General features: G+C 30.5%; 56 protein-coding genes and 3 tRNA genes. 4 read left to right on the top strand and 55 right to left on the bottom strand.

Annotation, left to right across the window (positions count from 1 at the left end):
* Window positions 1-104: 104 nt before the first annotated feature.
* Entirely contained in the window at window positions 105-287 is a 183-nt protein-coding gene (locus KQI38_RS04315; protein WP_216556285.1) for a hypothetical protein, read from the bottom strand.
* A 192-nt stretch (window positions 288-479) separates the two neighbouring features.
* Between KQI38_RS04315 and KQI38_RS04310 the strand changes: the two genes are divergently transcribed.
* The gene (locus KQI38_RS04310; protein ID WP_216556282.1) at window positions 480-830 is read left to right on the top strand and encodes a hypothetical protein; all 351 of its coding nucleotides are present in this window, start codon (window positions 480-482) and stop codon (window positions 828-830) included.
* A 135-nt stretch (window positions 831-965) separates the two neighbouring features.
* On the opposite strand, the gene KQI38_RS04305 is transcribed toward KQI38_RS04310, so the two are convergent.
* The gene (locus KQI38_RS04305; RefSeq protein WP_216556279.1) at window positions 966-1466 is read right to left on the bottom strand and encodes a GNAT family N-acetyltransferase; all 501 of its coding nucleotides are present in this window, start codon (window positions 1464-1466) and stop codon (window positions 966-968) included.
* A 163-nt stretch (window positions 1467-1629) separates the two neighbouring features.
* On the opposite strand from KQI38_RS04305, the gene KQI38_RS04300 reads away from it, so the two are divergent.
* Window positions 1630-1902, top strand: coding sequence for a hypothetical protein (locus KQI38_RS04300; RefSeq protein ID WP_216556275.1), 273 nt, complete (start codon window positions 1630-1632; stop codon window positions 1900-1902).
* Window positions 1903-1931: 29 nt separating this feature from the next.
* Here KQI38_RS04300 and KQI38_RS04295 read toward each other — a convergent pair.
* From KQI38_RS04295 to KQI38_RS04270, 6 genes are all read right to left on the bottom strand, one after another.
* Window positions 1932-2028: transfer RNA gene (locus KQI38_RS04295), tRNA-Sec, on the bottom strand.
* A gap of 61 nt (window positions 2029-2089) precedes the next feature.
* Window positions 2090-2785, bottom strand: a complete 696-nt coding sequence (locus tag KQI38_RS04290) for a response regulator transcription factor (protein ID WP_216556272.1) — start codon at window positions 2783-2785, stop codon at window positions 2090-2092.
* A gap of 27 nt (window positions 2786-2812) precedes the next feature.
* Window positions 2813-4723, bottom strand: a complete 1911-nt coding sequence (gene selB, locus KQI38_RS04285) for a selenocysteine-specific translation elongation factor (protein ID WP_216556269.1) — start codon at window positions 4721-4723, stop codon at window positions 2813-2815.
* Between the two features lie 3 nt (window positions 4724-4726).
* Window positions 4727-6148: an L-seryl-tRNA(Sec) selenium transferase gene (selA, locus tag KQI38_RS04280; protein ID WP_216556266.1), complete on the bottom strand. Its 1422-nt coding sequence runs from the start codon at window positions 6146-6148 to the stop codon at window positions 4727-4729.
* An 18-nt stretch (window positions 6149-6166) separates the two neighbouring features.
* Complete coding sequence (gene selD, locus KQI38_RS04275; protein WP_216556263.1) at window positions 6167-7201, bottom strand: selenide, water dikinase SelD; 1035 nt, start codon at window positions 7199-7201, stop codon at window positions 6167-6169.
* Between the two features lie 12 nt (window positions 7202-7213).
* Window positions 7214-7843 (bottom strand): helix-hairpin-helix domain-containing protein, encoded by a 630-nt coding sequence (locus KQI38_RS04270; protein WP_216556260.1) that lies wholly within the window; start codon window positions 7841-7843, stop codon window positions 7214-7216.
* Window positions 7844-7976: 133 nt separating this feature from the next.
* On the opposite strand from KQI38_RS04270, the gene KQI38_RS04265 reads away from it, so the two are divergent.
* On the top strand, window positions 7977-9248 hold the full coding sequence (locus KQI38_RS04265; protein WP_338114440.1) for a D-alanyl-D-alanine carboxypeptidase family protein: 1272 nt from the start codon (window positions 7977-7979) through the stop codon (window positions 9246-9248).
* 177 nt (window positions 9249-9425) lie between these two features.
* Here KQI38_RS04265 and KQI38_RS04260 read toward each other — a convergent pair whose 3' ends face one another.
* The 43 genes from KQI38_RS04260 to polA all read right to left on the bottom strand — a co-directional run bounded on the left by KQI38_RS04260 (window position 9426) and on the right by polA (window position 49635).
* On the bottom strand, window positions 9426-10808 hold the full coding sequence (locus tag KQI38_RS04260; RefSeq protein WP_216556254.1) for an L-cystine transporter: 1383 nt from the start codon (window positions 10806-10808) through the stop codon (window positions 9426-9428).
* Window positions 10809-11682: 874 nt separating this feature from the next.
* A complete protein-coding gene (locus tag KQI38_RS04255) occupies window positions 11683-12063 on the bottom strand; it encodes a RidA family protein (RefSeq protein ID WP_216556252.1) in 381 nt (126 codons plus the stop codon).
* 13 nt (window positions 12064-12076) lie between these two features.
* Window positions 12077-12424, bottom strand: coding sequence for a ribosome silencing factor (gene rsfS / locus KQI38_RS04250; RefSeq protein ID WP_216556249.1), 348 nt, complete (start codon window positions 12422-12424; stop codon window positions 12077-12079).
* A 103-nt stretch (window positions 12425-12527) separates the two neighbouring features.
* A complete protein-coding gene (gene yqeK / locus KQI38_RS04245; protein WP_216556247.1) occupies window positions 12528-13100 on the bottom strand; it encodes a bis(5'-nucleosyl)-tetraphosphatase (symmetrical) YqeK in 573 nt (190 codons plus the stop codon).
* Complete coding sequence (nadD, locus tag KQI38_RS04240; RefSeq protein ID WP_216556244.1) at window positions 13093-13710, bottom strand: nicotinate-nucleotide adenylyltransferase; 618 nt, start codon at window positions 13708-13710, stop codon at window positions 13093-13095. Before nadD ends, yqeK begins: the two co-directional genes overlap by 8 nt.
* A 66-nt stretch (window positions 13711-13776) precedes the next feature.
* A complete protein-coding gene (gene yhbY, locus KQI38_RS04235; protein ID WP_216556242.1) occupies window positions 13777-14070 on the bottom strand; it encodes a ribosome assembly RNA-binding protein YhbY in 294 nt (97 codons plus the stop codon).
* 18 nt (window positions 14071-14088) lie between these two features.
* Window positions 14089-14268 carry a hypothetical protein gene (locus tag KQI38_RS04230; protein WP_216556239.1) on the bottom strand — a complete coding sequence of 60 codons (180 nt, stop codon included), beginning with the start codon at window positions 14266-14268 and terminating at the stop codon, window positions 14089-14091.
* A gap of 20 nt (window positions 14269-14288) precedes the next feature.
* A complete protein-coding gene (gene obgE / locus KQI38_RS04225) occupies window positions 14289-15557 on the bottom strand; it encodes a GTPase ObgE (protein WP_216556236.1) in 1269 nt (422 codons plus the stop codon).
* A gap of 242 nt (window positions 15558-15799) precedes the next feature.
* Window positions 15800-16090 carry a 50S ribosomal protein L27 gene (rpmA, locus tag KQI38_RS04220; RefSeq protein WP_094899405.1) on the bottom strand — a complete coding sequence of 97 codons (291 nt, stop codon included), beginning with the start codon at window positions 16088-16090 and terminating at the stop codon, window positions 15800-15802.
* 3 nt (window positions 16091-16093) lie between these two features.
* Window positions 16094-16441, bottom strand: coding sequence for a ribosomal-processing cysteine protease Prp (locus tag KQI38_RS04215; RefSeq protein ID WP_216556233.1), 348 nt, complete (start codon window positions 16439-16441; stop codon window positions 16094-16096).
* A 4-nt stretch (window positions 16442-16445) separates the two neighbouring features.
* The gene (gene rplU, locus KQI38_RS04210) at window positions 16446-16757 is read right to left on the bottom strand and encodes a 50S ribosomal protein L21 (protein ID WP_094899400.1); all 312 of its coding nucleotides are present in this window, start codon (window positions 16755-16757) and stop codon (window positions 16446-16448) included.
* A gap of 125 nt (window positions 16758-16882) precedes the next feature.
* Window positions 16883-18106: an Rne/Rng family ribonuclease gene (locus tag KQI38_RS04205; RefSeq protein WP_216556230.1), complete on the bottom strand. Its 1224-nt coding sequence runs from the start codon at window positions 18104-18106 to the stop codon at window positions 16883-16885.
* 15 nt (window positions 18107-18121) lie between these two features.
* Window positions 18122-18817 carry a TIGR03936 family radical SAM-associated protein gene (locus tag KQI38_RS04200; protein ID WP_216556227.1) on the bottom strand — a complete coding sequence of 232 codons (696 nt, stop codon included), beginning with the start codon at window positions 18815-18817 and terminating at the stop codon, window positions 18122-18124.
* Window positions 18814-20661: a TIGR03960 family B12-binding radical SAM protein gene (locus KQI38_RS04195; RefSeq protein WP_216556225.1), complete on the bottom strand. Its 1848-nt coding sequence runs from the start codon at window positions 20659-20661 to the stop codon at window positions 18814-18816. The genes KQI38_RS04200 and KQI38_RS04195 overlap by 4 nt, the downstream gene beginning before the upstream one ends.
* Window positions 20662-20770: 109 nt before the next feature.
* Window positions 20771-21076, bottom strand: a complete 306-nt coding sequence (locus KQI38_RS04190; RefSeq protein ID WP_216556222.1) for a hypothetical protein — start codon at window positions 21074-21076, stop codon at window positions 20771-20773.
* A gap of 59 nt (window positions 21077-21135) precedes the next feature.
* A complete protein-coding gene (locus KQI38_RS04185; protein WP_216556219.1) occupies window positions 21136-22212 on the bottom strand; it encodes an FAD:protein FMN transferase in 1077 nt (358 codons plus the stop codon).
* Between the two features lie 157 nt (window positions 22213-22369).
* A complete protein-coding gene (locus KQI38_RS04180) occupies window positions 22370-23179 on the bottom strand; it encodes an FMN-binding protein (protein WP_216556216.1) in 810 nt (269 codons plus the stop codon).
* A gap of 101 nt (window positions 23180-23280) precedes the next feature.
* Window positions 23281-23559 carry a cell division topological specificity factor MinE gene (gene minE / locus KQI38_RS04175; RefSeq protein ID WP_216556213.1) on the bottom strand — a complete coding sequence of 93 codons (279 nt, stop codon included), beginning with the start codon at window positions 23557-23559 and terminating at the stop codon, window positions 23281-23283.
* Between the two features lie 12 nt (window positions 23560-23571).
* On the bottom strand, window positions 23572-24384 hold the full coding sequence (minD, locus tag KQI38_RS04170; protein ID WP_094899386.1) for a septum site-determining protein MinD: 813 nt from the start codon (window positions 24382-24384) through the stop codon (window positions 23572-23574).
* 18 nt (window positions 24385-24402) lie between these two features.
* Window positions 24403-25074: a septum site-determining protein MinC gene (locus tag KQI38_RS22570; RefSeq protein ID WP_256311616.1), complete on the bottom strand. Its 672-nt coding sequence runs from the start codon at window positions 25072-25074 to the stop codon at window positions 24403-24405.
* Between the two features lie 43 nt (window positions 25075-25117).
* The gene (locus KQI38_RS04160) at window positions 25118-28369 is read right to left on the bottom strand and encodes a penicillin-binding transpeptidase domain-containing protein (RefSeq protein WP_216556210.1); all 3252 of its coding nucleotides are present in this window, start codon (window positions 28367-28369) and stop codon (window positions 25118-25120) included.
* 11 nt (window positions 28370-28380) lie between these two features.
* Complete coding sequence (gene mreD, locus KQI38_RS04155; protein ID WP_216556207.1) at window positions 28381-28881, bottom strand: rod shape-determining protein MreD; 501 nt, start codon at window positions 28879-28881, stop codon at window positions 28381-28383.
* A gap of 15 nt (window positions 28882-28896) precedes the next feature.
* Entirely contained in the window at window positions 28897-29733 is an 837-nt protein-coding gene (mreC, locus tag KQI38_RS04150) for a rod shape-determining protein MreC (protein ID WP_216556204.1), read from the bottom strand.
* An 11-nt stretch (window positions 29734-29744) separates the two neighbouring features.
* Window positions 29745-30776, bottom strand: a complete 1032-nt coding sequence (locus tag KQI38_RS04145; protein ID WP_216556201.1) for a rod shape-determining protein — start codon at window positions 30774-30776, stop codon at window positions 29745-29747.
* A gap of 27 nt (window positions 30777-30803) precedes the next feature.
* Entirely contained in the window at window positions 30804-31511 is a 708-nt protein-coding gene (gene radC / locus KQI38_RS04140; RefSeq protein WP_094899377.1) for a RadC family protein, read from the bottom strand.
* Window positions 31512-31526: 15 nt separating this feature from the next.
* A complete protein-coding gene (locus KQI38_RS04135) occupies window positions 31527-32108 on the bottom strand; it encodes a Maf family protein (protein ID WP_216556198.1) in 582 nt (193 codons plus the stop codon).
* 13 nt (window positions 32109-32121) lie between these two features.
* A complete protein-coding gene (locus KQI38_RS04130; RefSeq protein ID WP_094899374.1) occupies window positions 32122-32637 on the bottom strand; it encodes a Gx transporter family protein in 516 nt (171 codons plus the stop codon).
* 14 nt (window positions 32638-32651) lie between these two features.
* Window positions 32652-33032: a NusG domain II-containing protein gene (locus KQI38_RS04125; protein ID WP_094899372.1), complete on the bottom strand. Its 381-nt coding sequence runs from the start codon at window positions 33030-33032 to the stop codon at window positions 32652-32654.
* A 122-nt stretch (window positions 33033-33154) separates the two neighbouring features.
* Entirely contained in the window at window positions 33155-33964 is an 810-nt protein-coding gene (locus KQI38_RS04120) for an RnfABCDGE type electron transport complex subunit B (protein WP_216556195.1), read from the bottom strand.
* An 11-nt stretch (window positions 33965-33975) separates the two neighbouring features.
* Window positions 33976-34548, bottom strand: coding sequence for an electron transport complex subunit RsxA (rsxA, locus tag KQI38_RS04115; RefSeq protein ID WP_094899368.1), 573 nt, complete (start codon window positions 34546-34548; stop codon window positions 33976-33978).
* Window positions 34549-34565: 17 nt separating this feature from the next.
* Window positions 34566-35171 (bottom strand): electron transport complex subunit RsxE, encoded by a 606-nt coding sequence (gene rsxE / locus KQI38_RS04110; protein ID WP_094899365.1) that lies wholly within the window; start codon window positions 35169-35171, stop codon window positions 34566-34568.
* A 20-nt stretch (window positions 35172-35191) separates the two neighbouring features.
* Window positions 35192-35737: an RnfABCDGE type electron transport complex subunit G gene (locus KQI38_RS04105; protein WP_216556192.1), complete on the bottom strand. Its 546-nt coding sequence runs from the start codon at window positions 35735-35737 to the stop codon at window positions 35192-35194.
* On the bottom strand, window positions 35738-36748 hold the full coding sequence (locus KQI38_RS04100; protein ID WP_216556188.1) for an RnfABCDGE type electron transport complex subunit D: 1011 nt from the start codon (window positions 36746-36748) through the stop codon (window positions 35738-35740).
* Between the two features lie 18 nt (window positions 36749-36766).
* Window positions 36767-38095, bottom strand: a complete 1329-nt coding sequence (gene rsxC, locus KQI38_RS04095) for an electron transport complex subunit RsxC (RefSeq protein WP_216556185.1) — start codon at window positions 38093-38095, stop codon at window positions 36767-36769.
* A gap of 448 nt (window positions 38096-38543) precedes the next feature.
* The gene (ccsA, locus tag KQI38_RS22785; protein WP_216556288.1) at window positions 38544-38702 is read right to left on the bottom strand and encodes a cytochrome c biogenesis protein CcsA; all 159 of its coding nucleotides are present in this window, start codon (window positions 38700-38702) and stop codon (window positions 38544-38546) included.
* Between the two features lie 1037 nt (window positions 38703-39739).
* Entirely contained in the window at window positions 39740-40258 is a 519-nt protein-coding gene (locus KQI38_RS04085; protein WP_094899359.1) for an adenine phosphoribosyltransferase, read from the bottom strand.
* Between the two features lie 517 nt (window positions 40259-40775).
* Window positions 40776-42026 carry a GNAT family N-acetyltransferase gene (locus KQI38_RS04080; RefSeq protein WP_216556182.1) on the bottom strand — a complete coding sequence of 417 codons (1251 nt, stop codon included), beginning with the start codon at window positions 42024-42026 and terminating at the stop codon, window positions 40776-40778.
* A gap of 295 nt (window positions 42027-42321) precedes the next feature.
* Complete coding sequence (locus KQI38_RS04075; protein WP_216556178.1) at window positions 42322-43683, bottom strand: MATE family efflux transporter; 1362 nt, start codon at window positions 43681-43683, stop codon at window positions 42322-42324.
* A gap of 82 nt (window positions 43684-43765) precedes the next feature.
* Window positions 43766-43850: transfer RNA gene (locus KQI38_RS04070), tRNA-Leu, on the bottom strand.
* A gap of 86 nt (window positions 43851-43936) precedes the next feature.
* Window positions 43937-45673: a peptide ABC transporter substrate-binding protein gene (locus tag KQI38_RS04065; RefSeq protein ID WP_216556175.1), complete on the bottom strand. Its 1737-nt coding sequence runs from the start codon at window positions 45671-45673 to the stop codon at window positions 43937-43939.
* Between the two features lie 15 nt (window positions 45674-45688).
* Window positions 45689-46339, bottom strand: a complete 651-nt coding sequence (locus tag KQI38_RS04060; RefSeq protein ID WP_216556168.1) for a lytic transglycosylase domain-containing protein — start codon at window positions 46337-46339, stop codon at window positions 45689-45691.
* 19 nt (window positions 46340-46358) lie between these two features.
* On the bottom strand, window positions 46359-46976 hold the full coding sequence (gene coaE / locus KQI38_RS04055; RefSeq protein ID WP_216556165.1) for a dephospho-CoA kinase: 618 nt from the start codon (window positions 46974-46976) through the stop codon (window positions 46359-46361).
* Window positions 46963-49635, bottom strand: coding sequence for a DNA polymerase I (gene polA, locus KQI38_RS04050; protein WP_216556162.1), 2673 nt, complete (start codon window positions 49633-49635; stop codon window positions 46963-46965). The genes coaE and polA overlap by 14 nt, the downstream gene beginning before the upstream one ends.
* Before the next feature lie 126 nt (window positions 49636-49761).
* Between polA and KQI38_RS04045 the strand changes: the two genes are divergently transcribed.
* Window positions 49762-49848 (top strand) — tRNA-Leu (locus tag KQI38_RS04045).
* A gap of 133 nt (window positions 49849-49981) precedes the next feature.
* Here the strand turns inward: KQI38_RS04045 and KQI38_RS04040 are convergent.
* The 4 genes from KQI38_RS04040 to KQI38_RS22780 all read right to left on the bottom strand — a co-directional run bounded on the left by KQI38_RS04040 (window position 49982) and on the right by KQI38_RS22780 (window position 51769).
* Window positions 49982-50215: a hypothetical protein gene (locus KQI38_RS04040; protein WP_216556159.1), complete on the bottom strand. Its 234-nt coding sequence runs from the start codon at window positions 50213-50215 to the stop codon at window positions 49982-49984.
* A gap of 384 nt (window positions 50216-50599) precedes the next feature.
* Entirely contained in the window at window positions 50600-51268 is a 669-nt protein-coding gene (locus KQI38_RS04035; protein ID WP_216556157.1) for a nucleotidyltransferase domain-containing protein, read from the bottom strand.
* A gap of 72 nt (window positions 51269-51340) precedes the next feature.
* Entirely contained in the window at window positions 51341-51484 is a 144-nt protein-coding gene (locus KQI38_RS04030) for a hypothetical protein (protein ID WP_216556154.1), read from the bottom strand.
* A gap of 201 nt (window positions 51485-51685) precedes the next feature.
* Complete coding sequence (locus tag KQI38_RS22780; RefSeq protein WP_420857129.1) at window positions 51686-51769, bottom strand: putative holin-like toxin; 84 nt, start codon at window positions 51767-51769, stop codon at window positions 51686-51688.
* Between the last annotated feature and the right edge of the window lie 123 nt (window positions 51770-51892).

The following is a 51892-nucleotide window of genomic DNA, read 5'->3' as shown; positions in this document are numbered from 1 at the left end:
TGATGATTTCATAGACGAAGCTTTATCATATGCAAAGCGAAATTTAGAGCAATCCAAAGAAACTTAGAGCAATTCTATGAAGATATTGTACTATTTTTTCATATTTAGTTTACAGAGCCATAAAATGAATCTGGGTTTTGATTTGTAGCTATACTCAAATTCCGAAAACAATCACAACAAATTCTTCGATAATCATTATAATATTCATTACTATAATTAACTACATCTATATCTGAATTCACTTTTCCACCATAATATTTCATTTCATGTACAATAACTTCCGCCATTTTTACCTCCCCTCCTAAATAATCCTATTATTACACTCCCTATTACCTCTACTACTGTAAATATACTTACTTTTTATATCTGTTAAACCTTTCCATTCTACACCTCCAAAAATATTTAATTTTTTTACATTAATCTACTTTTTAATCATACAATACTAGTTTTTTGCCAATACTAACACTGGAGGTGTTAATATGAAAAAGATTATTTTTGTAATATTTATCTGTATTTTTACTTTAGTAGCTTGTAAGAACAATCCTAATACTAATGAAGTTACATTACCTACTCATCCTAATATGGAATTTGTCGAAATCGTTCATCAAGCTAAAGAAGAAAATGAATATACCACTACACTTTACACAGTAAAGAATTCAACTCAAGAACAAGTTACAGAAGAATATATAAAAATACTTGAAAATGATTCTTGGAATATAACATTTGTTAATAAGCCACTTCTCATAGAAGCAACAAAAGAGAATAAAGAGATAATGATATTTCTTTTTAATAAGGATAATGATGTCACTTTGGCTATTTTATCTAGATAATATTGAAATCATAACCATCTGTAAATAGAGTGTACTCCAAAAGTTAGGCTATAATTTTAACTTTTGGAGTATACTTCATTGAAGGTGGTATTTATAGACAATAAAATACCGTAAAATTCTTTTCTAAATAAATTGTTAGTCTAATATCTTTTCATATTCAATCCTACATGGCTTAAACCCACAGCGTTCATGAATTCCCCTTGATGGAATATTTCCATAGCCTGTACCTGAACGAAGAATATTTGCACCTCTCATTTTAGCAATTTTCTCTGTATATTCTATAGCATATGTTCCAATTCCAGATTTTCTAAACTGCTTTGTAACTGCTATTTCATTAATTTCTGCAATTGATAAATTATAATCTCTTATATCAGAGAAAGTTACCCAAAGATATCCCAATACTATTCCATTTTCATCCTCTAATATATCTGCAATTGTTCGATTGTCACCCATGCTCTTAGATAGAGTGGAAATGAACTCTTCAACTTGATTTTCAGTATTCAACCATTTTTGGTAGTATATTTCATATGGTGTTTTTTTAGCAAAATCCGATTCACATTCATAGTTTATTTCACAATGGAACTCAAGTAATATTTCTCTATCTTTAACAATATCTATTCTCCTATGTCTTATCATAACTTCACCCTCTTAATTCTTCTCATTATGCTAATCAAGTCTATATAACAAGAAAATTATACCATATTTTTTATAATTTTATAGCAAATTTCTATTTTAGAATACCGTATTATTCAGTTTTCAAGGTTCAATTACACATAAATGACAAACTCTTAGGGCTTAAATGGCAAAATGTGGACAAAATATCAATATACAAAGAAATTTAATTAGAAATGGAGATATTAGAATTGGATTATATTTAAAATATCCTAAGACAGAGGATAGTACGAGAACCCTAGCTTTATCTGATAATGTTATTGAATTATTAAAGAAACATCAAGAAGAACAAAATGAATTGATTACAGAACAAAGAAGTCTATATCAAAATGAAGGATTTATTTTCTGCAATGATGATGGCTCTAATATTGACTCGTCAGTTGAACAAAACAAAAAATAAAAAAAGCGACCTAAGTCGCTGATTTACTATGGCGGGAGTATGTGGGAATCGAACCCACCTAAGAAGCTACTAACCCCTCACGCTGGTTTTGAAGACCAGAGGGCCCACCAGGACCCATCTACCCCCAAATTAAGAACAAAATCCATTATACAACAAATTTTGACCTTTTTCAAGCATTTTTTACAATTTAAAATTTAGAATTATTAAAATAATAGCCTACTCCCCATTTAGTCATAATATATTCAGCATCTGATGAATCTTTTTCAATCTTTTCTCTTATTCGTCTTATATGAACGTCGACTGTCCTTAGATCACCATAATATGCATAACCCCATACTAGTTCCAACAATTCTTCTCTTTTAAAAACTTTTCCTGGATTTGAAATAAGAACAAAAAATAAATCGAACTCTTTTCCAGTTAAATTTATATTTCTATCTTTTATATTTACCTTTCTACCTACAGTATTTATTGTGAAATCCTGTATTTTTACCACTTGGTTATTAAGTTCTACAGATTTATAGTTTACTCTTCTTAATATTGCCTTAATTCTTGCCTTTAATTCAAGGATATTAAAAGGTTTAACAACATAGTCATCTGCTCCATATTCAAGTGCTAAAATCTTATTAATATCCTCATCTTTTTCAGTTATTACTATAATTGGCACTTGAGAAGCATTTCTAATGGCTTGACAGATATTCAAGCCATTAGAATCTGGTAATATTAGATCAAGTAATACTAAGCTATAATCATTTATACTTACTCTCTCTATAGCATCCTTTCCATGATGCATTATATCTATACTATATCCGTCTTGCTCAAGGCTATACTTTAAGCCCTTCACAAAGGATTTATCATTGTCTAATATTAGTACTTTTTTCTCCATCTCCTCACCCCTGTACTTGAGCATTAATCATTTGTTTAAAATTCTAATATCTTTATCTCTTTTTGTTATTTTGATTTGATCAAAATATTCAAGAAGAGCAAGGGCTACCTTCCTATTTGTATTTAACAAATCTCTATACTCACCTATCGATATTGAATCTTTGTTTGTAAAATGTTCTTTCAACTTATCTAAACCTAAGTCGTAAGCTTCTTTAGAGATATATACCTCTTCATTTAATTTGATAATATCTCCATTATTCAACAGAGAAATAAATACTTCTTCTATTTCATCTTTCTTCTCACCAATTATAGACTCTAAATCCTCTCTTCTTGGTGGCTGATACGGATTTTCTTTGAAGCTTCTTAAGATATCTTGGCTGATTTTCAATTGATTCTCATTGAATTTTATTTCAAATCCATTGATTGAAATATTTTCAAGTTTTTGTTCTAAATATCCTTTCTCAATTAACAAGTCTATAAATGCTTCAGCTACTTTTGGCTTTGCATTCTTTAAAAATCTACTGCGTATTTCTTCCTTTGGCATACCTGCCCTTAAAGGATATTTAGAATGAAAATTCTTGAGTTCCTCTAAAATTTTATCTTTAACCTTATTAAAATAATTTATATGAATTATATGCAGATCCTTAGTGAGGGAAAATGATATAACCTTTTTATTTTCTATAAGTTTATTTATCTCACTCTTTATACTTTCTTCTAACATTGCAGTAAAAACTGCTATTTCTTTCGTTGTTGGAAATTCCTTTGATTTATCCTCAATGATATTTTCAATAATATCTGTTGATGAACCCATCTCTTTAATCTCTAATTCTTTTATTGCTTTATCATCAAATCTTTTTTTCTTTTTTGGATTAGGTTCTAATATCTCTCCACCACCTATTGTAAACATAGGTGAATAAAATCTAATGATAAACTTCTCTCCCCTCTTAGCTACTACCTCTTCTTCCAGTCTAAGCTGCGCATAAGCTTCATCACCAGGCCCTATTTCTTCCTTATCTAGTAAAACAACACGGCATAATACTTCCTTTGTGCCTATATATAGCCTTAGTCTTGTTCTATTATCAATATATCTATCTATATTTTTAAGAAGCTTAATCTTTACATCAAGCATCATAGTATCATTCATGGAATTAACTGGTGCTATAGTATCTCCTCTATCAATATCTTCCTTTTTTAATCCTGCTAAATTAGCAGCTACCCTTTGTCCTCCATAGGCAATACTAGCATCTTGGTCATGAACTTGTAATGTTCTTATTCTGGCTTTTTTATCTCCTGGAAATACTTGAACTTCATCTCCTATCTTAAGTTGTCCAGATAATAAAGTACCTGTTACTACAGTTCCAAAACCTGATATAGAAAACACTCTATCAACTGGAAGCCTAGGCATATCATCTACATCTCTATCCTTTAGCTCAGCTGCATATCCATCTATAAGATTGATAATCTTTTCAATCCCCATTTTAGTAGTGGAGGAAGCTCTTATTATAGGGGTATCTTCAAGAAATGTCCCCTTTATTTCCTCCCTTACTTCCTCTTCAACCATATCTATCCATTCACTATCTACTAAATCAGACTTTGTAAGAACAACAAATCCCTTTTTTATACCCAATAAGTCTAGAATATGCAGATGTTCCAATGTCTGAGGCATTATGCCTTCATCTGCTGCCACAACTAATAGAACAATATCTATACCTATAACTCCTGCAAGCATATTCTTGATAAATTTTTCATGACCTGGTACATCTATTATTCCAGCTCTTTGCCCTGAAGGTAAATCAAAGTAAGTGAAACCTAGTTCAATTGATATTCCTCTTTCCTGTTCTTCCTTTAGTCTATCTGTGTTTCTTCCGGTAATAGCTCTAATTAAAGTTGTTTTACCATGGTCTATATGACCTGCTGTTCCTATAATTACATGTTTCATTTATTAAACTCCTTTAACCTTATTTAAAGCAAAACTTATTCCTTCAACGATAACATCAAATTCTTCTTCTTTAATAGTTCTTAAATCTAGATATACTCTATCCTTATACAATCGAGTAATAATTGGTATATGAAATTTTCTCAAATTATTTTCAAATTCTTGAGTACTCAAATCATTCAGAGTAAGTACTATGCATTTAGTAGGTAATTTTTCTAAAGGTAAAGAGCCTCCACCGACTTCTGAAAAATTATCCTCTATATTTATTTGCAAAGAATCATCAAAACTTTTCTCATCCATTCTTGATTTAAGTTCTATTGCCTTTTTCTCTATTTCCTCTAAACACATAACAAGCATAGTTAAGGTTGGAATTTCTTTAACTGCTGTTCCTTCATCAAGGTAATACCTTAAAGTTGCCTCAAGTGCAGAAATAGTAAATTTATCTACCCTAAATGCCCTTGTAAATGGATTTTTTTTCATGGCTTGAATATATTCTTTCTTACCAACTATAACCCCTACCTGCGGTCCCCCTAAAAGTTTATCACCGCTAAATGTAACTATATCTACACCTTTTCTTAAAGATTCCTGAACTGTTGGCTCATACTCTATACCATATTTAGATAAATCTATAAGCACACCACTACCTAAATCCTCAATAAGAGGTAAATTGTATTTCTCCTTTAATGGAATCAATTCCTCAGAGTCAACATTTGATGTAAATCCTAATATTCTATAATTACTAGTATGAACTTTTAATAAAGCTCCTGTATTTTCATTTATAGCATTTTCAAAATCCCATAGATGAGTCTTATTTGTTGTACCAACTGATACTAAAGATGCTCCACTTTGTTCCATTACATCAGGTATCCTAAAGGAACCACCTATCTCAACTAACTCACCACGTGATACTATTACTTCCTTATCCTTAGCCATAGTACTTAATACAAGTATCACTGCAGCTGCATTGTTATTAACAACCATAGCTGCTTCTCCACCTGTTATCTCAGCTATTATTTCCTCTAAATGACTATATCTAGAGCCTCTAGATCCAGTTTCTAAATCATATTCTAAATTGGAATAATTAATTGCAATTTCCTTAACATTGTCCATAATCTTTTCATTGATTAATGACCTTCCTAAATTAGTATGGATTACAACTCCAGTAGCATTTACTACTCTTTTTAATTTATATGCGTTTTTTTCATCTGCTCTCTTTTTTATTTTAAAATCAATATTTTCGATTTCATTAATTATTTCTTCTTCTGAAAGTATTTTTCCTTTAATCTTTCCTCTAATTTCTTCTATTTCCATTCTTATACTATCTAATACAGTCTTTCTTGGTATATAATTTAATAGTTCTTTTATACTATTTTTGTCTAATATTTCATCTACTTTAGGTATTAAAGTAAATAGATTTTTCTCCGCCATGTAATCCCTTCCTTATTTCTATTCTACTATTACATAATACTCCTGCCTCTCACATACCTCTCCTACCACTGCATATTTAGTAGGTGTTGATTTTAATTCTTCTAAAAGCTTGCCTTGTCTTTCCTTGGGAATAGATATTAGAAGTCCACCAGACGTCTGAGGATCAAATAAAATATCTTCTATATCCTTTGGTACATATTCATTAATATAGACATTCTCTCCTGTATGAGTTCTATTTGCATATGCACCTGCAGGAACTAATCCCATGCGAGCATATTCTAATGCATTAGAAACTATAGGAATACTCTTGTGATTTATCTTTATGGTCACAGAACTTCCCATAGCCATTTCTAGGGCATGACCGAGTAATCCAAACCCTGTTATATCTGTAAGACTATTAACGCCTCCTACACGATCTATAGCCTCCTTAGCATACTTATTTAGAGTGGACATTACCATAACTGCTTCATCATAGGTATCTTTATCTGCTATCTCACCTTTTATAGCAGTATTTATAATACCTAACCCTAAAGGCTTAGTCAATATAAGTATATCTCCTGGTTTAGCGTTACTATTTGTAAGAACTTTATCTGGATGTACAAATCCTGCAACTGATAAGCCATACTTTGGTTCATCATCTTCTACAGTATGCCCACCTACTGTAATAGCTCCAGCTTCTTTTACTTTATCATATCCTCCCTTTAATATTTCAGCTAATATATTTGGACTTAAACAGTTTGGAAAACATACAATATTCATGGCTAGCTTTGGTTCGCCACCCATGGCATAAACATCCGATAATGAATTTGTCGCTGCAATTTGTCCAAATGTATATGGATCATCTACTACTGGAGTAAAAAAATCTAATGTTTGAATCATTGCTAAATCATCATTTATTTTGTATACAGCTGCATCATCAGATGTTTCTAATCCGACTAATAAGTTTTTATCATAAGTTTTTGGTAAATGGCACAAAACTTGTGCCAATATATCGGGACCGATTTTAGCCGCTCAGCCAGAGCTTTTTGTTAATTGAGTTAATTTCTTTTCCATGAGTACACCTCTTTAATTTACTATAATTAATTCCTTTATCCCTTCAAATTTTTTATCTCCTATACCTGATACATTCTTAATATCTTCAATGCTTTTAAATGGATTAGTAGACCTATATTCAATTATTCTTCCTGCAATTGTTTCTCCTATACCAGGTAATGATATTAAATCCTCTTTACTACAGGTATTTATGTTTATTTTACCAGATTCTTTTTCACTAGAACCTGTTGCAGCTAATATCTCTATTTCTTCTGAAGTATCTTCTCCTATTTTAGGTATATATATTTTTTCTTCATCTACTAATTTCTTTGCTAAATTTATTCTATCTATATCTGCATCTTTTTTCAATCCCCCAGCTAATTTTACTGCATCAATTAGTCTATTGCCTAATTCTAACTCCACTATACCAGGATTATAAACTTGTCCACTTATATGCACTATGATAATCTTGTCTTCATTATTTATTATACTATTATCTTCTATTTCTTCTGTATCCTTTTCATCTTCAGAATTAGTTATTTCTATAGTATTACTTCTTGATTCAATTATATCCCTTATGAAAAATTTAAAACCTAAAGCAAGAATAATTGTAAAAACTATTAATAGTATAACTATTTGCTCTCTCTTTGTAAAGGAAACCATATACATCCCCCCCTAAATATGTTCTTATTTGTTAATATTCGACCTATTTTTTGTTTTCCCTTCTTTTTTTAAAAATATTTATACTTAATTATTTATGACTTTTCTGATATAATCTTAATATCAAGATGAGGTGGTGGATAATTTGAAAAAAATTTTAGTTTTATTTATTTTTGTATTTCTATTTAGTACATATTCCTTTTCATATGCTGATGATTTAACCCTATCTGGAGAAGGAGCTATTTTAATTGATATGGATACATCGGAAATTTTATATGAAAAAAATTCACACTCTCAATTTTATCCTGCTAGTACTACTAAGATTATGACTGCTATATTAGCAATTGAACATGGTAATATGGATGATATAGTTACCATAGATCAAGAAGTTGTGGATTTAACTGATGGATCTCATATAGCCTTAGAACCTGGTGAACAATTGTCATTAGAGCATTTGTTAAATGCTTTACTTATAGAATCTGCCAATGATGCGGCTGTTGCCATAGCAAAACATATTTCTGGTAGTGTAGAAAATTTTAGTAAATTAATGAACGAAAAGGCAAAATCAATAGGTGCTTTAAATACCAATTTTGTTAATCCTAATGGACTACCTAATGAGGAACATATGACAACAGCATATGATTTAGCATTGATTGGTAGGTATGCAATGGAAAATGAAAAGTTTAGGTCTATAGTTAAAAAATACACTTATACTATACCTATAACAAATAAAAAAACTGAACCAAGACCTCTGAAATCAGCTAATAGGCTTCTATATAGCACAGAAAAGATTGATGTAGATGGTAAATTAACACCTATTAAATATGATGGGGTAAATGGTGTGAAATCGGGCTATACAGTTGCAGCTCAGCAATGTCTTGTTACATCTCTAGAAAAAGATGGACATAGACTCATAGCTGTAGTATTAAAATCTAATGGTAAAAATATTTACTCCGACATTCATAAATTATTAAATTATGGAATTGAAAATTTTGAGAAAGTAAAAATTGGTTTTGCTAATAAATTCATTAATAATTTTAATGTGAATAATGGTGTCATTCCTTTTGTAGCTGGAGTTAGTAAATCCGATTCTCATTTTATAGTTAGAAAAGATCAAAAAGATAAGGTAGAAGAAAAAATTATAGTGGATGAAACCTTAGAAGCTCCAATATCAAAAGGGCAAGTAATTGGCAAGCTAGAATATCTTTTAAATGGCAAAGTTGTAGCCGAAACAGATATTGTCTCTACCATGGATGTAGAAAAGATACCGACTCCTAGTATATTTAAAAATATTTTAAGTAAATGGTATATATTAGTTTTAATAGTTTTAGTATTCGGAAGAATAGTGGCTTTAAATAAAAAAAGAAAAAGGCAGAGAAGAAGAAGGACAAGTTTATACAGAGTATAAGATATAAAGAAACCTAGTTAAATTTAACTAGGTTTCTTTATTTTATTATCATCATTAACTCCATTATTTATAATCAAATTTAAACCTCTTCAATCTTAAATCATTCAACAATACTGATATTTAACTAAAAGTCATAGTTATAGCATAATTATCCTACTTCCTATATCTACTTTCCTATTACCCTTCTATGCTTATTTCACCATTATATACCTCAGTATTTAATTCTCCCATGAGCTTGCTTGAAATAAGCCCTGCTACAATTGAATCACTTACATTAACCATAGTTCTACCCATATCGATTAATGGCTCTATAGCTATTAATAATCCTACTAATCCTACTGGTAAACCCATAGCTGATAGGACTGTTAAAGCAGCAAATGTTGCTCCCCCTCCTACGCCAGCTATACCAAAGGAAGACAATGTTGTAATTATAACTAATTTAATTAGAAAAACAGGTGCTAGTGGATTTATACCAACTGTAGGTGCTATCATTACCGCAAGCATTGCAGGATAAACACCTGCACATCCATTTTGCCCAATACTAGTACCTAATGAAGCAGACAGATTGGCATGACCTTGAGATACCCCCATTTTTTCTACTTGAGTTTCTATATTTATTGGTAGAGAGCCAGCAGATGATCTAGAGGTAAAAGCAAACATTAAAGGTGCTGCAGCTTTCTTTAAATAAATGATTGGATTTATCCTAAATACTGCTAAAATCACTAAATGTATAATGAAAACTATCAATAAAGCTACATACGAGGCCATTACGAAGTTAAGAAGTCTCAGTATTTCAGTAAAATTACTTGTAGAAACTATTTTTGCCATAAGTGCCAGTACTCCATAAGGTGTCAATCTAAGAATCATAGTAACCATACGCATTACTACATCATGAAGAGACCTTATAAGTTTAGTAAAATTTTCAGCTGAATCCGGTTTATTTTTTCTTATACCTATAGTAGCTAGGCCTATGAATGTTGCAAATACTACAACAGATAAAGTCGAAGAACTACCTTGACCTGTCATTGAATAAAATGGATTAGTTGGTATTATCTCAACTATCTGCTCTTGAATTGATTTTGCTTTAAAATCTTCTAAACGAGTCTCTAGATTTACAACTGCCTTTTGCTCATTTTCCCCAGATTGAAGGCCTTCAGCAGAAAGCTTAAATATATTAGCCGTACTTGCACCAACAAGGGCCGATATAGCTGTGGTTATTAGCAAAATAACAATTATTTGAGTTGCCATTTTACCTAAGTTCTTAGAATCCTGATTTATTATAGCAGATGTTATTGAAACAAAAATTAGCGGAATAACAATCATTCTAAGAAGTCTTACATAACCTGTTCCTATAATAGAAAACCAAGTATTAGACTGATTTACTACCTCAGATGACGCTCCAAAAATTAGCTGAAGCACTGCACCAAAGATAATCCCTAATCCCATTGCCAAGAGAACCCTAAACGTAAAAGAAAATCTTTTTTTCTTCAAAAATGCTAAACTGTAAATAATGATTAACATAACTATAATATTTATTATTACTACGAAATTCGTATTCATAACTACACTCCTTTATTTATTAATATTTTGTAAACTTAAATTAACTTTAAACATCCCTAATCTTCTAATTTTATATCCAATATCACCTCCTCTAAATTTCTACTTTTAGAAATAAAAAAACTCCTGCCCCTGATAACTCAGAGGCAGAAGTTTAACTCCGCGATCCCACTCTGTTTAGACAAAATAATAGTAATAATGTCTATCTCATTTCCAGCACTAACATGCTGTATCTCGATAACGGGAGATTCCGTAACAGTCTACTATCATTCGACCTAACATTCATAGGGGCACTTCAATTAAGTTTATGCATGGAGCTTTCTCAGCCTAGAAGCTCCTCTCTGTCTGGTCTACATAATTTACTTTCCCTAATCGCTATGTTTAATTCCTATTAAATTACTATGTTTTATATATAATAATACTTTATATATAAAAAATCAAGATGTTTTTTTATATATTTACATACTATTTCATTTAGACCTATTATGTTATTGTAAAATATCATAAATTTAACTTTGCTTTACATCCTTATTATACTTTTCTAATATATATTAAAATACGTCTTATTATGCCTAATGGCTTAAGTTCTTTGTTTAATTGAATCCAATTTCTTATAATATTTTTTACTTATTGAAGTAATAATCCATGCTTCTAATAAGATAAAATTTGAATTCATAGTATATAGTATGTTTTTTATATCATTTGGTAATATACTTTCTAAAAATAATATGAATAATATCTAGTAAAATCTTTTAATAGAAGTTATTAGAATTACAAAATTTTATAATAAAAAATGTTCCTACCTCATAAACAGATTTTTATTCCTTATCTGTCTACTTAATAAGAACATTTGAACTCAACTAAGCAAAGTTTTTATTTATATTATTGCTATAGCTTCAATTTCGATATCTGCACCCTTAGGTAAAGCTGCTACTTGTACTAAAGATCTTGCCGGCTTATGATCTCCAAAAAATTCTGCATAAACTTCATTTATTTCAGAAAAATCATTCATATCAGTAACAAATACTGTTACCTTAACTATGTTTTCGATATTTGCATGACCAGCTTCTAAAACAGCTTTTACATTCTCCAAGCATAATCTAGTTTCCTTTTGTATATCACCCTTAGATAACTCTCCAGTCTCAGGGTCTATTGGTAGTTGTCCAGATGAATAAATTATATTCTCAGATTTTACTCCTTGTGAGTATGGACCAACTGCTGATGGTGCCTTTTCTGTTGATAAAAATCTTAAAGTCATTATTTGTCCTCCTTTAGTTTAGATTATTTCTTTCTTTTTCATCAGACCATAATCTTTCTAGATTATAAAATTCTCTTTCTTCTTTATGGAATATATGGACTATTATATCATTAAAATCCAATAATATCCATCTTCCACTTTGATATCCTTCTTTTACAACTTCACCAGCCCCTGCCTCAATCATCTTATCCTCCACCTCATCAGCTATTGCCATTACTTGAGTAGATGAATTTCCACTTGCAATTATAAAATAATCTGCAATAGGTGTTAATTTTGATATATTTAGCACCTTAATATCAAGTGCTTTCTTATCTTCACATGCTTTAGTAATAATGGATAATTTGTTTTCTAAATCCAGCATAATTTACCCCCTCAAATCAATTTTTCTTACCTTAATCTTATCTTTACGCAATCACTCAAAGTCTTAGTCCTTTTAACCATCTTATATTAATAGAATATATCTTTTATTTATCGAATCTAGATTCTATTATTAAATAGTTTCTTGCTCTTATAGTATCAGGATGAATCACTTTATTTCTTTCAATTAAAAAGATTATTGTTTTTTCCATAGCTAATAAAAGAGCTTTATCTAAATTATCGAAGGCTAATCTCCGCACTTCCTCAACACCTGGAAAATTTCTATATGGTTCTATATAGTCAGCCATATAAATTATCTTATCTAATATACTCATTTTTTCTCTACCAGTAGTATGATAATAAATTGCATCTAATATTTCACTATCTTTTATTCCATATTCTTCTTTTGCTATTTTAGCTCCAAGAGGTCCATGGATAAGTTCATGATTATATTCCATACAAGCATCTAAAATTATATCAAAGTCAGATGCCCTTTTCAATAAATATGTTTCATCAATTATCTTAGCACAATCGTGTAAGACTGCAGCTGTTTTAATTTTTTCTATATCAATATTATAAGTATGGGCAAGTTCTATAGCAGTCTCCATAACTCTTATTGAATGGTTATATCTTTTTTCTCCTATGCTTTTTATTAATTTATTTTCCAAAGATTTATCCATCTATATTCTCCCTATTATATAGATTGTGTTCTAAAATATAATCTTCAACTAATTCAGGTACAAGATATTTTATACTTAATCTATTTCTAACTCTATTTCTAATTTCAGTAGAAGAAATTTCAATAAGTGGCGAGTTAACTTTTTCAAATTTAACTCCATAAAGTAAATTTAATTCCTTAATTTTATTATCTATACTTTCCTCTTCTTTTCCCGGTCTATAGAGTAAGATAAATTTACATAAACATATGAGCTCTTCAAAGTTTTTCCATTTATTTATTTCGAAAAGAATATCGGAACCAATTATAAAATATATTTCATCATCTCTATATTCTTCTTTTATTTTCATTATAGTATCAATAGTATAGGTAATACCAACTCTATTAATTTCTATAAATGATATTTCAAAATATTCATTTGAATCTATAGCTAATGAAATCATATCTGTTCTTTTCCTTGATTCGCTAATGTCTTTATTATCTTTAAAAGGATGTACACCTGATGGCACAAAAATTAGCTTATCTAGGTTTAAGGAAGTTCTAATATATTCTGCCCCTATTAAATGTCCATTATGAATAGGATCAAAAGTGCCTCCCATTACTCCAATTTTCATTGATTTCCTCCTCAAGTAATAATTAAACTTCAGAAATATGTAAGATTCTGAAGTTTATAATTTCCTTTAATTTGGTAATTCGATTTTTTTATTTTCTCTAGATTCTTTATACAAAACAAATTTATTTCCGATACTTTGTACAAACTCTGCATCTATTTCCTCAGCAATTTGACTTGCAACTTCAGTTGCATCTAATAAACTATTATTTAGTACCTTTATCTTTACTAATTCTCTTGCCTCTAAAGCATCTTCAACTTGTTTAATAAAATTCTCTGTTACTCCATTTTTTCCCACTTGAAATATTGGATCCATAGTATTTGCAATACTTTTCAAATAAGATCTTTGTTTTCCTGTTAACAACTGATCCACTCCTCTAATCTAAACTTCTATTTCTTTTCTTTGTCTTCTATGCTTTTCGTAGTCTGTATTACCTTTCTTCCAACCTGTTCTTGACTTTTCTCCTGGTTTATAATTCTCATTTACTACTACTTCATTCTTCATTAAGCAATAATATGTTGGTTGATTTTCTTTACAGTTTCCACAGCTTAAGCAGTCCATTTTGATAACTTACCCTCCATTTAATCAAAGAATTCAAATTCATATCCACAGATAAATACAGATTCATACTCCTGTATTCCTAATTCTTTAAGCTCATCTATTACTCCTTTTTTCCTCAACATGTCTTGGAAATATCTTAAAGAATCTACATCATCAAAATAAGTTGAACCTAAAAGTCTTTCAATAAATGCTCCTTCTACAATATAATTACCATCTTCTTTTTTCACAATTATTGAAGTATCAATATCTTCTTCGTGCATAAATTGTTCATCAAAAGTTTCATAGATAATTTCAGTATTAGAAAGCAAGTCCCATATAGCATATTTAAGTTCATCTATTCCTCCTGATGTTGCAGCAGAAACAGGATATATTTTATAACCCTTAGGTTCAAATTCTTTCTTAATCTTCGCTAAACCTTCCTCTGCCCCTAGTATATCCATCTTATTTGCCACTATGATTTGTGGCTTATCTATTAATTTAATATTATATTGACCTAACTCCTCATTTATCTTATAAAAATCCTCCACAGGATCTCTACCTTCGCTACCAGATGTGTCTAAGACATGTACAAGGACCCTAGTCCTTTCAATATGCCTTAAGAAATCATGACCTAGACCAGCCCCTTGATGAGCCCCCTCAATTAATCCAGGAATATCTGCTATAACAAAGGATTTTTCTTCACCCACTCTAACAACCCCAAGATTTGGTTTTAGAGTTGTAAAGTGATAATTTGCTATTTTAGGTTTTGCTGCTGAAACAATTGAAAGTATAGTTGATTTTCCCACATTAGGAAATCCTATAAGTCCTACATCTGCAAGAAGTTTTAATTCTAATGTTATATCTCTTTCTTGCCCTTTAGTACCTGGTTCCGCAAACCCAGGTGCTTGCCGTGTGGCAGTAGCGAACTTAGCGTTTCCTCTACCTCCTCTACCTCCTCTTGCTATGACAAATATCTGATCCTTTTCTTTAAGATCTACTATCACACCTTCAGTATTTGCATCTTTCACTAAGGTTCCAACAGGTACCTTCAGTATAATGTCTTCTCCAGCTTTTCCAAATTGTTTCTTGGTTCTTCCGTCTTCACCATTCTGTCCAGTATAAGAACGCTTATATCTGAAGTCCATCAGTGTTCTAATCCCCTCATCAGCTTTTAGGATTATACTGCCTCCATTACCGCCGTCTCCTCCATAAGGTCCTCCAGCCGGTTCATATTTTTCTCGTCTCCAGGCTACAATACCATCTCCACCTTTGCCAGCTTTGACATGTATTTTGGCCACGTCTATAAACATAATCTCATCATCCTTATTAGTTACTTTTCTCTGTATTTTTTATTTTTACAAATCGATAAATTTATTATACCAATTTTACTAAGTCTGTCAATTATTATATTGGATTTAAACTAATTTTAATTATTTCAATTCTAAATCGTCCTGATTATTTTATTCTAATATAAGGTTTTTATACTAAAACAATGAAATAGAACTCTCCTACGATAAAAAATATAAGCTTACCATGATGGTAAGCTTAAAATTTACGCTAATTCCTCTGCTGGATAAACACTAACTTGTTTTTTATCTCTACCTTTTCTTTCAAATCTAACTACACCATCAACGGTTGCAAATAAAGTATCGTCTCCACCTTTACCTACATTATTTCCAGGGTGTATTTTAGTACCTCTTTGTCTAACTAGGATATTTCCAGCTAAAACGAATTGTCCATCGCCTCTTTTAACACCTAATCTTTTAGCTTCACTATCTCTACCATTTCTGGAACTACCTACTCCTTTTTTAGAAGCAAATAATTGCAAATTCAATTTAATCATCAATTACACCTCCCCATTCTTGAGTGCTACATACTCTGGGTAACTTTCTATTACTGAATTAATCCCTACTACTAACGATTCTAATAGGACCTGTGCTTTATCTAATTTAAGTTTTTCTATATTCTTAGGTAATTCTACGTCAAGAAACCCTGTTTTTTCATCTATGGAATACTTAATAGTATTTTCCTCTATTTCACAAACCTCCACTAAAGATAATAGTGTCGTTTGAGAGAGCACTGATATAGCAGCACATACTATATCTTTACCATATAAGTCATAATCTGCATGTCCTTCTATGGTATATTTTTTAATGTAATTATTTTTATCCCTATATATTTTGGCTATTATCATGAGATTAGCCAACAATATTTTCGATTCTTACTTTAGTAAATGGTTGACGATGTCCTTGTTTCTTTCTAATGTTTTTCTTAGGCTTATATTTGAAAACAACGATTTTTTTAGCCTTTCCTTGTTCTAAAACAACAGCTTCAACTTTAGCACCATCAACATAAGGCTTACCAGCAACTATCTCGCCTTCTTTAGACACTAAAAGAACTTTATCAAAGTTTACATTTGTGCCTTCTTCTGCATTTATTTTCTCTACGAAAACAACATCGCCTTGTTGAACTCTATATTGTTTACCACCAGTTTCTATTACAGCATACATGTAAAATTGCACCTCCTCTAACCCAGTCTCGCCAATACAGGGTGCCGTTAGGACTTAAACCCAGATTGAGCGGCTCTACACCAAAGTATTTTAACAAATATATCTAGGATTGTCAATACCTAATTCTATTTAGTAATGTTTCCCCTGCCTTCACATTTCGGACATTTTTTATAGAAATCTTTAGATAGTGATCTTCTTATTTTCTTTCTTGTTAGCTCAACAAGACCAAGTTTTGTAATCCCTATAATATTTGTCTTTATTTTATCCTTTTTTAAATACTTCTTAAAAGTAGATAGCACTGTTGAAATATCATTTTTATTCTTCATATCTATAAAATCTACTATTATAATACCCCCAATATCTCGGAGTCTAATTTGTCTTGCTATCTCTTCAGCGGCTTCTATATTAGTCTTTAATATGGTATCTCCTAAAGAGCTGGTGCCAACAAATTTTCCAGTATTAACATCTATTGCAGTCAGAGCCTCAGTCTCATCTATAACTATATACCCTCCCGATTTGAGGGGAACCATCCTTTGTAGTGCCATTTTTAAATCTAATTGAATTCCAGTATCATAAGCTATTGAAAAATCTGTATTTAATTCTATTTTATTAGAAAATTTAAATGGATAAATTTCCTCCATTAAAATTAAATTATCATATACTTTCTTATTGTTTACAATGATCTTTTCCATAGCATCATCATAGCTATCTCTTATTATCTGATAGTCTAAGCTAGGTTCTTTATAGAGAAGCTTAGGACAAGGCAAAAAGTTTTTTTCTTTTTGAATCTTGGCATAGATATTATATAGAATATCATATTCTTCCTTTAGTACAGATTCCTCTATTGCCTCTGAAGCTGTTCTAAAAATTACTCCCATTCCATCCTTTATAATTCTTTTTCCTATATCCTTTAGGCTTTCCACTTCCTTAGAACATGTAATTTTTTTAGATATATTTATTTTATTAGAAAATGGTGTGAATACTAAATATCTGCCTGGTATTTCAATATGAGTTGTTACCTTTGCTCCTTTGTTACCCGATGGTTCCTTTATTACCTGTACTATTGCTTCTTGACCAGATTTAATGACTTCAGATATCTTATATATCCTTCCATCATATAAAAGTTCCCTAGGCAGAGCATCCTTTACATATAAGTAGGCATTTTTAGACTCACCAATATCTACAAAGGCCGCCTCCATACCTTGTAACACATTAGTTACTCTTCCTCTATAAATATTTCCAACTATTTTACTATCTTGTTCTTCTAAATGAAATTCTACAAGTCTATTGTTTTCCACAATACCTACTCTATTAACTCCATCTAGAGAATCAATAAAAATATACCTCATCACAATTCTCCCATCTTATAACGGCTTATATATATTATTATCCTTTTCTGCATACAGAGCCAATCTTTTTGTAGTTACAGAATCCATATCTATATTAAGGCAAGTATCTCTATCTAGGGCTTCTATAAAGTCTAGGGGTTTTAAATTCCCATTACCTCCAGACCTTAATAAACTATCTATTGTTATACTTGTATCCCTAATTTCTTTAATAACAAGATTTCCTATAAAGCTTTTAATATTCTCTTCTTTTTCAATTTTCTTCTTTCCTTTTTTTCTCAATCTAGTAATAATTATTTCTTCTTGAGACAACCATTTTGTAAATATGTCTTCTAAGATTTCTTTTTCTTTCTTCTGATCTATATTGAAGTTTATTTCGTAAAAAGCCCAAGCTATTAAAGATGCTATGGCTTCTTCTTTTTCAAGATATTTGCCCCTTATTATTTGAATATCATTAGGTAATACAGCATTCACCTTTTTTATAAACTCATCTACTGGGATGTAATCAATATCTATATCCATATACTCCTCTTCAGATTCGATACCAAGGGATAGGGGATTTCCTATTGAAAACTTTGGATGAGGATTAAATCCTTCAGAATATTTTATGGGAACACCTGCCCTATTAAATGATCTATGGAATAATCTCATTAAATCTAAATGTCCAATATATTTTAGATAATTTTTCTTATTAAATGCAACTCTTAAAATCAATTATTTCCACCACCAGTCATCGTACATCCCTTTATTCCACAACCTCTGCATTGTAATCTACAATCCCCTGTAATCTGTTCCTCAAGGGATTTATTGTATTCTCTTATTAGATAATCTTTAGATACTCCTGGGTTTATGAAATCCCAAGGCAAAATTTCTTCAAGGCTTCTATTTCTCAAAGCATAGAAATCACTATCTATATCTTCTTCACTCATAGCCTCAATCCAAGTATCATATTTAAAATGCTCTGACCAACCATCAAATTTACATCCTTTTTCCCATGCTTTTAATATTAATTTTGATATTTTTCTATCTCCACGAGCAATTATCGCCTCTAAGAAACTTAATTTAGGATCATGGTAGTTAAATACTACCTTGCTGTCTTTTATGCTATTTTTCACCAAATAAATTTTTCTATAGAATTCATCCATTGAATCCTGCCCCATCCATTGAAAAGGTGTGAAAGGTTTAGGTACAAAACAAGATGCACTGGCTGTTACCTTTAAATTACCTTTTCTCTCTTCCTTTGGCAAATCAAAAAATATATCTTTAACCTTATAAGCTAATTCCTTTATACCCATTACATCTTCATCAGTTTCAGTAGGCAATCCAATCATAAAATATAATTTAATAGTAGACCATCCTTCCTTAAACACATAAGAAACTGTATTGATTAAATCTTCCTCAGTAATTCCTTTATTGATTACGTCTCTTAGTCTTTGGCTACCAGCTTCAGGTGCAAAAGTCAATCCTGATTTTCTAACTTTCTCGATTTCTTTTAATATATCTATACTAAATGAATCTAGCCTTAATGATGGTAAAGAAACTCCTACTTTTTTCTCCTCAAACCTATCCATTAATTTTGAGATTAGTAAATATAATTCAGAATAATCACAAGAGCTAAGGGATGATAGTGAAACATTTTCATATCCTGTACTCTCAACCAGTTTCTCTGCCAGCTCTACTATCTTATCTACCGACTTTTCTCTTATAGGTCTATAGATCATTCCTGCTTGACAAAATCTACATCCACGAGTACAGCCTCTAAATATTTCCATAACAACTCTATCATGAACTGTTTCAATGAATGGTACTATCATTTTCTCTGGTACAAACATGGAGTCAAGGTCTTTTATCATTCTTTTATTTATTATACTTGGGGCTACTTCATCTAAGACTACTCTCTCTTTAATTGTTCCGTCGTCATTATATATTATGTCATAGAATTTTGGTACGTATATTCCATCTAATTTAGCTACTTCTTTTAAAAACTGTTCTCTGCTCCATTCTTTTTCCTTGTGTTCTCTATATAATTTAAGGATTTCCAATGTAACTTCTTCCCCTTCACCAATTACAAAGAAATCTATAAATTCTGCTATAGGCTCTGGATTATAAGCACAGGGTCCTCCTGCTATAACAAAGGGATCTTCATCACTTCTATCCTTTGATAATAAAGGAATATTAGATAAGTCTAAAATATTTAATATATTTGTATAGCTCATCTCATATTGCAATGTAAATCCTAAAAAATCAAAATTTCTTACTTCTTCTTTATTCTCTAAAGTAAAAAGAGGAAGATTCTCTTTTCTCATCTCATTCTCCATATCTATCCAAGGTGCAAATACCCTTTCACATACAAAATCTTCTTCTTCATTTATTAAATTATATAATATATGAAGTCCTAAATGAGACATTCCTACATCGTATACATCTGGAAAAGAAAATGCAAATTTCACCTTCACTTTATTTAAATCTTTTATCACAGAGTTTTGTTCCATTCCTATATATCTAGCTGGTTTCTCAACTTTATTTAGAATCCTATCTAGAACTTTTTTGTCTATCATTTGTTTCCACCTTTCATTAATACTATAAGTATTATCTTATCACTTTTTGATTGATATTAGTAGGGGAATTTTCTTATCAGATTAATACCTCGGGAAATTTCCCGAGGTATTAATCTGGCTTATTATTCTTATTAAATTGATCTGTAAATTCTTCTATTGTGTCTTTAGAATCAACTACTACTTTTACTAAATAATCTTTTACCTTTTTTCCATCTTCTTTTAAACTAAAATCATAATATATATTTTTTTCAATAATTTTAATAATATTATTTGTTGTTTTAGTATTCATCATTTTTATCGCTAAAATAATTAACAAAGTAACTAAAACAAAAATCATTCTACTTATCAATTTATTATAGTAACCATTACTATATTTAAATAAATTTTTATTCAACTTATAATTTCTTTTATCCATATTATCACCCACCTCAATTAATAATATTTTATTTATCTGAAGTGGATTTTATACCAAATTTAATATTCCTTTATAGTAAAAGATGTATTACCATCCTTTAAAGTAAATTTATCCTTTAAATTTTCAGTTAGATAAACGGACTTATCCTTTGTAACGAAGATAGCTTCTATGCTCTCTAGTGAATTTACTAACTCCATTCCACGATCAAGTCCAAGTACAAATAATGTTGTAGATAAAGCATCTCCATCTATTGATTTGCTGGAAATAATACTTACTCCTGTTATTTCATTTTCTGAAGGATATCCTGTCTTAGCATCTAAAATATGATGATATCTTTTTTCTTTATATTCAAAGAATCTTTCATAATCGCCAGAAGTAACTATTGATTTATCTTTTACTTGAATTATCCCTAAATAATTCCCAGTAAGCTCAAATGGATTTTGTATTCCAATATTCCAGGAGGAACCATCTAGTTTTTCCCCATGTGCAAAAACATTACCACCTAAATCAATGATAGCGGTATTCACTCCATTTTCCGTTAATATTCTCTTAACTTCATCAGCGGCATAACCTTTTACTATACCTCCTAGATTTATTTTCATGTTCTTCTCTTTAAGAAATATTTGGTTATTATCTAGTAATTCTAAATTTTTATAGTTAACAAGTGCTTTTTTTTCTTCTATTTCTTTATCTGATGGAATGAATTCCCTCTCCTTTTCACCAGACACTATATTCCATAAATCTACTAGAGGGCCAATTGTAGAATCATAAGCACCATTTGAAATCTCTGCATAGTACTTTGCTTCCTTTATTACAAAATACGTGTCTTCACTAACTGTAACAGGTTTTATTCCTGCATTATCATTTATTTTACTTACATCACTATCTTTTAGTGTAGCACTCATTCTGCTTTCTATCTCTTCCAATCTAGAAAACGCCTTATCTAGAATTTTCTCATCAGCTTTATCATATAACTTAATAGTCATTACAGTATCCATTAAAAATTCTGTTCTAGATATGGGCTCTGATCCCTGTGGGAGTTTAGCACCCTTCGAATCCTGTTTCTTTATGCATCCCGTGGTGGCCAACATTAAAACTAGAAAGATAATTAATCCAATATGCCTTTTCCTTCTCATTTAATCACTCCATATCATTTGAAAAAACCCTAACTAAAAGTTAGGGTTTTATTTATTCTTATAACAAATAGGAAAGTTATACCTTAAAGCTTTATATATTCAACTTTCCGTATATGAGTTCCAAGAAAAGTTACCTAATCTTAGATAGAAACTCTTCTTATTTTGCTGAACTTAATGCTTGATTTACTAGTTCTATCATACCATCTCTTGTATTTGTTGCTCCTGTAATACCATCTACGTTAAGATTTTCTGTTCCATTGTTATCAATTATTAATTTTTGAACTGCTGGGATTACTTCAAATGGAGTTGCATATGAGTAATTATCAGCTGATTTTAAATCTCCTTTTTTAACTCCCTCTGCATCTTCCACAGCTACTTCAACATAGTCAACTCCTACGATTTGGCCATCTTGAACTCTTACTTTAACTTCTGCTAACCAACCATGACTAGCTTCTGCAGCTTTAGCTTCATAAACTCCATCTTTGTAAACTGCTTCATATGTTTCGCCTTTAGCAGCCTTATCTAATAACATTTGAGCAACTTCTTTAAAGCTACCCTTAGTATGAGTTGCTCCAGTAACTGCATCAAAATCTACTGCATTAAGGTCTTTCTTCTCATTGAATTGAGTGTTTAAATCTTTGATTACAGCAAGACCTTCAGCGTAAGGATAGTTAGATTCATTTTTAGCTTCTCCTGAAGCTGCTAAATATTCATTATAGTCTAAAGATGCTACTTGTCCATCTTTTACTTCTAATTTTGCCATAGGATAATTTCCATGATCACTAACTGGCATTTTAACTAAGTAAGTACCATCTACTAAATCGCCTTTTGCTTCATTTTCTGGTGTAGTACTATCAACTGGTTTACTTTCATCAACCGGTGGTGTAGCTTCCTTTTTAGCGCATCCAGTGAATACAACTGTCATTAATGCTAATGCTAACATTAAAGCTAAAATTCTTTTTTTCATTTTCTTCCTCCTGTAAATTAAAAATTTTTTCTTTTGTATTTTACACTTACTTATTATACTGTATAGTATAAAATTTATCAATACTTAATTTAATTTATCATTTATTGGTTGTCTTTTACCTTTAATATAGGAATATTTGCTACTAGAGCAGAAATTGTAGAACTGTCCATGTCCCTTTTCATTCTTGTTAATTTGATATCTAATCCCTCTTCATCTATATCAGCATATTCAGATATTACCCTAATAATATCACCTTTAATCATATCTAAAAATTTAGGTGAGAGATCTGCTCTATCGTGAACTAATACTAATTTTAGTCTTTCCTTAGCTACGTTTTTGCTCTTCTCCTCTTTTTTACCAAACAATTTAAATAGATCCAAGAATCTCCCCTCCTATTTACCAAATAATAATTTCAGGATTTTGCTTAACTTTCCTTCTTCATTTATATCTAAGTCTAATAATTCTACTTCATCCCCTATTATTCTTCTGGTTATATTTCTATAGGCCTTTCCTGATAATGCCTTTTCATCAATTACTACTGGCTCCCCCTTGTTTGTAGATATAACTATGGCTTCATCATCTGGTACGATTCCTAAAAGATCAATAGCTAGGATATCTATGATATCATCCATATTCATCATATCTCCTCTCTTAACCATTTCCTGCCTAATTCTATTAATTATCAATTTAGGATTATGTAATCCCTTTGATTCAAGTAATCCGATAACTCTATCAGCATCTCTGACAGCAGATATCTCTGGAGTTGTTACTATTAATGCTATATCTGCTCCAGCTATAGAATTCTGAAAACCTTGCTCTATCCCTGCAGGCGAATCTATTATAATATAATCAAAATCTTTCTTTAAATCATTAACTAAATCTAGCATTTGTTCTGGACTAACAGCCGACTTGTCCTTAGTTTGAGCCGCCGGTAAAAGATATAGTTTTTCATATCTTTTATCTCTTATTAAAGCCTGCTTTAGCCTACAATTTTTCTCTACAACATCTACTATATCATAAACTATTCTATTTTCTAGTCCCATAACTACATCCAAGTTTCTTAATCCAATATCTGCATCAACAACAACTACAGATTTTCCTAAAATAGCTAAGCCTGTCCCAATATTGGCTGATGTAGTTGTTTTACCAACTCCACCCTTTCCTGAAGTGATAACTATAGCAGTTCCTAGTTTTTCTTTATCCATTTATTACCCTCCCTTTAATTATTTATTTGGCAGATAAGGTTCTATTATTACTTCTCCATCTTTTACTTTAGCAATCTCTGGCAATCCACATGTTTCTATATATTCATCTGGTGGTCTAGCAATCTTATCTCCTATTCTTAACTGCATGGGTTGTAAATTATAAGAGGCAACTATAGCCTCAAGATTGCCATCAACCCCAGCATGAGCAACTCCTCTAAGAGTACCTAGGACTATTATATTACCCTTAGCCTGTATGAGCGCTCCAGGATTTACATCTCCTATTATAACTATATTACCATCATACTTAACAATCTGTCCTGACCTTAATGTCCCATTTACAAACTTTGTCATACCACAATGGATACCTTCAAACACAGTATTATCTCCAGAGTCATTCTTTAAATTATTTTCCATATTATTAGTTAAAGAAGGATGTAAAATATGCTTTGGTAATTCCTCCTCAGCAACTACCAAATCATATTTATATTTTAAAATTAACTTTAATTCTATTAAATCCTCAATAGATAATTTCTCTGATTTAATTCCTAAAAGTTTTGTTCCATGATAAAAATTGGAAGCATTTTTCATCTTTGTATCTAATTCTTCTTTAACTGATAGAAAGTTATCGCCATTTATATTTAAAAAAATGCCTTCCTTCACACCCTTAAAACTTAGTAAATCTTCTTTCACCTTTAAAACTACCTCCACAATAATCTGTATTTATACTCTATTATTATTCTACCAAACTACTTTTAAAAGGTAATGATTCTTTAGTCCCAACTGCATTTAAACCTAAATATTCTGCTATAATATCCCTTGTCATAGGTCCTGCATAACCTCCACTACCTCCTTGGAAAATTACAGAAGCTACTGCAATTTCAGGGTCATCATAAGGTGCAAATGCAACAAACCATGTAAAATCATCAAAAGTTTCTCCAGTAGAAGGGTTAATACCAGATTTTTGTGCAGTACCTGTTTTAGATCCCACTTTAACAGGTAAATTACCAAATACTTTTCTCATTGAACTATCATTAGATACAGCTAACATACCCTGCTTTATATGATCCAAACTCTTATAATCATTTAATTCTATCCTCTCAGATTCATTGTTCTTTTCAAGTATAGTTCTAGAATTATTATAGTTTTTGATATTATCAATTAAAGTCACTGTATGTCTATATCCACCATTGGATATGGTTGCTATATAGTTTGCCATCTGCATAGGAGTATAGGAGTTCTGACCTTGACCTATGGTGACATTTAATGTATCTGAAATATTCCAACCTGCTTGGTTTAAATAGCTATATTTTATTTTATCAGCTAGACCTTCTTTTTTATTAGGCAGTTTTTTTTCTGGTTCTATACCAAAGGCATTTAATCTCCTAATAACTTCACCTCTAGTCAAAGGTTCTTCTAATTCTGTCCAACTAACTATATCCTCTATTATATCTGCAATTTCATAATCATCTAACACTATACCTTCTTTTAGGTAGTTTTGTATATTTTTTTGAAGATCTGATTTTAATAGGTATTTAGTGTTTATTATTTTCCTTTGGGGATCAGGTACTCCACCTGAAGTTTCAGTTGGTATATTTATTTCTATACCTGTTTTATCATTTAATCCCAATTGCTTAGATAAATTTACTATATCTTCAATTTCAAGCTTAACTCCTATGTTTTCTCCAGTTCTTGGATTTCTACCAAAGGCTAATGAATAGAAATAATAGTTACAAGAATCTCTAAGGGCTTCATACATATTTTCATATCCATGGGTTCCCCTACTTTGATTCCAAATCCAACAGGCTGGACGATAATCCCCTCCTAATTCAACATAACCCATATCTCTTATTTTCTTAGTAGGACTTAATCCCTTATCTAAAGCTGCCAAAGCTGTTACCATTTTAAATGTTGAACCAGGTTGCACTGCTGTTTGTATTGCAATATTATATAATGGTCTTGGTGCTAATGGGTCCTTATCGTTTTCTGGAAATAAACTCATCCAGTCAGTATTAGATATTCCTGTTGCAAATAAATTTGGGTCATAGGCAGGATAGCTTACACTGGCCAAAACCTCACCTGTTTTTACATTTAGAACCACCACTGCACCAGATGTAGCATTATTATAAGGTTTACCCTTTTTCTTGTTAATACCAAATTTATAATTACCCCATGGACTTTCATATGTGCCGCCAACTTGGATTTTTTCTAGAGTTTGCTTCAAAGCCTGCTCTGAAAATTTTTGTAAATTTAAATCCATTGTTAAATATATATTATCTCCAGGAATTGGTTTCTTTTCATCAAGGATCTTGGTTGTATTACCCAGTACATCTACCTCAACTCTTTTAATTCCATTTTGTCCTTTTAAAATATCTTCAAAACTTTCTTCAACTCCCGTTTTTCCAATGATATCATTTGGGGAATACTTTTTCTCATCTACATATTTCTTAATCTCATTTGGCTGACTAATCTTACCTAAATAACCTAGCATATGAGCGGCAGTAGTTCCTTCTGGATAATACCTCACCGGCTCTATAGATACTTGTATTCCAGGGAAATCCATCAACCCCTCTTCAATTTTCGCTACTGTAGAATCCTTTATGCCATAGGCAATATTTATTGGCTGATAAGCCAAATGCCCTTGTTTACTAAGTAGCTCGTACAGCAATAGAATAGATCTAGATTCATAATTACTTAAATACTCAGGTATTTTATGTCTTTCCTTCAATTTCTTAAAAGCTTCCTCAGTAGTACTATCTTCATCTATTTTATTTTCATTATACCATCTTTTCTTATTGTTAATAAATATATATTCAAAATCTTGCGCAATTGAAATTCTGGTATTTATCCCATCATTTAAAAGTTGTTCTTGAGCTAAAGATTTTATATTATCATTTGTAATAAATTCTTCCAACGTGTTAGTATTTTTACTATATTCCAATAAAATATCTATAGGAGATTTATCCCCTATATTGTCGCTTCCTGTATATTTATATATTACAGTAGTATTATCTTCACTTAATTCTACCTTAATGGGCACATTTGGATCTTTTTGTAATACCATATCTAACAATATTTTACCAGGTATTAAAATTTCCTTTTTACCCTTATCATTTTCTTTAATAATTACTTTGTCTAAAAGATTATTAATTGATGAATGAGACACGATTGTGATAAAATCATCTCTAGCTGTTGTCTTTTCCGTTACTCCATCATAAGAATTCATCAAAATCCTTTTTTGTTCTTTATATTCTTCATCATATGACAGTGAATATTCTTCCATAATAATGTTACCTGTTAAATTTTTCTGCACCATTATATCATATAACAGTTTTCTTGAAATTGGATGATCTACTATCCTTCTTATAATATTCTTATCATTATTGATTAATTTAACTAATTGCTCAACATCAACATTTCCCTCAGATACTTCCTTTCCTTTATCTATTAAAGCATTGATAGCTCTCTCTGCTGTTACAAATTTATAATGTTCCTTATATCCTGAATGGATATGAGAAGTAGTTAATAGCTCTGGTAAAAGATTTTGATTAATTATAATGTCAATAACTTTATCGTTTGGCGTTTGTTCTTCATTAAAATAATCTCTTTCATTTTTATACTTAAACACGTTTAAATTAATTGGAAACTCGTCCACATAAGTAACACCATCTTCTTCTAGCAACCTAATTAAAGATAGTAATGCGTTGTTTTTTTTCTCTATATCTTTTATATTTAATTCATCCTTTAAGATTTGTACAGTAAAGCTAGGTTTATTTCCCGCTAAAAGTCTTCCATACCTATCCCGTATCTCACCTCTTGGTGCAGTAGTATATATCTCTTTTAGTCTTTTATTATCAGATATATCCCTATATGTGTCGCCTTCAACAATAGTTAATGTTGCCAATCTAAAGGATAATATAAACATTAGCAAGATAACAACGTATGTAAGAATGTTATACCTATTGAAAATTTTTTCTAACCATTTCAATTGTTTCACCTCTATCTATTGCCAAACCTTATTGTTGGCACAACAAAAATTTTTGAAAAAATCTTGTATATTGGAATAGATAATACACAATTATATATTGTTTCAATTACTAATATATCCTTTGCAAATGATAAAAATGGAATGTTTCTAGAAAGGAAAAACATAAATACATAATAAGAGAAATTATAATATATAGTTCCTAAAATAGAAAATAATATAGGTATAAAAATATTTTCTTTTGTCAATTTATTTTCAACTAGCCCTACTAAGTATCCTGCAAAGAAATAAATAAATGCATTTACTCCTATTACGGGACTAAAAACTATATCTTGGACTATTCCTATCACAAGACCTACAAATCCTCCATAGAATCTTCCTTTATACAGTGCAATGGAAATTACTATAAGAAGAGCTGTATTTGGTACAACTCCAAGTATGTTAATATATGGTAATATAGAACTTTGTAGAAAGAAATTCAACAAAACCACTATTGTCAGTATAAGCACAATCATATTCATCCCTCAATCTCAATCAGATATTACAAAAACGTTGTATATTTTTTTAAAATTTATTGCAGGCTTAACCTGTATTTTTTTCATTAAATCCTCATCATCACTAACTACTTCATCTACTTCTCCAATATATATATCTTTAACAAAAGCACCACCAAGACCTGAGGTAAATAGCTTATCTCCCTTGATTATATCTGCTTTATTATCAAAAAGATAACCTGATATTTCTCCATCTATACTACCTGACATTATTCCACCATCTTGTGTCCTTAAAACTTTAAAAGAAATACTACTAATTTCATCTACAACGGTAACTACCTTTGACCAATTAGGTCCTACATCTACAACACGTCCTACGATTCCTTCTATTACAGTATTTTGTTCAATCTCAATTCCTTGAACAACAGTACTTCCCTTTTTTATCCCATCTTTTAATCCCTTATCAATTGTAAATCTATCGAACCAATTACCTGGTTCTTTTCCTGCAATTTGTGCAGAAATCAAATTAAAGCTTGTCTTATCTAAAAGTTTAGCTTCATTTTTTAAATAATCTGTTCTACCTATTATCTCTAAATAATTTCTATTTTCTTCTTCCAATTGTGCTATTTGTTTTTTTAAGCTTTCGTTTTCTTCCTTTAATTTAGCAATATTTTTAAGATTGCCAAAAAAGTCGGATATGTTCTTACCTATAGAATTAGATATTTTTCCAATAGGTGTAAGAATATTACCAACTAATTTTTCGAACTTATTCAAAGCCATTCTTTCGGTACTAGTAATACCTATCATAACAATTAGAATGATAGCAACTACTGTCACCATCATTCTTTCCTTATTCTTATTGAAAAAAGACATAAAATCACCACTTAACCTATTCTTTTATTATTTGATAAGGTTTTTTTAAGTATTTCAATACTATCTAATGCTTTTCCTGTACCTATTGCAACACAATCTAGAGGTTGTTCTGCAATATGAACAGGCATACCTGTTTCTTCAATAATTAATCTATCTAAGCCTTCTAAAAGAGCCCCTCCTCCAGTTAACATTATACCTAGCTCCATTACATCAGAGGCTAACTCTGGCGGTGTCTTTTCTAAAGTAGATTTTATTGCCTCCAAAATACTATGAATCGGCTCTTTCATAGCATCATATATTTCTCTAGAGCTTACATTTATAGTCTTCGGTAGACCACTAATCATATCTCTTCCTCTAATCTCCATTGTAGATATTTCAGAGTCCCCATCAGCTGATCCAATAGTTATTTTAACCTCTTCAGCGGTACGCTCACCAATCATTAAGCTATATTCTTTCTTAATGAAGTTAACTATTGACTCATCTAACTCGTCTCCACCTACTCTGATAGATTTAGACGTAACGATTCCACCTAAGGATATTATTGCTACTTCTGTAGTACCTCCACCAATATCTACTATCATAGATCCTGTTGGTTCTTGAACAGGTAACCCAGCACCAATAGCTGCAGCCATAGGTTCTTCAATTAGATAAGCATCTCTTGCTCCTGCATGTATTGCAGCTTCTTCGACTGCTCTTTTTTCCACTTCTGTAACTCCACTAGGTACGCATACTACTACCCTTGGTTGGAAAAATGTTCTTTTTTTTGTAGCTTTTCTTATAAAGTACTTTAACATACTCTTAGTGACATCAAAATCTGCAATTACACCATCTTTTAATGGTCTAATAGCCACAATATTTCCTGGTGTTCTACCTATCATCTTCTTAGCTTCTTCACCTACTGCCAACACCTGTTTAGTATTAGTTTGTATAGCCACAACTGAAGGCTCCCTAGCTACGATTCCTCTACCTTTTATATAAACTAAAGTATTAGCTGTTCCCAAGTCTATTCCCATATCTTTTACAAATCCATTAAATAGTCCCATATTACTTGCTCCTTCCTTAAATAAAACTTAAATTAGATTTTTTTCTTTAAAACTTATATATTTATTATCACCAATTATTATGTGATCTAACACTTTTATTCCAATTAAATTCCCAGCATCCATTAAACGATTGGTTATATTTATATCTTCATTGCTTGGAGTAGGATCACCACTAGGGTGATTATGTATTAAAATCATAGAGTTAGAATTTCTCTTTATAGCAGCCCTAAATACATCTCGTGGATGCACAATAGAAGCATTTAAAGTACCTATTGAGATTTCTTCAGTTACAATAATTTGATTTTTTGTATCTAACAATATAATTTTAAAGTGTTCCTTCTGTAAGTATCTCATTTCATCCATATATAAATTTGCAATAGTACTAGGATCATTTATTCTAACCTTACTTAAAGCATGATGATAATTTATTCTCTTTCCTATTTCTATAGCTGCTAAAATTTGAGCTGCTTTACACTCACCTACACCTTTAATCCTCATTAAATTCTGCAAGGAAGTATCTCTAAGGTGTACCAATCCTCTGCCATCACTGCTTAAAACTTTTCTAGCCAAATCAATTGCTGTATCGTTTTTATTACCTGTTCTGATTATAATCGCCAATAATTCTTCATTTGATAAAGCTCCAGGACCATGACTATAAAGCTTCTCCCTTGGTCTTTCTGTCATTGGAAGTTCTTTAATCGTGTAATTTTTTTCAAAATCTAGACTATTATCCATAATCCACCTACTTATCTATAATATTTTTACGTTAAAAAATTTATTTAATAAGTAGTCAAGCTTTCCAAGAGGCAAGCCTACCACATTAGAATAACAACCATTTATTTTCTCAACTAAAATTTGACCATATCCTTGGATTCCATATGCTCCTGCTTTGTCCATAGGCTCATTTGTATGAATATATCTCATTATTTGTTCTTCTGATAAATGTCTGAATCTAACTGTCGTATTTTCATAATCTATGATTTTAATATTAGTATTTGCTCTAATAATGCAAATCCCAGTAATTACACTATGTTCCTTTCCATTTAATAAAGATAAAATTCTAAATGCATCTTTTTCATCCTTTGGCTTGCCTAGTATCATATCCTCCGAAACTACTATGGTATCGGCTCCAATAATTATCTCACCATTACTAAAATAATTACTTACCCAATATGATTTCTCAAACGCCAAGGACATCGCTACCTGTTCTGGTAATTCTCCTTTTATCTGCTTCTCCTCAATTTCAGCACCGAATATTATTGGGTTTAGATGATATCTATTTAGTATTTCTTTTCTTCTTGGAGAAGAAGATGCTAATATTATCTTTTCCATACTATCTCCTTAACTATCCAAAATATGAACTTAAACTTTTCTTCAAGTTTCTAGATATAAAGATTGACGAAAGCCCTACAAAATATCCAGTAAACAAACTGGTAAGTAAAAGAATAGGAAGATACGAATATATTCTGGAGTTATACATCATAGCTGCAGCTACACTAACTTGAGCAACATTATGAGCTACTGCCCCAAAAATACTCACACCTATAAGACTAAAAATCCTAGTAAAATATTTATATACAATAAACATTGTAATGCAGGATAATATAGATCCCGCAAGACTATAAATAAGACTAGATATACTGCCAGTTATAAGTACAAGTACTATGCTCTTTAGTATACCTACTATAAAAGCTTCCTTGAAGCCAAATATAATTAATGTAACTAAAATAACCATATTAGAAAGCCCCAGCTTAGCACCTGGCACTGTAATTGGCAATGGGATTGCTGACTCCAAAACTGATAATGCAAGTCCTATTGACACCAGCAGTGATAAAAATATTATTTTGTTCAATCTTTTCATAGTTCCTATCATCCTTAATTGCTTATATAATCCACGTCTCTTATTTCCTCTGCTCCTTTTATCTCTACAACTAACTTATTTGGCAAACATACTATTATCTCACCAGCTTTAGATATGGTTCCTTGTAATACATCTAATTTATCAGGACAATCTGCATCTATAACTTTTACCTCACCATCTCCAATTTCAATTAAATTATATCCAAATTCAGTTTCAATAGGTATAGTTTTTCCAATCACTGATTTATCAAATATTATCTTTTTATATTCTTTACCATCCACTTGAATGCTAATATACTTTTCTTTATATCCAGTAGCACTGTTCTTAATAAATCCTAAAGAAACCAAACTAATTGCTATAATAACGATTATTAAAATTTTATCAGCTTTTGTCATATAAATCATCCTTTATCCAAATGGTCAAGCTAATTTTCATACATTATTAGTTTACCATTTATATTTTTTATTTACAAGTTACATTTTAATAAAAAGAAAAGAGCCTTTATAGGCTCTTAATATTAAACTGCTATATCCTTAGCTGCATTAGAGTATATAGCTTTAGTAGGACATTTTTCAGCACAAACTCCACAATTTATACATTTCTCATAGTTAATTTTTGCTAAATTGTTTTCGAAGCTAAATGCATTCTCTGGACAATTTTTAACACAGATCTGACATCCGATACAGCCTATACTACATTTGCTTCTTACTTCCTTACCAGTATCTTTACTCTTACATTTTACAACGAATTGATTATCGTATGGCACTAACTCAATAATAGATTTAGGACAGACTTCTATACATTTCATACAAGAAGTACATTTTTCTTTATCTATAAAAGCTACTCCATCAATTATCTCTATGGCATCAAAAGCACAAACATCCTTACAAGTTCCACAGCCTAAACATCCAAAGGAACAAGCCTTGCTACCACCTTGTAATATATTAGCAGCTCTACAGTCTTTAATACCTTCATATTTATATTTTTCTTTTGCCTTGTTGCAATCACCTTGACAAAGAACTGTAGCTACTTTTCTCTCTACATTTGCTGCATTAACTCCCATAATATCTGCTATCTGCTCAGCAACTGGTTTTCCACCAACATTACAAGCATTAACAGGAGCTCTGCCTTCTGCTATAGCATTTGCTAAACCGTCACATCCTGGGAATCCACAAGCACCACAATTGGCCCCAGGTAATACTGATCTAACTTTTTCTACCTTTGGATCGATTTCTACTGCAAATACATTAGATGCTATGGCTAGAAGAACTGCAGAAATTAACCCCATTCCACCTACTACTAACATTGGATTTAATATATCAGTCATGTCTTTACCTCCTATACAAGCCCATTAAAGCCTAAAAAGGCTATGGACATCAATCCTGCAGTAATTAAGGCTATAGGAAAGCCCTTCAAAGCTTCAGGTATATCTGCTATTTCAAGTTTTTCTCTAATACCTGATATAAGTACCAAGGCTAGTGTAAAGCCTACGGAAGCCCCTATAGCATTAAATGTCGTTTGAACTAAATTATATCCTTCTTTTATATTTAAAATCGCAACACCTAATACTACACAGTTTGTAGTGATAAGTGGTAAATAAACTCCCAATGCATTATATAATGTAGGAGACATTTTTTTAAGAACTATTTCAACAAATTGAACTAATGCTGCTATAACTAATATAAAAACAATTGTTTGTAAATACCCTATTCCCATTTTGTCCAAAATTAAATGCTGAATAAAATAAGTAATTATAGATGATAATGTAACTACGAAAGTTACTGCAACACCCATCCCAGTTGCAGTTTCCATCTTATTTGATACTCCAAGAAATGGGCAAATCCCTAGGAATTGAGCTAATACATAGTTGTTTACAAAAATTGTACTAATCAATATTGCTGCTATACTCATTTAGCTTTCCTCCTTATTTAAATTTCGCTAGAAGCTTTTCTTCTTCTAACTACATTGAAAATTCCTATTAATAGTCCAAGTACAATAAATGCTCCTGGAGGTGCTACAAGGATTCCTGCAGGTTGGAAACTAGCTCCAAATAATGACTTCCCTAAGAAAGTTCCTGCTCCAAATATTTCTCTTATACTTCCTAGAACCACAAGTGCAATAGTATAACCAAGTCCCATTCCAAGTCCATCTACTATTGAAGGTATGATACCATTTTTAAATGCAAAAGCTTCTGCACGGGCAAGTATTATACAATTTACTACTATTAATGGAAGGAATATACCCAATGCTTGATAAATAGGTTGAGCATAAGCCTTCATAAACATTTCAATTATAGTAACAAAAGTTGCTATTACAACAACAAATGCTGGGATACGAATTTTATCTGGAATTATATTTCGAAGTAAAGATATTACTAGGTTTGAACCTACTAATACTGCAACTACTGCTAGCCCCATTGCTAAACTATTTGAAACATTAGTAGTAACAGCTAATGTTGAGCACATACCTATTAATTGTACAAATATAGGATTATCATTAATAATACCATTTTTAAATACTTTTGATAATTTCACTCTTTCCACCTCCACTTACATTAGTTTGAAAGCTGTGTATTAAATACTTCTCTAGCTGCATTTACACCAGCCATAACACCTTTAGAAGTTACTGTAGCACCTGATATAGTTTCAACAGTTATTTCCTCTGCTGCAATCTTATCTGCAAATTTATTATAAAATTCTGGCTCAGCAGCCTTTGAACCTAGTCCTTTTGTTTCAGAGTGTTCTACTAATCTCATGCCTTTTACATTTCCGTCTATTGAAAAACCAGTTAATGTAACAAGGTCCCCACCAAATCCTTTAGACACCATTTTTATAGCATATCCATTTAGATTTTCACCACTATATGCTTCAAATATTTCTACAACTGATTCGTTGTTTCCTTTTATCTCGTTAAATTTCCCTTCATCTAAAGGCTTAAATTTACTGTCCTCACCAAATATTTCCTTTAAGGCTTCCATGCTACCTGCCATTTCTAACTCAGCAATTTTTCCTTTAGTTAAATTATTTGATACAGCTAGGACTCCTGCTGATATTGCTGTAATAATAAATAAAATTAATCCTAGTTTTATAGTTTCTTTCATCTATTTCGCCCTCCCAAATATTTTTGGTGTGGTAAACTTCTCTATTAGTGGGCTTGCTACATTCATTAAAAGAATAGAATATGAAACACCTTCAGGGAATCCACCCTTTACCCTAATAAGAGCAGTTAAAGCTCCTGCACCTAATCCAAATATTATTTGACCAAGAGGTGTAACAGGTGTAGTTGAGTAATCTGTAGCCATAAAAAATGCTCCTAGTATTAATCCTCCACCTAATATATGATACATAAGTTGGTCTGCTTCAACTCCTAATAGAAGTAACAGTATAGCAGTTGTTCCTATATAAACAACAGGAGTCTTCCAGTTTATAACTTTTCTAATTATTAAATATAGTGCACCTATAAGTAATAATAATGCTGAGGTTTCACCAATCGCTCCTCCTACGTTTCCAATAAACATATCCATTAATGATGGTAATTCTGCAGCTGCTTGAGCAACTGTAGCAGAAGCCCCTGCGTCTGCTGCACCATATTTCATTATGGCTAGTGGTGTTGCACCTGCCACAGCGTCTGCTCCTGGCAACACAAAATTCGACATGATATTTGGCCATGAAGCAAGTAATACTGCTCTAGCCGCTAATGCTGGATTCATAAAGTTAGAGCCTATTCCACCGAAGCATTGTTTAACTATGATAATAGCAAATCCAGAACCAAACACTGGAATCCACCAAGGTGCATTAGCTGGTAGGTTGAATGCTATTAAAATACCTGTTATCACTGCACTATAATCATTTATAGTAATTTCTTTTTTAAATAATTTCTGTATTGCTGCCTCAAAAAATAAAGCTGATGCTACAGATATTAATATTAGTTTCAAAGCATTAAGTCCAAAGAAATAAACTGAGCCAATTATGGCTGGTATTAAAGCTATTATTACATCTAACATTATTCTTCTAACAGATTCATTAGATCTAATATGAGGTGAAGAAGATACTATTAGCATATCTGGAATTGCTGAATCTGTCATTGTAGTGTTTAACACTTTACCTTCCATTAAATTTCCTCCTAACTACTATGATTTTTTCCTCTTAGCAAGAACTTCTCTCTTTGCCAATCTTATTGATTCTACTAATGGCCTCTTTGCAGGGCATATAAACGAACATGATCCACATTCAACACAGTCTAAAGCTCCGTATTTCTCAGCCCCCTGGAAATCGCTCTTCAGAGCATATGCTGAGATAAATAGGGGTTGTAAATGTACTGGACAGGCCTCTATACACTTACCACATTTTATACATGGTGAAACTTTCTGAGCCGCAGCTTCTTTTTCAGTAAGAACAAGAATTCCTCCCGAGCCTTTAATTACCGGTACCTCTGTTGAGAATTGACTTAGTCCCATCATAGGTCCACCCATAATTACTTTACCTGGTACTCCATTGAAGCCACCAGCTTGACTTATTACTTCTTGGAATAGTGTCCCTATCTTCACTATAAGGTTTCTAGGTTCATTGACACCATTACCTGTAACAGTTACAACTCTTTCATATAAAGGTTTGCCTTCCAATATAGCTTCAGCTACAGCTTTAGCTGTACTCACATTATTTACTACACAACTGACATCCATTGGTAGCCCGCCAGAAGGTACCTTTCTACCAGTCGTAGCATTAATAAGCCTTTTTTCATCACCTTGTGGGTACTTTGCTTTTAAAGTAACTATTTGAATATTATCTTGAGGTTTAATTACTGCTTTTAGTGTATCTACTGCATCCATCTTATTATTCTCAATACCTATAAAGCCTCTTTCTACATTTAATGCTTTCATTATGGCCTTTAATCCAAATACAATCTTTTCTGGCATTTCTAGCATTAACCTATGGTCTGAGGTTAGAAATGGCTCACATTCTGCACCATTTATAATAACTGTATCAATTTTTTTCTCAGGCGGCGGTGATAATTTTACGTGAGTAGGAAATCCTGCTCCACCCATGCCTGTTATTCCTGCTTCTTTGATGATGTCAATTATTTCCTTTGAAGAAAGTTGTTCTAGACTTCCCTTAGGTTTAATTGTTTCATCCATTTCATTAGTGCCATCTGACTCGATAACTACACAAGTTGCATTGATACCAGTAGGTGTAGTTATTGTTGTTATACTCTTTACTGTTCCAGCAATGCTAGAGTGAACAGGCGCCGATACAAATGCTTGGGATTGTCCAATTTTCTGTCCTACCTTAACCCTGTCACCTACGTTAACTATAGGTTCGCAAGGTGCACCTGTATGCTGATGTAAAGGTATATATACTATGCTTGGTTCCTTTGCATATTCTAGAGCCTTCTTTTCTGTCAACTCTTTGCTATGTGGTACATGTACCCCACCTTTGAAAGTGAGATTGTCAAGTTTCATTCGCTTCCACCTCTCTATTAATATTTTAAAATTTCCCATTAAATAATCAGCCCTAATTTACTTAGGTCTATAATTTTCCTTCTATATTATAACATTAAACACTTTTCTTGTACATAAAAGGCCTCTGTAAAAGACTGTCAATTCTTATACAATCATTGTTAATTTTTCTATAATTTTAATTGGAAATCTCCCACTTATTTCTATAGATGATAAAGTTTACCTCTTGCATTTTTTGTAGCCTATAATTATATTATAATTTATATACAATTGTCTCCACAAATAAGAGAACATGGTTACCATGTATTGTATCCATGTCTACAATCACGATATAAATTTTATCAAATATGGAATTCCGTTGATTTTGCTAGGTTTTATCATTGTTTAACAATTGTCAAGTTTTTGCTACTTTTTGTACATTTTGTAATTGTTACAAAAATTTTATATTTGTCTATCTATAACTATGGATTCCTGGTAATAAAATATTTACTCCAATAAAGGTAAATATTACACAAATAAAGTCTATTATAGAGAACCGCACCAAAGTTTTGCCCTTCCATCCTTTGTTGAATCTTAGATGTAAATATGTAGAGTATATTGTCCAAGTTATAAGTGATTAAGTTTCTTTTAGGTCCTATCCCCAATGTCTTAATCAAGCAGGCTTTATCCAAATCATATCTGTAACAATAACTAATATAAACATCAAATATCCAAAGGTTATAACTCGATAACTTAAATAATCATAAATCTCTGCATTTAATAATGTCTCTATCTCTTTTTCCTTATCTTTATTAATTAATTAGATACATTATCGAAAGTCCAGCTGCCATCACATAGACATATTTGGCTCTAAGGCATAGGAGTCAGCATAATTGTTAAGCTTATATAGTACAAAGATTTCTCATCTGTTTAGTAATTGTATGCAGTTAACTTATTTAGTCAATTCCAAAACAGGATAAAATCCATAGAGATAGATTGTTAAATGTTTAGACTAATAAAAATAATGTTCGTTATTTTTAAGACTTTTATTGGCTAATATATTTCCTTCTTTATCTTTTATTATAATACTATTTACTCACCCAAAGATTGATTGATAAAAATTGAAACCTTTATAATTAAAGGATTATTTATCCAAATCTTCTTTGTTCTTGCTTCCTATGCATTTTGAACCTTTTTAAATTTACTGGACTATTATTCTGTAGACCATATTTTCCCTAAACCTTAAATAAAATCATTTACTTTTACTATAAACCCCAATCGCTTAAGATAGTACTTTCCCCAGGCAATAAATTTTCAATATTTGTATTAGGTAAAGGAAAAAAAGCTTTTTTAAATCCGCCGAGTTGTGCAGGTAATATCTTAATTGTCCATCCTATTAGATTGATAAGGAATAAAAATAGTAATAGCATAAATACTAAAGAATTATGGAATTGAAGTAATACTATTAAATTTCTAAATCTATAATAATTCTCCAAATTGAATTTTGGTACTGCATCTTATGGTGATATAGTGATAATTACTGAATATATGGTAATAATGATAAATCTACCAAGCTCGGTAAATATAGTATAAAAAATCTCCATGAAGAGTGGAGATTTTTTATACTATATATTTTATTAATTATAATATATATTAATAATAGCTTTACTATCTATCATATTTAACTAATGAATTCGTATGGTAATTTGATAATTTATCTCTACCCTTTAAAAATTCTAACTCAATTAAAAACTCTAATGCAACCACTTCACCACCAATAGATTCTATTAATTTAACTGCTGATAATACTGTCCCTCCTGTAGCTAACAAGTCGTCTACTATAGCAACCTTTTTACCTTTCTCAATAGCATCAAAATGTATTTCAAGTGTGTTATTACCATATTCTAGTTCATATTCATGTTTAACTGTTTCTGCTGGTAATTTCCCCGGCTTTCTAATAGGAATAAATCCTATACCTAGAGCATAGGCAACAGCTGCACCAAGTAAAAATCCTCTTGCTTCTGGTCCAGCTATATAATCAACTTCCCTTCCTTTTAAATCATCTACTATTCTATTTACAACTTCTTGAAATGCTTCTCCATCCTTTATTAAAGTAGTTATATCCTTAAAACTAATACCTTTCTCTGGGAAATCTTCTATTACTCTTATTTTAGATTTAATATCCAAATAAATCCCTCCATATTCTTTTAAATATCATCACCTTATTAGTTTATCATATATAGAAAATTTTTCTATTATTTTTTATTATTGTTTCAATAAAATATGCTTCTTTCTAGTTTTAATCTTATTTTGATTCTTACTAGATAGAAGCATCTATTTACTTAAGTATAGATTTAATTGTAATCCTAAAATATTTATAATCACATCTATTTTTTAGTTTGTAAAAAGAGATTCTCATTATCTTCAATTAATTAAAAACATCTATAAGCTAATTATAGATATAAATTTTAACAACTAAGGACAGCTAATTATAATACTCTGAATTACGAAAGTTAAAACCAATAATGTATAACTATCCTATTAAGTCGACTTTTCCCTTCAATAAACCTCATAGCATCAAGTCTTTCTAAGTTTATCAAATCTGAAATAGTGACTTTCACAAAAGCATCCCCCTTGATTTAAGTATAATCAATTACTTAGAGATGGGTTTTTCTTTATTTTAACATTCACTTTTTATTATTATTTAAAAATCAGTATAACAAACTGGTTTTTGGCTACAGTAAAACGTTCTATCAATATCCTCCAAAAACTCTACGTTGTCTAGCTCTAAAAGTCCTAAATTATACATTCCTATTACAGATGTAGAGCCTAAGAATAAAGATGAAAAGTTTGCCATATTAGTTCTCATAGTTACATCAAACTTTTCCGAATCAGTATTTACAATTCCATCTATAAAGTTTACTACTATTTCAATTTCTTTATTATTCAATTCATCATATACCAAAAACCTTACCTTCAAATTCGAATTGTTATAATTTCTATGGGAACATTGTTCAAAAGCTTGCTTAATATCAAATAATTTATACATTGCACCTACTGCCTGAGTATTGCTTTCAATATATCCATATGGGATATAATTTAAGGAATCATTAAGTGGATTATCGAATAAATAGTGAAAATTCTCATCCTCTGTATTAAACACGACTAAATTTACCTGATCATCCTGCTTTCGAAGAAAGCCCAGAAGTTTCTTAAGCACATCTGTATTTTCATAAATCAATTCTTTTATATAAATATTATTTATGGTATAATTCCCATCCTTAGCGTTTTGGAATTTAAATACAAGATATCCATTAATATTTCCTTTTTCATCATAATTACCTATAATTTTGTTATATGGGTCATTTTTTAGATCTCTTATTTCATCTCCAATTTTCATTATCATCCCATGTTTTTTTGCAACTACCCTGCTGTGACAATCAAACAGTTTATCAAAGTCCTCTTTTTCTACGTATCTCAAGTCACTTTTTCCGAAGTATGCTGGAATTCTATCTGGAGGCAATCTGTATTGGTTCATCTTTGTACCCATTCCATAGCCCATTCTTTTATAAAAATCTGGTCTAAATGGCAATAACATTCCAATAGGAGTACCTTTCTTCTTATAAATTTCTTCATAAAATTCTATCATAGTTTTAGCACACTTTTCTTTTTTATGCATTAAATGCACACCTAAAAAACCAATACCTGACACAGGTAATATCTTTCCAAAACAATTCATTCTAAAATCAAAAAGTCGCATTACAGCAATTAACTTTTCACCTTCAAACATCCCGTAAAAAGTTACATCTGGATCATTTGTCATAATTTCCACAGCTATTTTTTTATATTTTTCTACTGCATCCTTTTCTAAATTCTTGAAGCTTGGGTATGCATTAAAAGCAATATCCGTATACGCATCTATATGTTCTTCATTTAATTGACGAATCTCTCTCATTTCTCCCTCCTGGTCTCTTTAATTTGTTATATCAAATAATATAATTGAGTAATCTTTTATTCTTAATATAATTGTATAAGAATATTCAAACAATAGCAAATAATAATTATTTTTCTATAATTATTTGACTATTTTTTATATATTTAACAATATATATTTTATATAGTTTCAAATTTCTTTCTAATCAAATCCTTATCACTACAACTATTATTTTGTTAAATATTAATAGATCGATGACTTATATATAAATCTTACTTAAAGAAACCCTCTATATATTTGTTTTTCAAAGGCCATATTATCTATTCTCAAGTAATAGCTTTTTAAATTGTATTGCGAAAACAACAACTGTCACAGTAACTGCTATAATATCTGCTATAGGCTCCGCAAAAAATACTGCAAATACTTTATCCTTAAAGAAAATTGGTAAAATATATATTAAAGGAATTAATAAAATGATTTTTCTAAGTAATGCCAAAAATAAGGAAATTTTAGCTTGTCCTATTGCTATAAAAGTTTGCTGGCAAGCAATTTGTGCACCAAGTACAACTCCTGCGCCTAGATAAATTCTCATTGCCCATACTGTAATATTCATTAGTTCTATATCCTTAGTAAATAAAGATACAAAAACTTTTGGAAATATCATCATAAGAGTCCATAAAACAAGTGAAAATATCATAGCGGACATAATAAGTAATTTAAAGGTTTCTTTTACTCGTTCATTATTTTTTGCTCCATAGTTATAACTAATTATTGGTTGAGCCCCTTGGGTTAATCCTGCTAAAGGTAAAAACATTATTTGCATTAAGCTTGAAAGAATAGTCATTGCTCCTACTGCAATATCTCCCCCATATTTTTGTAAAGAAGCATTTAAAGAGATATTTAAAAGACTCTCCGTACTGTTCATTATAAACGGTGAAATTCCTAACATAAGTACTGGAATTATAGCTTCTTTTTTCAATTTTAAATATTTCTTATGAATTTTAAGTTTTGTCTTTTCCCCCAACATAAATCTAAGAACCCAGATAGCTGAAACTGCTTGTGAAATTACTGTTGCTATAGCAGCACCTTGTACTCCCAAATTAAAGCCAAATATTAAAATAGGATCTAGAATTATATTAATTACTGCACCTATAACTACTGTTAACATACTGATCTTAGAAAAGCCTTGAGTTGATATAAAGCTATTTAGTCCCAAAGTAATCATTACAAATATGGTTCCAGCCACATATATATTTAAATAACTAAGTCCATAACTAATTGTTTCACTACTGGCACCAAACATCATTAATAACCTTTCACCAGTAATTAAGAAAAGAATCGTTAGAGTAATTGCAATTCCTACTAGAAGCGTAAAACAATTACCTAATATTTCTTCAGCCAAATCGTCTCTTTGTTCTCCCATTTTTATTGCAGCTCTTGGAGCACCACCCATCCCAATTAGTGAACTAAATGCTGTAATAATCATTATAATTGGAAATGTTACGCCTACACCTGTTAATGCAGTTGCTCCTATTCCTGGAATATGACCTATGTATATACGATCAACAATGTTATAAAGCATATTAACAAGCTGAGCTATAATCGCTGGTAGAGCTAAGTTTAATAATAGTTTACCTACACTCTCTGTTCCTAATTTATTAGTTATGTCTTTCTTCATGTAAAAAACCTCCCCATACTTAAATAAATTTTTATTTCAATAAAAAAACTCCATCATAGATGGAGATGTAGTTTATGTATTATGGTGCAGGAGAAGGGATTTGAACCCTCACAAGCTTTGCTTACTACCCCCTCAAGATAGCGCGTCTGCCGTTCCGCCACTCCTGCAATTAAATTACCTATACTATAATACTACATTTTTAAAGTTTTTTCAATATCATATTTCTTTCATGTATATTTGATTTATTAAATATTTATTGTAAATCCTTAGGTATATAGCATTTTTCTATTCCTTTATATGGGTTAAAAAATGCTGGATTTAACTCCCCTACTATTTTACTATCTACTAGCAAAGCCTTATTTTTAAAAAATAAACTTATATATGGTAAATCTTCTACTATGAAGCTTTGTAATTCATCATATGCCTTAACTTTTTCATCTCTAGAAGATTTAAGAAACACATTTTGAAGTAATTCATCCATATTTGGATTAGAATATTTAATAAAATTTGTATTATAAGGAATTTGTGAGCTATGGAATGTAAAAGACAAATCTGGAATTACAGATAATTGCCATCCAAGAAGAGCCATATCATAGTCACCAGCTCCTAGAAGCTGATTTACTTCTGTCCACTGTTCTTGAATATCTTCTACTGTAATATCCTCTTCTTTCTTATTTTCAGGATAAATACTAGCATCTATTCCCAGTTTTTTTAAATCATCTTTTATCATCTCTGCAGTTTTTAATCTCATTAGATTATATGAATTAGTTAAAATCTTAAGTGAAAGACTTTTACCACTTTCATCCTCTAATATCCCATCGTTATTCGTATCCTTCCACCCTAATTTCTTTAATTCTTCCTTTGCTAAATCTGAATTATAACCAAAGGTATTGGCTTTTTCGGATAACAACCAGGAATCTGGATGAATGGGTACATCTATTTGTGTTCCATGTCCTAGGTAAAGTTTTTGAATAATAGCCTGTCTATCTATTCCATAAGCGATAGCTCGTCTTAATCCTTCTCCTTTTTCTCCAGAAAATAATTCCTTTCCAAAGTTAAATCCTAAAAACTCATAATTTGAGGATACAAACTCTAATGCTTTAATCCTGCTATTTTGACTATACTTGTCCCAATCAACTCCTACAGTTGTAGCTATATTTATTTGTCCTGTCTCAAAGGCAGTTAAGATATCTTCTTCACTTTCTAACACCCTGCCTAGTATTTCATCAATATATGGCCTACCACCTCTATAATTATCGTTTGCTGATAACCTTATTTCCTTCATCTTTTCATATGTTTGGAATTTAAACGGCCCAGTACCTATTGGCTTATAATCATCTAATTGTAAAGCCTTAATGTAGTCACTATTACCTGATTTTCCTGAAGTAAAAGCATGTTTTGGTATTATAGGAAAAGTTAGAACTTCAAGATTATTGCTAAAAGCTCTATCAAAGGTAATTACTATATCATTACTGCCTGTAATAGTAACATCCATAATTCTTTTTATGTCTGATGTGCTTGTAGATCCCATTGCATTTGTAAACATTTGTCTATATGTACTATCTACACTTGCATATTTAATAGTATTTACTGTAAAGACTACATCTTCAGGCTTGAATTTCTCACCATCATGCCAAAAAATATTATCTTTTAATTTTATTTCAATAGTTCTCCCCTCATCTAGAATATTATAAGATTCAGCTAATTGACTTGCTACATTTAAGTCATTATCAAACTCGAATAGGCCTTCAAAAATAAGTTTGGAAAAAAAATAATAGCTACTATTCTCAGTCATTAATGGATTTAGTGTATTAAAATTAGTTAAAGGGACAACTACTTGACCCCCTTCCACAGGATCATATTCAATGGAGATTTTTGTATCTTCATCTATATCACCATTTCCTACATTTAATTCATTTTGCGCACATCCCACAGCTGTGACTGTTATTAAAATCATAAGAATCAAGCACAAGTATTTTTTGTTTTTCATCTTTCCCCCACCTTATCACACGTTTCTTATTATTTCTTTTATAATCTTTCTGATATTATGCAGTAAATTAATATAAAGAGAATCTTTATCACTAGGATTCATGATATATTTTTTATACAACGTACTATAAACTTTATAGTTTTGATTTACCCTTACTAAATAATCCTCAGTCTCCTTAAATGGAATAATAGACAAACTAGTTCTATCATTACTATATTTTTCATCTTTCAGCCATTTACTTACATTCCCGCTTCCTGCATTATATGCAGCTAAAACTAGTTCTAAATTATAGTCAAATTCCTTGAACAAAGTATCAAGATACCAAGTACCAATTCTTATATTTGTTTCAGGATCAAATAATATATCTTCACTATAATTATCTATTCCCAAAACTTCACTAGCCCACTTTCCCGTTGAAGGTGATATTTGCATTAATCCTCTAGCACCTTTTTGGGAAATAGCATCCTTATCATATTTACTCTCAACATTTATTATAGAAGCTACTAAATACGGATCCAAATCATATTCCTTAGAATATTCTACTATCATACTCTTATATCCTATAGGATAATTTGTTGTTAGTAAAATAATCCCTATTGTAAGTATTAAAAATATAGTAGCTATAAATATAATTATTTTTTTAATCTTTTTTATAGTTTTAAACAATAGAAGAACCCCTCCAAGATTAGATTAATTCCTTTAACAATTTATCTACCTGTTCTTTCAAATATTCAACATCTCCACTATTATCAATTGTCTTGGAAGACCTTGCTTTTTTATAGTTTATATCCATCTGTGCTTGCATTTTCTTTAAAGCCTCTTCTTTTGATATTCCATCTCTCTTCATCAATCTTTCTATTTGAATATCCTTCTCTAGATATACCAACCATATTTCATCGAAAGTAATATTATATTTCTCCCAGAGATCATATTGCTCAAACAATAAAGGAATGTCTAAAAATACAATTCTTTTCTCCAAAGATAACTCATCTATTTTTAGTCTTATGGATTCAAATATATATGGATGAATAATGGTGTTTAATCTTTCTCGACACTCCTTATTGCTAAAGATAATTTTTCCTAGCGCTTTTCTATCTATAGATTTATCATCCAGCAATATCTTTTCGCCAAATTCCTCAACTATCTTTATATACGCTGGTTTATTAGTTTCAACAACTTCTCTAGAAATTTTATCTGCATCAATTAATGAATATCCCTTATCTATAATCATTTTAGAAACTGTAGATTTTCCAGTGGATATTCCACCTGTTAATCCAATTAATATACAACTATTTAGTGTCATACCAACTATCACCTACCTCTAAATCTACTATAAGAGGTACATTTAACTTTATTGAATTTTCCATTACATTTTTCATTATATCTTTTACTTCTTCAATTTCATCTTTTTCTGCTTCAATTATCAACTCATCATGAATTTGTAGTATCAATCTTGATTTCAGATTCCTTGTTTTTAGCTCATTATATACTTTAACCATAGCCATCTTTATTATATCTGCTGCTGAACCTTGTATAGGTGTATTCATGGCTATACGCTCACCAAAAGATTTAATATTAAAGTTTTTTGCCTTAAGCTCTGGAATATATCTTCTTCTATGAAGAATGGTTTCTACATAGCCTTTTTCTTTACCTTCCTCAACTATATTTTCCATATATTCTTTAACCATCTTATAGTTTTTCAAATAGTTATCAATATACTCCTTAGCCTCTTTTCTTGAAATATTTAAATCTCTAGATAAACCATAATCTGAAATTCCGTAAACTATTCCAAAATTTACTGCCTTTGCTCTACTTCTCATTATAGAGCTAACCTCTTCCTTAGGTACGTTAAATACTTCTGAAGCAGTCTTTCTATGAATATCCTCATTGTTAATAAAAGCTTCCATTAGTTTAGAATCCTTAGATATATGAGCTAATACCCTTAGTTCTATTTGAGAATAATCAGCATCTACAAGCACATAATTATTATTCTCTGCAATAAAAGCTTTTCTAATTTTTCTACCATCGTCTGTTCGAATTGGTATATTCTGTAGATTTGGTTCTGTACTACTTATTCTTCCAGTAGTAGTTATAGTCTGATTAAAACTTGAATGAACTCTATTGGTATCTTTGTTAATCAAATTTAAAAGTCCATCTATATAAGTTGATTTTAGCTTTACTATCTGTCTATATCTAAGAACTTTATCAACGATAGGATGTTGATCCTTTAGTTTATCTAAAACCTCTGCATCAGTTGAATATCCAGTTTTAGTCTTTTTAACAATTGGCAAAGATAACTTATCAAATAAAATTTCTCCTAATTGCTTAGGTGAATTGATATTGAATTCTACATCAGCTAAGGTATATATCTCAGTTGTTAAGGAGTTTATTTCTTCGTCATATTCCTTGCCAAGCTTCTTTAGTTCATCTGTATCTATCTTAAATCCATAGTATTCCATACTTCCTAGGACTTCTACTAAAGGTAGCTCAACATTATAATAGAGGTCTAACATCTCTTGCTCTTTAATAATCTCCTTCATCTTAGACTCTACATTCAATATTGTATCTAGTGTAAATGAAAGACAATTTCCTATCTCTTCTTCACATAAATCACTAAAACTTCTTTTACTCTTACCTTTCCCCAATAAAGATTCTTCATCCATACCATAGATATTCAAGTATTCTTTGCTAATCTCATTTATAGTATATGAAGATTGAGCAGGATTAATTAAATATTGAGCTATCATAGAGTCGAAAGTAATATTATCTATCTTAATTCCTAATCTTGATAATATTACTATATCAGATTTTAAATTATGCCCTATTTTTTCAATAGACTTATCTTCAAAAATTGATTTAAATCTATCTATAAAGTTCTTTTTATCCTCTTGTAGATAAATAATTTTAGTTGGAACACCTTGAGTTTTAATACCTAATGCTACTATTTTATCTTCAATATAATTATTATTAGATATAATAAACTTAAATCCAAATTTTCCTTCCTTTTTGATTGTATGGATTAACTCATTATAACCTAATTCTCCTATCATACTATATTCGAGGTTTATACTTGTCTCTTCATTATTATCTGTGAAATCATCAGAAAACTTTCCAAGTAAACTATTGAATTCTAACTCTTTATAAAGCCTCTTTAAATTTTCCCAATCTGGCTCTTCAATCTTTAGTTCCTCAAAATTTATGTCCATAGGTACAGCAGTCATAATCTCACCAAGTTTTTTACTTAAAAACGCAAGATGTTTGTTTTCAATTAGGTTTTCCTTTAATTTCTTCCCACTAATATTCTCTATATTTTCATAGATATTTTCAATTGTACCATATTCTTTTAATAATTTTAGTCCCGTTTTTTCTCCAATTCCTGGTACTCCTGGGATATTATCGGATTGATCTCCCATTAAACCCTTTAAATCTATAAGTTGTTCGGGAGTAATTCCATATTTCTCTATTATTATATTCCTATCAAACTCTTCTAATTCAGTAATTCCTTTTCTTGTAATTAAAACTTTAGTATTATCTGTTGCTAATTGAAGATAATCCTTATCTCCAGTAACTAAAATAACTTCTAACGAACTTTCTTCACCCATTTTTGCTAAAGTTCCTGCAATATCGTCTGCCTCAAAACCAGTTAGCTCTAAATGACGAACCTTCATAGCATCTAGAATTTCCCTTATAATTGGAAATTGTTGTACTAATTCTGAAGGTGTAGATTGCCTATGAGCTTTATATTTATCGTACTCCTCATGTCTAAAAGTAGGGCCTTTTTTATCAAAAGCTACACAGATATAATCTGGTTTTTTCTCCTCTTGTACTTTATATAACATAGTCAGAAATCCATATATGCCATTGGTATATATGCCATCTTTAGTGGACAATAATGGCAAAGCATAAAATGCCCTGTGTAGCAAAGAGCTACCATCTATAATTATTATTCTTTTCTTATCCATCTTATCACTCCATTCTATACTCCATTCTTCTAGTATATCTTAAAAGATGGTTTGAGTAAACAAAAGCAAAATAAAAATATTGATTAATTATTGATTATGTGCTATTATATTCTTTGTAATAGTTTTGCCGGTGTGATGGAATTGGCAGACGTAGTGGACTCAAAATCCACCGGTGGCGACACCGTGCCGGTTCGAGTCCGGCCACCGGCACCATTACTACTCGCACGAACAGTAGAATATATGAGAAAAGATAGGAAGTAATATTCCTATCTTTTTTATTCATAAACAAAGTTGCTATATTATTCTAATAATCAAAAGAAAGCTGGGCACACAACAATAAAAAAACCTAATTAGGTTTTCTTTTTTTATAATAACGTACAATAATCTCAAATATCAAATCTAGTCCAACTATCATTGTGATGATATAAAAAATAAAATCATTTCCTAGATATTCTTCATAGTAGTTATAAAAAAATCTTTTAAAAATAAAATAACCCACAATTAATATAGTTATGATTAAACTTATGGTCCTCCGATGTTTTTTGCGAAAATCCATTAAATTTCCAATTTTATTACTCATATCCATACCCCTTTACTATAATTATATCTCTAGTATATCATCCTTTTCATCTTCTGTTAATTCCATAACTCCTAAAACCCATTTTCTCTTGAGTAAAGCACATTCCGATATATAAAAAGACCTTTCCATAGGGTCTCTTTACTGTTTAATATAGAAATAAAAACCCTCTAATAAAAATCAAGTATTTTTTAGTAGGTTTTCAAATTTTTTCTCTATTTAATTTTTAATATACAAAATAGACTAAACTGTTTTTTCTGTTTAGCCTGCTTTTTACTGGTATCCATTAAAAGTTTATGCTGTGTTTTAGAACAATGTTAAAAATATATAAGCATTTAGGAGAAGTAAACAGACTTCCCTAATCTAACTTTAAAAAGTATTCAGTTTCTAAAATTCTTTGAAGAGATTGTGAAATAGAACTTCAGTTTGCGAATCCACTTCAAATCTTTTACAGAATTTATCAAAAATATATTTTATATCATCTTCAAAATTATTATTAAAACTTAAATCAGTAATTTTCAATGAAATAAGACTCTCTTTAATTTCTTCTAATAAATCATATGCACTGTCAGTTTTATTACATAGATACTTTATAGTTCCTCTATGTAATAACCTTAATACCTTATACCATTCTGGTCTATTAGGTATGTAATTAGATTCTACTTGTTTTCTTATAATTTCTCTATTATCTATGATAAAATTTGTATCATATTTCAAAAGAACTATACTGTTTTGCAAATCTTGTTGTGAAATTGTTTCCCTTATGTCCAAATCGACAGAAATGTTATCCTGATAAATCAAGATTAATATACCTTTAGGGTTTTCAGTAAAATTGATCATTACTGGATTGCCATATAGTGAAATAATTTCATCAACTTTATGACTATCAATGTTGCCTAAAATTATTAAGTCTATGTCAGAAAATTTTGTTGCTGTGCCTTTTGCTAAAGACCCCTTTAAAATCATTGAAAATCTATTGTTTTTACAAAATTCATAAACAGATTCAATATAATTTTTATAATTTGATGAAGGATAATCTATTTCAAAATTAAGCATAATAGCCTCCTTTCTAATCAAAAACAATACTAACTCTGAAATAATTACAAGTATGCACTTGTTAAAGTTTGCCTATATACCAATTATAACATTAATTAATAGTTTTCTAGTTAATTTCTTATTTTCATCTATGAGATTTTTATTATCTGATAGACTTTTATTATTATCTAGAGTAATTTTATTTAGCTGTTTCCCAATATTTTGGTTCTCCGCCATATATTTGTCAAATATTCTTAATTTCAAAATAAAAAAACAGCCTCAATTAAACTGTATATTGACTATAAAATATAATTTTTTTAATGTTTACTTTAGTCTATATTTTGGTATAATATAAATAAGGTAATCGACATCACAAGATGTGATTCCACCTTAAGGGTTAAATAATTCTAATCACCCAGCGTTGGTGGCGCAGGGTGATTATTTTTTTCCTTTACTATTATCCTTTGTAAGCATAACAATTAAGGAGATTAGCGATATAATTAGCATACCAAACGAAATCATTAAATTAAATATAGTATAATTAATAGTGAATAGATAGTTTAATATAACTATTTATTCACTATATTTTTTATAAAGTGAAATTATTAAATTAACTATATCTATTTAGTATATATAGTATAATAT

Source organism: Tissierella carlieri (assembly GCF_018917285.1).
In the GTDB taxonomy this organism is placed as follows: domain Bacteria; phylum Bacillota; class Clostridia; order Tissierellales; family Tissierellaceae; genus Tissierella; species Tissierella carlieri.
Note: the sequence above shows the minus strand (reverse complement) of the source record. Positions and strands in the feature narration are given on the sequence as shown.

What these genes read in the sequence shown, in the direction of transcription:
- KQI38_RS04125 (WP_094899372.1), bottom strand. Translation starts at nt 33,032, where the DNA reads ATGACAAAAGCTGATAAAATTTTAATAATCGTTATTATAGCAATTAGT.
- KQI38_RS04230 (WP_216556239.1), bottom strand. Translation starts at nt 14,268, where the DNA reads ATGGACTGCTTAAGCTGTGGAAACTGTAAAGAAAATCAACCAACATAT.
- KQI38_RS04310 (WP_216556282.1), top strand. Translation starts at nt 480, where the DNA reads ATGAAAAAGATTATTTTTGTAATATTTATCTGTATTTTTACTTTAGTA.
- rpmA (WP_094899405.1), bottom strand. Translation starts at nt 16,090, where the DNA reads ATGATTAAATTGAATTTGCAATTATTTGCTTCTAAAAAAGGAGTAGGT.
- KQI38_RS04105 (WP_216556192.1), bottom strand. Translation starts at nt 35,737, where the DNA reads ATGAAAGAAACTATAAAACTAGGATTAATTTTATTTATTATTACAGCA.
- yqeK (WP_216556247.1), bottom strand. Translation starts at nt 13,100, where the DNA reads ATGGATAAATCTTTGGAAAATAAATTAATAAAAAGCATAGGAGAAAAA.
- KQI38_RS04040 (WP_216556159.1), bottom strand. Translation starts at nt 50,215, where the DNA reads ATGAGTAATAAAATTGGAAATTTAATGGATTTTCGCAAAAAACATCGG.
- selB (WP_216556269.1), bottom strand. Translation starts at nt 4,723, where the DNA reads ATGAAACATGTAATTATAGGAACAGCAGGTCATATAGACCATGGTAAA.
- KQI38_RS04185 (WP_216556219.1), bottom strand. Translation starts at nt 22,212, where the DNA reads ATGAGAAGGAAAAGGCATATTGGATTAATTATCTTTCTAGTTTTAATG.
- KQI38_RS04075 (WP_216556178.1), bottom strand. Translation starts at nt 43,683, where the DNA reads ATGAAGAAAGACATAACTAATAAATTAGGAACAGAGAGTGTAGGTAAA.
- KQI38_RS04315 (WP_216556285.1), bottom strand. Translation starts at nt 287, where the DNA reads ATGGCGGAAGTTATTGTACATGAAATGAAATATTATGGTGGAAAAGTG.
- KQI38_RS04120 (WP_216556195.1), bottom strand. Translation starts at nt 33,964, where the DNA reads ATGACTGATATATTAAATCCAATGTTAGTAGTAGGTGGAATGGGGTTA.
- KQI38_RS04065 (WP_216556175.1), bottom strand. Translation starts at nt 45,673, where the DNA reads ATGAAAAACAAAAAATACTTGTGCTTGATTCTTATGATTTTAATAACA.
- minD (WP_094899386.1), bottom strand. Translation starts at nt 24,384, where the DNA reads ATGGATAAAGAAAAACTAGGAACTGCTATAGTTATCACTTCAGGAAAG.
- KQI38_RS22780 (WP_420857129.1), bottom strand. Translation starts at nt 51,769, where the DNA reads ATGATTTCGTTTGGTATGCTAATTATATCGCTAATCTCCTTAATTGTT.
- KQI38_RS04030 (WP_216556154.1), bottom strand. Translation starts at nt 51,484, where the DNA reads ATGGCGGAGAACCAAAATATTGGGAAACAGCTAAATAAAATTACTCTA.
- KQI38_RS04035 (WP_216556157.1), bottom strand. Translation starts at nt 51,268, where the DNA reads ATGCTTAATTTTGAAATAGATTATCCTTCATCAAATTATAAAAATTAT.
- KQI38_RS04205 (WP_216556230.1), bottom strand. Translation starts at nt 18,106, where the DNA reads ATGAGGTATATTTTTATTGATTCTCTAGATGGAGTTAATAGAGTAGGT.
- KQI38_RS04190 (WP_216556222.1), bottom strand. Translation starts at nt 21,076, where the DNA reads ATGGATAAAAGAAATTATAAGTTGAATAAAAATTTATTTAAATATAGT.
- KQI38_RS04300 (WP_216556275.1), top strand. Translation starts at nt 1,630, where the DNA reads ATGGCAAAATGTGGACAAAATATCAATATACAAAGAAATTTAATTAGA.
- KQI38_RS04130 (WP_094899374.1), bottom strand. Translation starts at nt 32,637, where the DNA reads ATGAAAAGATTGAACAAAATAATATTTTTATCACTGCTGGTGTCAATA.
- selA (WP_216556266.1), bottom strand. Translation starts at nt 6,148, where the DNA reads ATGGCGGAGAAAAATCTATTTACTTTAATACCTAAAGTAGATGAAATA.
- polA (WP_216556162.1), bottom strand. Translation starts at nt 49,635, where the DNA reads ATGGATAAGAAAAGAATAATAATTATAGATGGTAGCTCTTTGCTACAC.
- radC (WP_094899377.1), bottom strand. Translation starts at nt 31,511, where the DNA reads ATGGATAATAGTCTAGATTTTGAAAAAAATTACACGATTAAAGAACTT.
- KQI38_RS04255 (WP_216556252.1), bottom strand. Translation starts at nt 12,063, where the DNA reads ATGACTTTAAGATTTTTATCAACAGAAAAGGCACCATCAGCAGTTGGT.
- KQI38_RS04270 (WP_216556260.1), bottom strand. Translation starts at nt 7,843, where the DNA reads ATGGTTTCCTTTACAAAGAGAGAGCAAATAGTTATACTATTAATAGTT.
- KQI38_RS04215 (WP_216556233.1), bottom strand. Translation starts at nt 16,441, where the DNA reads ATGATAATAGCCAAAATATATAGGGATAAAAATAATTACATTAAAAAA.
- rsfS (WP_216556249.1), bottom strand. Translation starts at nt 12,424, where the DNA reads ATGCTGGATTTAGAAAACAAATTATCCATTATTACTAAAGCATGTGAA.
- KQI38_RS04080 (WP_216556182.1), bottom strand. Translation starts at nt 42,026, where the DNA reads ATGAGAGAGATTCGTCAATTAAATGAAGAACATATAGATGCGTATACG.
- KQI38_RS04305 (WP_216556279.1), bottom strand. Translation starts at nt 1,466, where the DNA reads ATGATAAGACATAGGAGAATAGATATTGTTAAAGATAGAGAAATATTA.
- KQI38_RS04195 (WP_216556225.1), bottom strand. Translation starts at nt 20,661, where the DNA reads ATGATAGACAAAAAAGTTCTAGATAGGATTCTAAATAAAGTTGAGAAA.
- KQI38_RS04135 (WP_216556198.1), bottom strand. Translation starts at nt 32,108, where the DNA reads ATGGAAAAGATAATATTAGCATCTTCTTCTCCAAGAAGAAAAGAAATA.
- rsxC (WP_216556185.1), bottom strand. Translation starts at nt 38,095, where the DNA reads ATGAAACTTGACAATCTCACTTTCAAAGGTGGGGTACATGTACCACAT.
- KQI38_RS04260 (WP_216556254.1), bottom strand. Translation starts at nt 10,808, where the DNA reads ATGAATACGAATTTCGTAGTAATAATAAATATTATAGTTATGTTAATC.
- KQI38_RS04100 (WP_216556188.1), bottom strand. Translation starts at nt 36,748, where the DNA reads ATGGAAGGTAAAGTGTTAAACACTACAATGACAGATTCAGCAATTCCA.
- mreD (WP_216556207.1), bottom strand. Translation starts at nt 28,881, where the DNA reads ATGATTGTGCTTATACTGACAATAGTGGTTTTGTTGAATTTCTTTCTA.
- obgE (WP_216556236.1), bottom strand. Translation starts at nt 15,557, where the DNA reads ATGTTTATAGACGTGGCCAAAATACATGTCAAAGCTGGCAAAGGTGGA.
- rplU (WP_094899400.1), bottom strand. Translation starts at nt 16,757, where the DNA reads ATGTATGCTGTAATAGAAACTGGTGGTAAACAATATAGAGTTCAACAA.
- KQI38_RS04180 (WP_216556216.1), bottom strand. Translation starts at nt 23,179, where the DNA reads ATGAAAAAAAGAATTTTAGCTTTAATGTTAGCATTAGCATTAATGACA.
- rsxA (WP_094899368.1), bottom strand. Translation starts at nt 34,548, where the DNA reads ATGAGTATAGCAGCAATATTGATTAGTACAATTTTTGTAAACAACTAT.
- nadD (WP_216556244.1), bottom strand. Translation starts at nt 13,710, where the DNA reads ATGAAAATTGGAGTAATGGGAGGCACTTTTGATCCTATTCATAATGGA.
- coaE (WP_216556165.1), bottom strand. Translation starts at nt 46,976, where the DNA reads ATGACACTAAATAGTTGTATATTAATTGGATTAACAGGTGGAATATCC.
- KQI38_RS04290 (WP_216556272.1), bottom strand. Translation starts at nt 2,785, where the DNA reads ATGGAGAAAAAAGTACTAATATTAGACAATGATAAATCCTTTGTGAAG.
- mreC (WP_216556204.1), bottom strand. Translation starts at nt 29,733, where the DNA reads ATGTCTTTTTTCAATAAGAATAAGGAAAGAATGATGGTGACAGTAGTT.
- KQI38_RS04145 (WP_216556201.1), bottom strand. Translation starts at nt 30,776, where the DNA reads ATGGGACTATTTAATGGATTTGTAAAAGATATGGGAATAGACTTGGGA.